We start from the raw sequence: 55,750 nt of genomic DNA, 5'->3' as shown, positions 1-55,750 counted from the left end.
CATCAGACAGGTCGACCGGGCTGATTGAAATCATTTCCATCGCAGCGCGTTGTGGCGGCGCACCGGGCACCATGATCATAGTGCCGATACGCCGAAAGGCCGGGAATGAAAGGCCCTCAATCATCTCCTCGTCAGTGATGATTTCGTAAGCTCCTGGTGCGAGCTGCCGGTCGATGCCCTTAATATGGAACGGATGCTTGAAATGAACGGTTTCCCGTCGTGAGCGTACGGTCATGCTGGCAACCCGACGAATCTGCGCATGACTGTATGATGTTGTTCGAACATCATCGTAGCGTGCGCGCTTTTGCGGCAATTAGCTATCGTTTTCTCGGCTGCCGGCCACATTTGATGCAATAAGGTAGCCAGCGTCTTGTATTCTCTGGTTTCATAGCCAATTCGAGCACTCATCGGGCGGAAAGGCGTTTAGAGTGAAGCTTCGCGTCGGGTTCGAAATGGTCTACGACTTCCCCCAGCCGACACCGATGATCATGGTGCTGGGCACACACTTCACCCGCGCCTCCGATGTCATCGTGCCCGACTTCCTCACCACCGACCCGACGGTGGAAATCACGCCCTATCGCGACTTGTTCGGCAATTGGTGCAGCCGCATGGTTGCGCCGGCCGGCCGCGTGCGTATTGCTGGCGATGGCGTCGTGCGCGACAGCGGCCTGCCCGATCCGGTGTTCGCCTCAGCGGTTCAGCATGCGGTCGAGGATCTGCCCGCGGATACCCTAGTCTATCTGCTTGGCAGCCGCTATTGCGAGACCGATCGGCTTTCGGATATCGCCTGGCAGTTGTTCGAGAAAACGCCGCCGGGGTGGGCGCGGGTCCAGGCGATCTGCGATTTCGTCCATCATCACATCGCCTTCGGATATGAACACGCGTGTGCCAGCAAGACGGCGTCGGAGGCCTATCAGGAAGGCAAGGGCGTCTGTCGGGATTACGCGCATCTCGCCATCACGTTCTGCCGCTGTATGAACATTCCGTCACGTTATTGCACCGGCTATCTCAGCGATATCGGGACGCCAAAGCCTTGGGCCGTTGGAGATTTTGCCGGGTGGTTCGAAGCCTACCTTGGCGGCCGCTGGCATATGTTTGATCCACGCAATAATGTGCCAAGGATTGGTCGCGTCTTGATTGCACAGGGACGCGATGCCTCCGACGTTCCCATCACCCAGACGTTCGGACCCAATACATTGGTCAGCTTCAAGGTGTGGACCGAAGAAGCGGTATGATTACCGTTGCCCCGCGGTACTGCCGACCAGGCCGGCTTCTCAGATGAGCCACTTGATGCTTTGCGCTGCCTGGCGTTCGGCATGAAATCAGAACTTCAGTCAGGGCCAACTAGATTTTAACTGCTCAAAAATGCTGAGAGATCCAACCGCAACTACGCAGAGACCAGCGAGCGTCCAAGCGACAGGCTGGTCTGCCGCAACTGTTCCAACAACGACCCAGGCGCCGAAAGCAGTTATTCCAACCGAGATCAAATGCGCGGCACCGTTTTCCATTTCAGTCCCCAGACTATAGGCCGGCCCATTGAAGTCGTGCTGCCAAGACGACACCGAAGCCTATATCCCTTAGCCATCGGTAGGCATCTTTGTCGAACGATCACCGACCGCGAGATGTCTAAGCACGCTCCTTGCTGGCAATCTGCGGCAAAGGTGGCCTGCGCTCCGGAAGCTTCTTCTTCGCAGGTGCCGGCAGCAAGCCTTCCCTGATGGCCTGCTTTCGCACGAGCTTGCGAGCCCGGCGGATCGCCTCAGCTCTTTCGCGCGTCCTCCTCTCCGAAGGTTTCTCGTAGGACCGCCGCTGTTTCATTTCCCGGAAGACGCCCTCGCGCTGCATCTTCTTCTTCAGAACACGAAGCGCCTGGTCGATATTGTTGTCGCGAACAAGTACGTGCAAAAGAATCTCCTCGCTGGGCCGCAAATGCGGCGGGTCCTGCATGCAACCAATTGCGCAGGAAGCTCGTTCAGAATGTGAGAATGGCAGTCACGGCGGCAGTCTTCGCCGACATCGAACGCGCTGGGTTTTTCGTCACGGCGATCCAGTTCGGTGTCGGTGACAGGACCACTCCCGGACAGCTGTGTCAATCGATAAGCGCTCGTCGAACGATGACAGCCCCGACGAACCTGCGCCCCAAACGTCTGAAAGTACCCATCTAAACAAACTTGGTCGGCATCCTTGCAAAAGCAAGAAAGTGGCTTATATCGACGTTATTCGATTAGCCGCTGTGCCTTGTTGAACGCGCCCGCGGGCTCCTTTTCCAAAGACATCGACGAAGTTGATAGAAGCCGCGTGACCCTCACGCGGAACGCGCTCGTGCGCTTTGGAGAATGAAAATGACGACAGGCATTGTTAAGTGGTTCAACGGCCAAAAGGGCTTTGGATTTATTCAACCGAGCGACGGCAGCAACGATGTGTTCGTTCACGTCAGCGCGGTCGAACGCGCTGGTCTATCAGGCCTGGCCGAAGGCCAGAAGGTTAGCTACGAGGCCAAGACCGACAAGATGCGAGGCAAAGTCAGCGCTGAGAATCTCTCGCTGGCCTGATCTTGCGGAGCCGTTTCACGGATGTACTGAAACGGCCATTATGCCCGCTCGATCTCCGGATTGAGCGGGTTTTGTCTGTGGCAAAGTGTGATGGGAAATGAGCGCTAGGAAACTCGCGGAGCCGTCGCCCGAAAGCATCGCGCGCATCAATCGCAAAAGACTCGCTGCAGAAGACGGCGCTCGGGCATTGTTGGATGTTGAGAGGCAGGCCACCGACATCCGGAAGAACATGGCGCGACTTCGAGATCTCCGTGAGACCAAGGAAGCCGCCGACGCGGTTCTCGTGGAATCTCTGCCAGCGCCTGAGCCAAAAAGGCGCAGAAGCAAGTCAGCGCGATAGCCGGTTCCGGCAGCGGTCGCTGCAATGGTCTCGATGACGACCAGTTTTCCATCGCGAACCGTGAAACAGCGGCCGGTCTTGCAAGACAATGCGAAGAAGAGCGAGGATGGTTAGTGGGGTCATATTGCCCCGAACGAAGCCATTAGCGTGAACGATACCGCATGCGCCACCCGGCCGCGGCCTGTTCGAAACGGCGGGTTTCCATCTGCGCCTTCACCTGCACCTGGAGGGTTGACCTGCGATGGTCAAATCCGTTACGCGGGAAAGCCGACTGATAGCAAACGTCCTGCGAAACGGTGAGAACGCGACGGATGGAATTGGTAGGGCGAGCTTGTAGCATTGGCGCAAGCCGCGCCTCGCGCCGCTTCTTCAAACTAGGTGATGGATTTCACGAAGCCGGCAATGAGTGATCTCAGCTCACCCAGAGAAGGAATGTCCATGAGCAGAGCGACATAACCGCCGATTTGCTTCTGACGAATCTCGAACTTGATATGCAGGAACAATACGAGGGTGGAGTATTCGCTCTCAAACATCTGGTTGCTATCGCCGCGGATCACGATCGGCAAAGACATCTTGAGCCCGCTCTTCAGCAAGTTGGCGATGGTCGCGACCCAGCTATTCAGAATGATGTTGCCGGTCTCAGCCAGGGCTTCATCTTCGAGATCCACGATGTCATCGAGTGGGAGCTCTCGGCCCACGACTGCGCGCACCAGTTCAAGGCTATTTCGCTCCGGAAAGATCAGCATTGCCCGGCCTGAGAACGCCCCGGCGAAGTCCTGCCGGACGGCGACCAGCCTGGGATTGTCCGGTTTGGCGACCAGTAAGGTTGCGGCGACGCTGGTTAGGATTTCGACTGACGGAACTGACAGCAGAACCTCGTTTTGAACCATCTGGCGCAAGCTGTTGGCTGCCTTTGCCATCGCAATGTTTGACAGTTCGCCGAGAGCATCCCGCTCAAGGTTGCTAAGGGGTACAAACGGATCGGGCGGCGGCATCTAATCGGGTCCAACTTCTGCTCGGACGATAGAGCAATCGCCTGAAGACTTCCAAACATGAAACGCTTGCCCTTGGCGCTGCTTTCCCAATTTGGGTCGCGCATGCTGGGCTACCGTCGTTTTGCCTTGTATCGGCATCCGAAGAGTGCGTAATTTAGTGGTCAAATATTCCCATTTTCATGCCAAATCCAATGGCAAACCCAAGAATTCAGGTTCCGATGCGGAAAAGGCCTGCCACGACCGGACGCCCCAAAGCCAATTCCGCCCAAGCGAGCGAGAAGGGGAGCGTATCGCCATCGAAAGCCGGGGCGCAAGACGGAGGCAAGCCGATTGTCTCCAAAAATCTCGCGGCAAGTGGCCCAAGAACCCTAATGAAGACCTCCGAACTAGGGGCGAGCAAACGGGACGCGCGTCGTCTCGCGCCGCAATCAACTTTAAAACCAACGGCGCCTTCGACGCATCGCCGTAAGCCGGCGCCGACCGAGATATCGGGCAACCGACAACAGAAGATCGAAGAGCGCATCGCGGCAGCAACGGAGGAACTCGCGGCTGGGTTAACCGAGGCGTCCTCCGCCGCCGAGGAGCTGCGCCGTTCGATGGAGCAAATAGCCAGCGGAGCAGAGGAAGCCGCCAGCGCGGCGCAGGAAACCCTGGTAGTGGCCACCAACACAGCAGCAACGCTCGTTCAAGCACGGAATCGTGCCGAAGGGGCGCGCCGGCGAACCGAGGCTGTCGAATCGCTGCTGCTCGAGACGTCGAGCCAGATCGGAACGTGGGCCGGTAACATCAAGCATAATGGAGAGCGTCAGGCCGGCACCGTGGACATCATGGCGCAGCTCAGCAGCCAGGCGGCAAGCATCGGCGATGTCACCAAGACCGTCAGCCAAGTCTCCGACCAGACCAATTTGCTGGCGCTGAATGCGGCGATCGAGGCTGCGCGTGCCGGCGACCATGGCCGCGGTTTTGCGGTCGTCGCCGACGAAGTTCGGGCACTGGCTGAAACCTCGGAAAAGAGCGCGCAGGACGTGCAAGGCCTCGCCGCGCAAATCGAGACCCAAGTGGCGTCGATGGCATCGATCATCAAGACGGCAGCAGCCGCCGCAACCGAAGAGGCACTCAAGAGCCAGACCGTCATTCTGGCGCTGGGCGAGCTTCGCAAGGAAGTCGGCGCTTTGGCCGAGGGCAGCCAATCCATTGCCGTGGCGACACTGGAGGCTGAAACGGCCGCTCGCGAAGCGCAAAAGGGCGCAGAGATTATCTCCGCCGCTGCCGAGGAACAGGCGGCGGCGGCGGCGGAAGCGCTCCTCAGTGTCGAACAGCAGGCCGGCGTGCTCGACGAAGGCCAGGTCGCATCCCGGTCGCTTTCCGTACTGGCGACCGACCTCAAGATGAATTCGACCAGCGCCGATCAGCTGGCCTCCGCCGCCGAGCAGCTTTCCACCGCCGTTCAGGAAATGTCGGGATCCGCGGCCCAGATCATGACCGCAGTCGATCAGATCAGCCGCGGCGCGCAACAGCAGGCGGTGGCCACCCAGCAAGCCAGTGCGGCGATGAACCAGGTCGAAGAGGCCGCCCTGTCGTTTCGCCAAAGCGCTGTTGCATCGACGGAGCGCACGCAGCGGATGGACGCCATGCTCGGCGAATGCCGCTTGCAGATCGCCGACCTGTCGCATGGTGTGGCGCGGTCGATCGAGACGACGCGTCAAAGCCTTGACATGATCGCCGGACTTGAAAACATGAGCGCCGGTATCGACAAGATTGTTGACGGAATCAGCATGGTGTCGATCCAGACCAATATGCTGGCCGTCAACGGCTCGGTAGAAGCCGCGCGAGCTGGTGAGTTCGGCAAGGGGTTTGCCGTCGTATCAAAGGACATTCGCAGTCTCGCTCGCGACTCCAATGAGAACGCCGCGCGCATCAAGGAAACGGTTCGCGCGATCCAGGGGCAGGTGGCGGCTGTGCGTCGCGAGTTGGAGCGCGTGATCGGCAGCGCCGAGACGGAAAACCAGAAGGCCGATGCTGTGCTGGCCGGTTTCGAGGCCGTGCAAAAGGATGTTGCCCAGATTGCCGCCGGCAACGAGCAGGTCGGGACCAGCGCCGAAGCCATCCTCGCTTCGATGAAGGATGTCAGTCAAAGTGCGCGCCAGGTCGCCTCGGTGGCCGAGGAAGCCGCCGGCGCGTCAGCCCAGGCGGCCGCCGCGGCAAAGCAGCAGGCGAGGGGAACGGAAGATCTCGCGGCGGCTATCGAGGAGATTGCCTCCCTCGCCCAAACCATTCAGCTTCGCAATGGCTAGCAGACGCGAACAGACCCGCAAAAAGGCCGATCTTTCGACTGACCGCAAAGCGCTCGTCCCGCCGGAAGACGCGGGACTGGATAATCTCCTGGTGTTCCAGCTTGCGGGCGAGCAGTTCGGTCTGCGTCTTCAAGTCGTCGCGGAAATCATACGGCCGCCGGTTCTCGCCCACATGCCCTTGGTGCCGCCGAGCCTGCTCGGATTGGCCAATCTTCGCGGCATTGTAATGCCGGTCGTGAGCCTGCGCGCTCTGCGGAATCTGCCGGATATCGCAGCGGACAAGTCGACGCGCGTGATCGTCGTGCGCGGCGACAATCCGGTCGGGTTCGTCGTTGATGGCATCCGAGGCCTGTTGGCCGTCGCCACCGACCGGCTCGAAAGGGACGCTACCGGCATTCATTGCGACGGTTCTGCATTGCTGGGCGATGTCATCAAAGGCGCCGAAGGCGAAAGCCCGATCAAACTGCTGGATCCTCCGCGTGTTCTGCAAGGGCAATTCGTTCGGCTCGGTGTTTCTTCGAGGCCGGCCGAAATCCAGGCTGCGTCGGCCAAAAGCCCGGCCGCCGGAACGCAAGCAAAAGAGCTGATTTCGTTATTGAGTTTCTGTCTCGGCGACCAGGAGTATGCGTTGCCGATCGACCGGGTGCGCGAGATCATTCCGCTGCCGGCTCACGTCTCGGAATTGCCCCGTCCGGAAACCGCCGTCCTGGGGGTGGTGACGCTGCGGGACAGTCTGCTGCCGCTGGTGTCGCTGCGGACATTGCTGGGTCTGCCGACCGGCGATCGACAGGGACCTCGCGGCAAGGTCGTGGTAATGTCGATCGGCGAAGGCGCGGTCGGAATTGTGATCGATGCGACGCGTGAGATACTTCGTATCGATCCGGACCTGATCGATCCGGCGCCGACGTTGCTGACGCGCGGGGACGGGGATGCGGAGATCACCTCGATTTGCCGGCTCGAGGGCGGAAGGCGACTGGTCGCGTTGCTGTCCCCGGACCGGTTGTTTCGGTCGGAACTTGTTCAGCGCATTTTGAGCGAGCAGGGGGGGAGTGACCCGGCGTTGCAACCCGAAACGAACACCATGGCAGACGAGCAATTCATTATCTTCAGGCTGGGTGATCAGGACTACGGCATTCCCATTGCCGCGGTAAGCGAGATCGCCCGTCCACCCGAGCATATCACGCGGTTGCCGAAATCTCCCGCGTTCATCGACGGGGTGATGAACTTGCGCGGCAGCGTCGTGCCGATCGTGGATCTGCGGCGTCGTTTTGATTTGAACAGCAAGCAACAGCTCGGTTCCTCTCGCATTCTGATATTGGGCATCGGCGGGGTGACCGCGGGCTTCCTTGTCGATAGCGTCTCCAGGATTTTGAAAGTATCTGGCGATTCGATTTGTCCGGCGCCCGAACTGTCGCCCGAGCAGATGCGGCTCATCTCGCGCCTGGTCAATGTTGAGGCCAGCGGGCAGTTGATCCTTCTGGTCGATCCAGCACAGTTGCTCGATCAGGTCGAAGCCGATCTTCTTGCCAAGTTCGCCCATTCCAAGCTCGATGCACCCGTGACTGTTTCGTGATCCGGCTTTTGATCGCTGACGACTCGGCCTTGATGCGGAAGCTGCTCGAAGGCATCTTCACCGCCGAGGGTGACTTCGACATCCGCATGGCCCGTAATGGCGACGAAGCTCTCGAACTCGTGCGCGCTTTCGATCCGCAGGTCGTGACCCTCGATGTGCAAATGCCCGGGATGGACGGCCTGACGTGCCTTAGCCGGATCATGATAGAGGCGCCGCGGCCGGTCGTGATGATTTCCTCGCTGACAGCGGACGGCGCTGAAGCGACGCTGGAGGCAATCGAACTCGGCGCGGTCGATTTCATCGCCAAGCCGGGTGGGGCGGTTTCACTGGAGATCGATCGCCTGCGGCCGCTGCTGGTGGAAAAGGTTCGAGCCGCATCCAGCGCCCGGATCCGGCGCACCCTGCGTCTGACGGAGCGCGTTCGTCATCAGATGAGCGGTGCCGGGCTGGCCTCGCGCCCCCGCGCCCGCCGCGCCCCATCGCAATCGGGCGTGAAAGCCGACATGAAGAGCTGGAGTGCGATGCTCCCGGGACTCGTGCTGGTTGGCACCTCGACCGGGGGCCCGGCGGCGCTCGATACCGTGCTGCCGCAACTGCCGGCGGATTTCCCCTGGCCGGTTCTCGTGGCCCAGCATTTGCCGGCGAGTTTCACCGGACCCTTTGCCAAACGGCTTGACCGGGAATGCCATCTCGACGTCGTCGAGGTCAACAAACCAATGCCTCTGAGGCCCGGTACGATCTATATCGGAAAGGGCGATGCCGACGTCATGGTCGCCCCTCGGGCGGCCGGCGTTATCGCGATGTCAGTGCCTGCCAAGGCCAGCTATCTATGGCATCCGAGCGTGGAACGCATGGTAGCCAGTGCGCTTGATCATCTCGAAGCCTCTCGTCTGGTCGGCGTCATGCTGACCGGGATGGGCAATGACGGCGCCGAGGCGATGAAACGTCTGCGGCTGACCGGAGGACGTACCATCGCTGAAGCCGAGTCCAGCGCGGTCGTCTGGGGCATGCCGGGCGAGCTGGTGAAGAATGGTGGCGCCGAAAAGGTACGGTCGCTGGAAGACATTGCCGAAACGATCATTGAAATGGTGAATTCCTGTGCCGCTGGTTAGAGGCAAAAAAGGCGGGGCGAGTGGCGAGACCGCGGGCTCGCCGCACGCCACCTTGGACAGTCCCGACGCGGACAGCCGCTGGACGGCGGCTCGCGCACTGGCGGGGCAGGCGGACGCAGTGCCGACGCTTGCCGCGGCTCTCGGCCGCGAAGCGATCCCGCGGGTGCGCGAAGCCATCATGACCGCGCTGATCCGCATCGGCAATCCGGCAAGCATCGAGGTTCTATTGCCATACCTGCGGTCGCAGGATGCGGGGGTACGCGCGGCGGCGATCGAGGCGTTGCAGGCGTTGCCCGACGCTATCGCTCCCTTCATGCCGCCGCTGTTAAGCGACGGCGATTCCGATGTGCGCCTGCTTGCAACCGAACTCGCGCGCAACATGGAAGCGTCCGAGGCCACCCGCCTGCTTTGCGAATTGATCGAACATGAGCATCACCCCAACGTCTGTGCGGCAGCGATCGATGTCCTGACCGAAGTTGGAACGCCGGAAGCGCTTCCCACTCTGGAGAGGTGCGCGGCGCGCTTTGCTGCGACGCCTTTTCTGCCTTTCGCGATTTCCGTGGCGATGAACCGCATATCGGGCGAAGGCTAGAGCCGATGGACGATTCAAAGGGAGGATCGTCGCAGCCTATCCATATTTCATCGGAGCAGGTCCAGCGCTTCTGCGAATTCCTTTACCGTCGCACCGGTATGTCGTTCGCTGAAAGCAAGCGATATTTTATCGATCGGCGCCTGGAAGACCGTATTGCTGCAACCGGCTCATCGTCGTTTCAGGAGTATTTCTCGCTGCTGAGGACGGATGCCGATCAGGAGATCGAGCATCTGATCAATTCCTTCACGGTCAACGAAACCTATTTCTACCGTGAAGAACACCAGCTTCGTTGCATGACAGCGAGCCTGCTGGACGTCATCGTCAGCCAAAAGGAGCCGGGTTCCACCTTGCGGATCTGGTCGATTCCCTGCTCGACAGGGGAGGAGCCTTATTCCATCGCGCTCTGGCTGATGGAAAACTGGCCGCAGGTCGACAATTACAACATCGAGATCGTCGGGTCGGATATCGACACCCGCGCGCTCAAGGCCGCCGCGCAAGGCGTCTATGGCGATCGCGCGCTGATGCGGTTATCCCGCGATATCATCGGCCGCTATTTCGGGCCGGTTGCCAGCGGTAATTACCAGATCGACAAGGGTTTGAGAGAGTCTATCGAATTCACGAGGGCCAATTTGATCGATACCAAGGATATGATGCAGTATCGCGATTTCGATCTCATCTTCTGCCGCAACGTTTTGATCTATTTTGACGACGCTTCGCGTCGGCTCGCCGCCGAGAATCTCTATGACTGCCTGCGGCCGGGCGGCTACATTTGTCTTGGCCATTCGGAAAGCATGAGCCGGATTTCCCCGCTGTTTCGTGTATCCCGATTTCCCGACGCGATCGTCTATCAACGGCCGGAGGTAGATGATGGCTGACGCGGCAACGCCGGCCAAGGCGAAGGTCTTGGTGGTCGATGATTCCTCGCTGGTGCGGCTCTACTATCGCTCTGCGCTGGAGATCGCCGGCTTTGAGGTCAAGCAGGCGATCAATGGCATCGAGGCTATGGAGAAAGTGTTGTCGGAACCATTCGATCTGGTGATCGTCGACGTCAATATGCCGCGCATGGACGGCTTCACGTTTTTGCGGTCGCTGCGATCCGCGACGGCTGACGTAGCAACGCTCCCGGCATTGATGATTTCGACCGAGTCGGGGGTGCAGGACATCGCGGAAGCCAGGCTGGCCGGTGCGAATTTCTACCTCGTGAAGCCGGTAGCGGAGGCCGAACTGGTCCGGCATGTCTGCGTTCTGACGGGAGCTGCGCTGTGAGCGCCCTGGATGACCAGTTCGTTGCCGAAGCGCGCGAGCTTATCCGGCAGGCAACGGATAATCTGATCGCGCTGGAACGCGACGGCAAGTCGCCCGAGCGTATCGATAGCGTTTTTCGTGCGTTTCACACGCTCAAGGGGTCTGCCGGCGTCGTCGAACTGCCGGCCATGAGCATCGTCCTCCATGCTGCCGAGGATCTGCTGGACAATGTGCGGCATGGCACGCTCGCGGCCGGGCCGGAGATGGTCGATGCGGCGCTCGCCTGCCTCGATCAGGTGTCGCGCTGGGTTGACAATTTCGAGGCCGCCGGGTCGTTGCCGTCGCAAGCCGGTGAGGACAGTCGCGCGATGGCGCAACGATTGCGCATGTTTTTGCCGCGAACCGGTGACCAGCCGGCGGTCTCCGCCCCGGAGGTTCCAAAGGAAAAAGGGCAGGGGCATTTGCCCGAATGGGTCTCGCTCCTGATGGCGGCGGAGCGCGATGCGATCGCATCGCGCATGCCGGAGGGGCCAGTCGCAGTTACGGCCATTTCCTATGAGCCTTTCGCTGGCTGCTACTACAATGGTGACGATCCGGTGCAGCTGATGAAGCAGGTGCCAGGCTTGCTGGCGCTGCAAATCGAACCGCGTGAGCCTTTTGCGCCGCTTGGGGAGATCGACCCCTATGCCTGCAATCTGCGCTTGCGGGCCATTTCGAGCAGCAATCGAGATGAAATCGCCGCGCTGTTTCGGCTGGTGCCGGATCAGATTGAGATTGTCAGCATTCCATCAGAAATGCTTCCCGCAGCGGAGATGCATGTCGGGTCCGACAGCCAAGCCCTGATCTGCATGGCCATCGAGGCGCAGTGCGAGCTGCTGCGCGTACCGGATCGAGCGGACGAACTGGCGGGCTGCATTGGCGCCGCCGCACGCGTGGCAGAAAATGCCTTGCGCCACGGTCAGCGATCGGATCTGGCGGATAGAGTGGGGCGGGCCGGCACCATGGCGCTGGCGCAGCGGGATGCCGGAGCATTATTGTCGGCGCTTGAGGAGGCACTCGCGGCCTTCACCAAGCTCCCCTCGACGATCGCGGTCAACGGCGCGTCCCAGTCGGCATCCGAAAGACCGGCCGATCGCGTGCTCCGCGTCAGCGAGGCGAAAATCGAGGCGCTCGTCAATCTGTCGGGTGAACTCGTGGTGGCAAGAAACGCACTGTCTTACTCGGTCGGGCAAGTCGAGCGGAAGCTCGATAGCGGCGAGATCACCAGGTCAATCCAGCGCGACCGTGACGCGATCGATCGTCTCGTGAATGAATTGCACGGCTCGGTCCTGCAGTTGCGGATGGTGCCGTTTGCTCAGCTGTTTGGATCCTTTCCCCGGCTGGTGCGCGACGTTGCCAGGCAGCTCGACAAGAAGGTAACCCTTGTTACGAGTGGTGAGACCACGGAAGCTGACAAGACCATTGTCGAGCGTCTTTTCGAACCCATGGTGCATCTGGTACGCAATGCCCTCGATCACGGCATCGAAGACCCGGGGCAACGGCGCGCGTCAGGGAAATCGGAGGCTGCGAAAATCTCGATTGCGGCATCGCGGAGCGGAGACCGCCTGCTTGTCGAGGTTACGGACGACGGCCGCGGCATCGACCCGGCGGTCGTGCGGAGGAAGGCGGCCGAAAGACAGATATTGCCGCCCGATGAACTGGCAGCGCTGACGGACGAAGCGGTTATCGATTTGGTATTCTCGGCCGGATTTTCCACCGCATCGACCGTATCGGATATTTCAGGCCGCGGTTTTGGAATGGATGTGGTCCGCAGTGCGATAGAACAGATCGGAGGCAGGGTTTCGCTGCGGAGCCACGTCGGTGTCGGCACGACGGTTCGGCTCGACCTGCCGATGGCGATCGCGATGTCCCGCATCATGGTGGTCGAGGCCGGCGGGCAGTTGTTCGGCATTGCCATGGAAGCGGTGTCCGAGACGGTGCGTATTGCGCACGACCGGGTAAGCACGATCAAGAATAATGACGGTTTCGTTTTGCGGGATCGCGTGGTGCCAATCATTTCTTTGGCCGAACTGATGAATTTGCCTGGCCGAAAGCGAGACGCCTCCGAGCCGAGACTTCTGCTCGTCATCGAAGCGACCGGCCGGATAGCTGCTGTTGAGATCGATGCGGTTCGGGACCGCCTGGACGTTGTGCTCAAGCCGATGCAGGGCCTGCTGGCGGGGGCTTGCGGCTATGCGGGGACGACGTTGTTGGGCAATGGACAGGTCTTGCTGGTGCTGGATGTGAAGGAATTACTGGCTTGACCATTCGTCGTCGCGATGAAGGTATCGTAGTCCTCGAAGGCGTGTGCGGGGTGGAGGATGCCGAGGCACTCTTGCAGATGCTCCAGGCAACGCCGGGCGCAGATGTCGACTGGACACAATGTCGCCAACTCCATACGGCCGTCCTCCAGGTCATCATGGCCTCGGGCAATGCCCCGCCGGGGCCTTGCGGCGATGTCTGGGTACAGCAATGGCTGGCGCCAAAACTGCCCCAAAAAGGGACGGCCGGATAAAATCCCGACATCGCCGCTTTATTGGAACCAAGGGCGTAATCCGGCCATTTACCCCCTTGCTGCAAGAGGTTAGAGCTAAGGTCTGCCGCCGTTCAGCTGCGACCGAAACAGGTCAGGCACCTAGCTACAGAAGTCTGGAAAATGCACAAAGTCTTGATCGTTGATGACAGCAAGCTCGCTCGCATGGTGATGGCAAGCGCATTTCGTCGTATCCGGCCGGACTGGACGCTGGTTGAAACAACCAATGCCAACGAGGCGCTTGCTGCCGTTTCTGGAGGTGCCGTGGACATTGCGCTGATCGATTTCAACATGCCGGGTATCGATGGGTTGGAGCTTGTCGCAAATATCCGCAAGACACATCCGAACATGCCGGTCGCCGTCGTCTCGGCAAACGTCCAGAATGAAATCATTGGACGGGCGCGGGATTTGAATGCCGGCTTCATCCCTAAGCCTCTGACGGATGAAAGTCTTGCCGCATTTCTCTCTGGCGCCGCGCTTCGGCTCAAGAAATCATCGACATGATCGAAGACGCGAGCCAACTTACCGAGATCGAACAGGATGCGCTGGCCGAAATTGCCAATATGGGCGTCAGCCGCGCTGCGAGCAGTCTACGTCTTCTCGTGGGAGAAGAGGTCTTGCTTTCGGTCCCTTCCGTCAAGATCGTAACGCGCGAGGCGGCGTCGAAACTGGTTGAGCGCGGGAACGCGAAAAAGCTCGTGGCCGTGCAGCAAACTTTCGAAGGGCCGTTCGATGGCAAGGCGCTTTTGATCTTTCCGGAGGCGCAAAGTCTGGAGCTGGTTCGCTCGATCGTTGGCGACGAGCATACGTTGGAGGACGTCATTGATCTGGAGCAAGAGGCGCTCGCAGAAACCGGAAATATCATTCTCAACGGATGCCTCGCGACCATCGCGAATGTCTTGAACCGGACGATGCGGATGTCGCTGCCCTCGATCGTTCGAGGCGACGGAGCGACTTTGTTCGAGGTCCAGGGGCCCGCGTCGGGAGAACAGTTCGTTCTGTTTCTCTATATCGATTTCAACATCAAGGCGCGGGATGTGCACGGCTTCATCGCTCTGCTCATGGATCTGCCATCCATCGCCGCGCTGAAGACGATCGTGAACGACTTTATCGAGGCTATTGAAAGACAACCATCTGGTCATGCTGGGTAACTCGTCCGATCCTGTATTCAGTCTCGTTTTTGACAATGTCGATATCGGCCTTGTCGTGGTCGATACCGACGGATGCGTGTTCGGCTGGAATGCGTGGATGGCCCGCGTCACACGACGCTCCACGCAGGAAGTAATCGGGAAATCGCTGTATGATATATTTCCTGAAGTCCAAAACACCCGCTTACCCGGTGTTATCGAGGATGCGTTCAAGGTAGGCAGCTCCAGTATCCTGACCCACACGCTGAATGCGTTGTTGGACTTGCAGGACGAAGGCGGGGAGCCGATTCTTCACAATATTATCGTGCGTCCAGTATCCTCCGAGCAGGCAAATTACTGCCTGTTGCAGATCACTGACGTCACGGTAGCGGTCACGCGAGAGCGGGTACTGCGGGAGCGTCAGAACGCCCGGTACCATGCGATCGTCGATTCGGCGCCTGACGCGATCATCACAATCGACGACAGCCGTGTTATTCAGTGGGTCAACGGCGCAGTGGACCATGTTCTGGGGTATGGACACGCCGAGTTGCTCGGGCAACCGCTCGACATTCTGCTGCAACCGGACAATCAGCTGCTCCCAGCCTTGGCAAACAGTTCTGTCGATCAAAAAAGCGATGCTGCGATATCGGTCATCGGCCGATACAAGAATGGGAAATCCGGAAACTTCGAGATCTCTCTTGGGCATTGGCGCGCGGATCAACGCGATTTCGTGACGACGATCTGGCGCGACGTTACGGAACGGGCGGCGGCCGATGCCGCCCTTCGGGATGCACGCGACGCCTTGCAACGAAGTCACGATGAACTGGAAGGCCGGGTCGAGGAGCGGACACGCGAGCGCGAGATCGCGCTTCGGCAACTCCATGAATCCCAGAAGATGGAGAGCATTGGGCAATTGACCGGCGGGGTGGCGCACGACTTCAACAACCTGTTGGCCGTCATATTGGGCAGTTTGAGTCTGCTGAAGAAAGCAGTTCCGCAAGAGCCGCGGATATCGCGACTGCTGGACCGGGCCATCCAGGGCGCCGAGCGCGGTGCTACCTTGACCACCAGGCTGTTGGCGTTTGCGCGACGGCAGGAACTCAAGGTTGAATTTGTCACTCTCCAAAAGCTGATCCCCGAAATGCTGGACTTCCTGCGGCATTCTGTTGGTCCAAACATCGAGATACGCGCGGAAGTGTCGCCAGAGGTTGGCGCGATCGAGGTTGATGCAAATCAACTCGAGCTGGCTTTGATCAATCTTGCCGTCAATGCGCGGGACGCGATGCCGCAGGGCGGCTCGCTGACGATTGCTTGTCACAACGAGGCCAGCGGGAAGAGTATCGGGCTGTCACGAGATCCTTTCGTCTGCATCACCATTACCGACACCGGTGAGGGCATGAGCGAGGCCACGCTGGCGCGCGCACAGGAGCCGTTCTTCACGACAAAAGGCATAGGTAAAGGCACCGGCCTTGGGCTGTCGATGGTCCATGGATTCACGGCGCAATCCGGCGGGACGATGCGTATCAAAAGTCAGCCGGGAGAGGGGACATCAGTCACGATCTGGCTGCCACAGGCAAAGGAGGGCAGCAGGGCGCCGGATGTGGACATGCCACTCGCGCAACCGAAAGAATCGCGAAGCCTTCGAGTGTTACTGGTGGACGACGACATCCTGGTGAGCATGGGGGCGGCCGATATGCTGCTCGATCTCGGCCACAGCGTTACCGAAGCTCAATCGGGACCGCACGCACTCAAATTGCTGGAAAGCGACGCTCCATTCGATATTGTCGTGACCGATTACGCCATGCCAGGGATGAACGGGTTCGAACTCGCGCAGAGGGTCAAGGCCCGTAATCCAAAATTACCCATCATCCTGGCCACGGGCTACGCGGAACTGCCCGCCGACCGATCGATTGAGTTCGAGCATTTGTCCAAGCCCTATACGTCAAAAGACCTTGCGGCCGCGCTGGAGAAGGCGGTGCCATAGCTGCGCTGGATCCTATGACGGCGAGTCGTTGGACACGCCGCTGGGGTTGCCAGCACTGACCTCATGCAGCGAGTCGGATGGGTTCACATCTCGTGAGCCGGATCTTGCCGGATGGCGCAAACAGGAAATGCGTTCTCATGCGGCGACCGTCGTAATCGCGATAGTCGAGCGAAACGCCATCCTCTTCCGGCATCAAGGCGTCGATCGCAAAGGCGTCGCGCCCAGCTCTGGCAAGCCGCGGTCGCCAGTATCGCTCCATTTCAGATCGGCCGGTGAAGTTGCCGCCTTCACAGCATTCGACAGTAGCTACTTCATCGTAGAGATCGAGCAGCGCTTCCAAACGGCGCTGCTTGCATGCGTCTATCCAATCAACAACAATATCGACAGCATCAAAACGTCCGTTTTTTGCATTCGCCATACGTAGTCCTCCCAAGGCGCTGCTAGCGACAATGGGATGAATGCGTCGTGAACCGGGTGTTCAGGGCCGGTTGATGTTTAGAGTTGGCTCGAACATGCATCTTGAGGCCGATCCCGACGAATGGATCCTCGCCGGCGCGGTGGGTAACTCGATGATGGGCATCGAACATTGCCGGATGACGATCCTTAGGATCTGCGCGGTAGAGCCTGATCGATCGCACGTTAGAGCGGCGCGATCGCGTTGAGCTTCAGATCAATATGCTTGCCGAAAGGGAAGCGACTTGGTCATTGCGCATTCTGCAGCGTACTGCAAAGAAGCTGGATATTCAGTCACTCGTCCTCGCGTCTGCATGTTGGGCGTCGGAAAGGTCAACTGCGCTAGTTGAGATCATTTCCATCGCGGACCGCTGCGATAATTCACCAGGACCATGATCATCATGGCAACCCGCCTAAAACTCGGGAACGAAAGCCCTTCGATCATTTCCTCGTCGGTGATGACCCCGCCGTGAGCGCAGGGTCGTTACGGTGGTCCCTCGCTGTCCGACCCTACGGCAGAAGTCCTCTCGATTTGTTGCGCCCAACGGAGCAATGCGTCTTGCTGAACACCAGGCGGCATGCCAGCAGCTTCCTTGCGAAGACGTTCTACGCGGGCGGATGGTGATTGATCAAAGCAATATACTTCATTGGGGGGAGATCGATTCATGCAACGTCACCACTGCGTTAGAGGGGTAGGAGATGGCGCGGCCACATCACGAGGAACTAGAACAGCATTGCCGCATCAATAAGCAGCACCAGAAAGATCTAGTAACACTGGGGCACCGGTGACTCAGGAAGATGGAACGAGGGGGATTTCGACATTTCACCGCCGTTTGTTCAGGCGGGAGCGTAAGGGCTCTCAGTCACCGATAACTGCCTGAGGCGAGCGGCGATCACTTTCAGAAGACAATTAAGGCGCCGCACGCCGGAGTAAGTTCCAGTAGCGCACTTAGTCAGGTTAAATTTTCGCTGGGGGCTAGTTTGATGAAAGCGAGATCTCCATATGTTGAGGGTCACCGCACCGCCTTTGGCACCTATCGGTGATGGAATCGCCTGATTGCGCTCCGCCTCTTACACGCCGAGGAGCAGGAGCTATGCGACAAACCGTCAAACAATCCCTAACGCTAAATCAGCGTCTTTCTGATCATGTAGCGCGCTTGCGCAAGGAAGCTGCGGGTACGCCACCTGGCCATGCGCGTGAGAGATTGACCCGGTTGGCCAGAGAGGCCGAAACCGCGTCTCAAATCGATGCTTGGCTTTCATCCCCCGGCCTGCTGGCCCCGCAGTGAGGGCCGTCGGGAAAGCCGGCGACTACGCTCATGGCATGGCCGCGCATGATGCCATCAGGTTTCGGCAGCAAGCCCAGGATGCGCTATTACATGCTCAATCCACCGCCAACCCGGTCGACATCAAGGCATGGCTACTGGTCGCTGAAGACTGGCTGAGATTGGCCCAGGCCGTTGAAGCGCGGCAGAGCAATTAGTGCGCGGCCCAGAACCTGAGATTCCCAAACATTGCGGCGATCGGTTCCGCAGACCGCTTACAAATACCGTGTGGCGCTCTCCGAATGAATGGCTCCAGAGCCAAACCAGCGATGAGCAAGTCCGTAAGGCAGTAGAGCAGCTCATAACCGAACTTGAAGCGAAGAAAGTTGCTCTGCACCCCGACTAGGTGTCTGTGAGGCTGCCGCGGACTTGTACGCACCAGCGCCGATCGATCGGTCCTCTGAAGTGAAGGTACTGATCACAGCGCACCATCATTTCGCGCCGTGAATTTCAATCGGGTCCTCATCGGGGGAATTTCGAGCCCACCGCTCTTTTCGCTTCTCCTTCGCCACGCGATTGTAAGCCTCGACCTCGTTCACGTCCGCCTCTCGCTCTGACGGCTCTTGATCAGCTGCATTTGCGAGTGGGTCAGAGTCAACGCTTCGTTGGCGCAAGGCGAGTCCGACACGCCCCAACATAAACAGGAGAATGCCAACTATCATTAGCCAGTAGGGGTACTCTATCGATAGGACCGTCATTTTCTCAGTCTAGGGTGATGCGTGACAAATTCAGCAAGTTTTCCGTGTACCTTGCCTGGCGTTCGTCCATGCGCCGACGCTGATCACAGACCACCACAATAAGCGGCGGCAGGCGTATCACCGGGCGGCCCTTAATGCGTCACTTAGCGTCCTGCTTCTCAGCCGCCGCTGGACGCTCTGAGGATCTTCCGGATTGCCTTCCGTTGACTGGACCTCAGGCTTTGCCTTTCTGGCTTCTCCTCATTCCAGCGGGATAGAAGTTTCGCGGGCGTAGGGTCAGTCTCTATACTTGTGCATTTCGTTCTCTTCGATCTGTTCGTCGGATCTCTTTTCTCTCTTCGGAACTGCCCCGGCAGGGGGAGCCGGGGCAGCCATTCCAATGCGCTAGGCTTAGCGCTCATCCGACGATGCCGAGCAAGCAAACGCTTGGCCAATCAAGCACTGTTTAGCCACGCGCACGAGAGATAAGCAGGAAGCGCGCATTATCGCCCCATTTCAGCTACGTAATAACTGCTTCGGCAGCAAACCGTCTCTTAATCGGCAGGCTTTTCCGTGGGCTTAGGCTCATGAGGTCTGCCACGGTTTTCAGCAGTCTGCTCCGCATCTCCGGGCTTTTTTCCGGCCATATTGCCGGGATTGAAGTGGTACTTCCCTTCCGGGTTTTCGCCGGGCTGCTTCTCGTTTGGATTGTTATTGTTGGCCATTAGGCATTCCTTTGAACGGAGTGGTAGCATTCATTTGTGGTCATCCAGACTTCACTCGGCCATCAATGCAGCGGCATCCGCATTGATGAAGGTCTACGGACTGTTGCACCGTTCTCATTTGACCCACATGCGCGGATGGGAATGGGGCAGTCGATCGGTCAGGCCGCGCCGCTCCATTTGGTGGGGCGGCGCTCCAGTGGATTATGCTGCTTCGTCTTTTTCGGCGTCCAGATTGATGACCGCCGTGGCAAGTTTGGTTAGAGCGGCGTCAGTCGCACGCTCTTCGTCGAGGGTCTGCTGGAGCAACTTTGCCGACTTGGTGTAGCCGAGTTCTTCTGCCCAGGTGCGAAGCGTGCCGTACCGAGTCATTTCGTAGTGTTCAACGGCCTGCGCTGCGGCAAGCAGCCCCGCGTCGTGCGCCGGCATGCCCTTGTATTCGTCCATGATCTCCTGGCCTTCCTTGGTGATGCCCACGATGGCATCACAAGTCTTGCCCGTCGGCTTCTTATCGATCTCCGCGAAGACCTGTTCCAATCGATCGATTTGGCCTTCGGTTTCGCCTAGGTGTTTCTCGAAGGCAGCTTTGAGGCCGGAATGCTGCGCGGCCTTTGCCATTTTCGGCAGGCTCGCGAGTATCTTTTTCTCGGCGAAGTAGACGTCCTTGAGCGTGTCGTGAAACAGATCCTCGAGCTTCTTCATCTTGGCCATGGTGTTCTCCGCTGGTGGTGGGATTGCATGGGGCAATCCCCCTTGTCGGGCTAAGTTCCAAGGCAAGCGCAATACGACACTTCTCGTCATCCAATTTTCTCGGCATTCGTCTCAAGGCCATCTTGGATTTGACTCTTGAGAGGAAGCCGCTTATGGCGGGCTTGCAGCGCAATGTGATGGTGCGAACAGCCTCCAATGATCGACGATGTCGAGAGCTTGAGATACTCGGCGTGAAGCAACGAGCTGAACTCCCGCCGAGGAACTAAAGGTACGGCGGGAGATTAGGCCCGCTCCTGAACTCTGGAGAAAACGATGAAGCGCTCACTTCTTTTCATTTGTATCGGGTTGTTGGCAGCGACCGCGGCCTCGGCTCAAAATCCTGCCGCACAATCCGGACCAAATAACAGCGCGGTGAACAGCCCCAGTCAAAACAACTCAAACGCCCCCGTCGCGGGTCGCAACAGCTTCACCGAAGGACAAGCCAAATCAAAGATCGAGGATGCGGGCTTTACCAGCGTCTCCGAATTGAAGAAAGACGACAATGGCGTCTGGCGCGGCAAGGCCAGTAAAGGCGGGACAGCCACTTCGGTAAGCGTCGATTTCCAAGGCAACGTGAACACGGCCAAGTAAGGAATATTTAGCATGACGGTTACAATTTCGCGTCTTTACGATAGCCACAACGATGCTCAGCAAGCTGTTCAGCGGCTCGAATCCGCAGGCGTGCCGCACTCGGACATCAGCATCGTCGCCAATAATTCAGACAGCTGGTTCAACACCGACAAAAAAGTCGACCGCGACCGCGACGGCGTCGACGATCGCGCCGAAGGTGCCGGGAAGGGCGCCGGCATTGGTGCGGGTGTAGGTGGCGCTGCCGGTTTGCTTGCCGGGCTTGGCTTGTTGGCGATCCCCGGCCTCGGACCCGTGGTCGCAGCGGGTTGGCTGGCCGCGACCGCAGTCGGCGCGGCCGCTGGAGCAGCTACCGGCGGTATTGTGGGTGCGCTCACGGAGGCAGGCGTTTCAGCAGAGGACGCTCACTCTTACGCAGAAGGCGTCCGCCGCGGCGGCACGCTGGTGTCGGCGCGTGTCGCGGACGCCGACCAGTCCCGCCTTGATTCAATATTGAACGAGTCGGCCGTCAACCTGCGTGAACGGAGTGCTGCGTGGCAAAAGTCCGGGTGGAAATCGTTCGATCCGGCCAGCGCACCTTATGGGGCGGAGGAGGTTCGCAAAGAGCGGCAGTTATACGGCGGGACGCTGCGCTAACAAATATCGAGACGGCCCGCTTCGGCGGGTCGTCTTTTTTTTTGGCGGCGAATAGAACCCGTCCCGACCAGCCAGGTACTTGAACAGACGACTGGGACATCCATATACCATCCATGCAGATGGTGCTTGGATGGTCAATTATGGTGGATCACGTACGGGAGCTTCGGCCAAGGCCGCCCGAAACCGAAAAAGTCACGATCAACCTCGGTTACGTCGACTTGGGTCAGGTCGATCTAATGGTGCAGGAAGGGTTCTATTCCAACCGGACCGATTTCATCCGGACGGCGATCCGCAACCAGCTTGAACGGCACGCGGACGTCGTCAAGCAGTCGACCGTCCGAAAAAGCCTGGACCTGGGGCTGCGGAATTACAGCCGCGCGGATCTCGAAGCGGCGCAGCGCGCCGGCGAGGTACTGCACATCAACGTTCTCGGCCTGGCTACCATCGCCCACGACGTCACGCCCGACCTGGCCCGTGCCACCATTGCTTCGGTTTCGGTGCTCGGAGCTCTGCATGCCACTCCCGCGGTCAAGGCCGCTCTCGCCGACAGAACGAGGTAATGCGATGCTGGACCAGAACATAGTTCGCGAGGCCACGCGCCTCACGCGCGCGGGCCAATTGGCCGAGGCCACCGCCCTCCTGCAGCGTATGCTGCGGGGCGAGAGCGTAGCAGGAGCGTCCGGCGGCACTACACGTGACGCGCCGGCGCGGCTCGAGCCACCGACCATCGAGCTGAAGGCCAGCGTCGTCGAAGAAAGGGAAGGCCGACAAACCACACGCAAAACGGCCGCTTTCGGGCGACACCGCAAAAGCGTCGCGCCACTCGACGGCATGCGTGAGCTCTCCGGGCTTGATCTGCGCGGTCCGATGACGCGCCCGTCGCCCTCCGCGAGGGATATCGCACCCGCGGACACAAGGTTCATCGCTGGCACTTTCTGCGGCGCGGCTGGAAGCCGCACCTACAAGCTGTTCGTCCCGAGCCGCACTCAAGGACAACTGTTTCCCCTGGTAGTCATGCTTCACGGCTGCACCCAGTCGCCAGATGACTTCGCGGCGGGCACCCGGATGAATTTCCTGGCGGAAGAACAGAACTGCTTCGTGGTCTATCCGGAGCAGCCCAGGGGGGCCAACCAGTCGAAATGCTGGAACTGGTTTCGCACGGGAGACCAGCAGCGGGACGGCGGCGAGCCATCACTGATCGCGGGCATCACCCGGCAGATCATGCGGAACTATCCGATAGATCCGAAGCGCGTCTACGTGGCGGGGTTGTCGGCGGGCGGGGCCGCCGCCGCCATCATGGCAGCGACGCATGCCGATCTGTATGCGGCCGTTGGAATTCACTCAGGCCTGGCGTGTGGCGCCGCACGTGACCTGCCCTCCGCGTTCGCCGCCATGCGGCAGGGTGGCGGAGAAATCGTGGATGGTGGCCCGTCCGTACCGACCATCGTCTTCCATGGCGACCGCGACACCACCGTGCATCCGAACAATGGAGACCGAATTGTCGAGCAGGCCGCCAAGGCGGCCAGAGCGAAAGCAAAAGTCATCGATGGACGAGTGCGTGACGGGCACGCCTATACCCGCACGATCCTGATCGACGCCGGCGGGCGCGTCGTCTCCGAGCAATGGAATGTTCATGGTGCCGGCCACGCCTGGTCGGGAGGCAGCCCGGCCGGCTCATATACGGATCCGCGAGGGCCGGACGCGACGAGGGAAATGCTGCGCTTCTTCCTCGATCATTCGCTCCCGCGTTGATGGGCTTACCTGCTAAGTCTTGTCCGGATCGGCTTGGCAGCCGATGTTACAATTGCCGCGCCGGCGGTCCATTCACTGTGCTGGATCTGTCCGCAGAACAAAGGGAGTTGGGAAGAGCGCAAGACGAAGCGAAGCTAACATTTGGCCGTTCGACTGACTTAGCGGAGGCACTTTAGCCCTAGCCGACGTGTCTGCAGCCATAGCCGACCTGTCTGCCCTCAAAATGCCGGTCGATAAAGCGACTGTTGATTAGCGCACGCTACGGCGGGACCGGCTGCCCGACTGTGGCTGATGCGGAAGCGGGCGAAGATTTCACCGACGCTTCTTCTGTCGCATCACTCGTTGTAATTGTGGCGACGACGTCAGCCGCCATCGTTTCAAGCAATGCGACTTCGTTTTCTTCCAAGGCACGGGGTTCGGCGTCGAGAATGCAGAGCGCTCCAATAATCAGACCGCCGGCGGTGCGTAGCGGCGCGCCGGCATAAAAGCGCATGTTCCATTGCTCTATCGTCTCGTTATCGGCAAAGCGCGGGTCGCGCTCGATATCCGAAACCACGAGCGTCTCCTGGTCAGCCACAACATAGTTGCAGATTGCGTGTTCGCGGTCCATCGGCAGCAACGTGCCTGTATCGTCGGTAATGGCATTTGGTAACTTGCCACTTTGTCCGACAAAGTATTCGCGGTCCTTATCGATGGTCGTAATTACGGCAAGGTCGGTGTTGAAAACGTCGGCCGCGCGTTTGGCCAGTGCATCCAACGCTTCACGTTTGTCACCCTCCAGGACGCCGGTGGCTTTGAGCGCGTTGACACGCTCTGCATCATTGTCCGGTAAGGGCGCTTGCTGGGCTGCCCTTGCTTCCTCGGGCGCGGCGATCCGATGAATGCGACGAACCGCCTCTTCGACCGAAGTCACAACCGCGTCGGCCTTGAGCGCTGCAAGGGATTCATCCGTCAACAGTTCCGGTGGGGCATTCCACAGCGCCAGGACGATGCGCAAATTCGGCGATCGTCTTCGCAGACGCCGGCAGGCGTGCCGAACGGGGATGGCTGGATTCGGCGTAAAGTAACTGAGGCAGACAATGTCCGCCCCCTTCAGGTCGAGGTTGGCCAGATAATCGGCATTGACGCTTGCTGCGGGTTGGGAGACTGCGGCGATCCCTTCAAAAGCGAGCGCATGGGCAAGCATCTTGCCGGCGAGGGCATCGATCTCCCACTTTCCCCCGATACACAAGACACTGGGTTTTACCTCCGGGCTCAGTGAGGGCGGGAAATCATCCCTTATGTCGTCGAGCAGGGAATCCATTCCGCTCGCCAGACGCAGACGGTGCTCGGCGCTTGCGTTGTGAAGATACTCCTCACTCGCCAGACGAAGGACCTTGATTCCGATTGCATCGTAGAATGAGATGACCGAAGACCTTTCGATCTCGGCGTTTGTGATCTCGACAGCTTCGTCGGCATCATCTGCAATCAGCCGCTGATAAATACGGGCTGGAACGTCCAGTGCGGGCGTCGAGCCGAGCATCGTGTCCAGGAAGCGCAGTTGCGGCAGATTGCGCCCAAGCACGAGTAGGCAAACCGTGAGAGGGGTGGAGAGGATCAGACCCACGGGGCCCCAAAGCGCTGTCCACAATATTGCCGCGGTAATCAGAGCTATGGCCGACAGGCCCGTGCTCGAACCATAGAGCAGCGGCTCGACGATGTTGTTACTTGTCAACTCGAGGATAACGATCAGCGCAACAGTCCAAAGCAGCATACTCCAGCCGCCATCGACGGCAAAGGCGAGCGCGATCGGAAATATCGCCGCAATCAGCGGGCCGACATAGGGGACGAAGCGCATGACCGCGCCGACGGCGCCCCACAACAGGGCGCCAGGTATACCGATAATCCAGAGGCCTACAGCTAATGGCACGCCGTAGCTGACGTTTACGAATAGTTGCATCAAAAGGTATCTGCTGATCCGCGCGCCAGCCTCCTCGACGGCATCGGTCGAGCGATGGAAGTTCCCACCCAGCAGGCGCATTAACCGGTCGCGAAGGTCGCCGATATCCAGCAGTGCCAGAAAGACGAAGATCAGGATGATGCCGGCAGTGGCCAGGGGCTCCGCTGACCGCACGAGCCAGGCGAATACCTGCTCGAACGGTGTTTGTGGCGTGGGGACGATCTCGACGCGCTGCGGAAGGGGACCCTCCGCGGGTTTGTCGTTCGTTGACTCCACTTCCTTCTGCACGCGTGCCACGGTTTTCAGCACGCCGTCGAACAAGCCCGGTGCTTTGAGATTCTGACGCAGATCCGACAGCTTCGTCAGTATTGTCGATTGATAGGCCGGCAGTTCGACCGCGATCGAACGGACCTGGGCCCCAAGGATGACGCCTAGTCCTAGCAGAGCGCACACGACTGTCGCCATGACCAGAATCGTCGCGAGCAGTCGGGGAAGGCCTCGTCGGACAAACCAGGTGACCGGAGGATTCAGCGCGAAAGTGATCAAGAAGGCGATCGCAAGCGGTATCAGTATGTCGCGACCGTAGTACAGACCTGCAATGAGGATCGCGGCAGTCACCAGAGCTGCTGCAATCTTCACAATGTTCAGTTCGCGAGACTTCACCGACTCTTCGGGTCGGTTTGGTTGAAGCTCTGGGGCTATAGGAAAGTTGGGCATTGCTCCGCCCACCTCAACTATTCCGCTGCTTCAAGTTGCGATGCGCTGCGCGTCACGTCCTGTATCGCCGACATAACCTGATCCGTAGCTGTCTGCTGGATCATATGGCCGTGTCCGGCAATTCGGTGGAACTTGCTTTGCGGAATATCAGAATGCAGCCGGGCCGACTGCGTGTCGATGTCTATCAAATGGTCATCCTGGCCTGCGATGATGACGACTGGCATCTTCAAATTCGCATACTGGTTGCGCAGCTTGAACGCGTCCGGGATCATCAGGGCCGACTCCGCGGCGGATGCACGGATTTGCGAAGGTCGCAGGGCCATCTCCTTTGGAAAGGCGGCAAATTTTTCTGGCATGGATCGGGGACCAAAGATTTTCGCCATCATCAGGGGCCAAATTGCGCGGCTGATCATGGGAGACAGGGTATGACTGAGGATGTTGCCGATGAGGGGTAACGATGGCGCCCCCATCGCGATGACGTCGGGCCTCGCAGTCGGATAATAGTATCCAGAGGCGAGGACCAGGCCGCGCACCAGATCCGGAAATTTTAGAGCCAGCGCAACACCGACGGATGCGCCCCATGAGTGTCCGAGAACGACAGCGTTCGAAACGCCGAGCCCTGCAAGAGCCTGCTTGATCAGTTCTGCCTGGGCGTCGGGCGTCCAGATCACGTTGCGCGGCCGGTCGCTGTGACCGAAGCCGGGACGGTCGAAAACAATGACCCTAAACTGCTTTGCCGCAAGATCGATCAAACCGCTGGATTGGAAATCCTCGATCATACTCCCATTGCCGTGCAAAAGAATCAGTGGCTCGCCTGAGCCTCGTTCAACGAAATGCAGCCTAACGCCGTTGACATTGAGGATCCGTCCTGCAGCCGGATTATCGCGCTCTGCCTTCTTCGCAAGATGACGATTGACCAACGCCATTGCGGCCAATGTTCCGATCGCAATCGCAGAAGCTGCTGCTAAAGGCGACCTTGCTTGGCGACGTCGAAGGGGTAGGGAAGAACGACGGCGTCGGCCTGTGTGGGCTGAGGTCATGTATGGCACTCGGGAAGGGCGTGCACGAAATCCGGAAGATCCAGGGAAATGTTGCAGCCGCTAAGTGAACTGACGATGTTGGGGATCGTTCCTTGGGAGGATTGCACTTCAAACTGACATTGTAGACGTAGGACACGGGAGGTTGGCGAATAACCACCGCTAGGCTCTCATTTGCAAACCAAAAGCTCTCTGTGACTTAGTCAGATAAGTTGGGCGCGACCGGCCGCTTTTGGCGAGAGTGGCAGTGTAAGGACAGATTTTCTTTGGAGCCACCCCACTCGGCCGTGTCGCAACCAAACGCATGCCAGTTCGTTGGCCTATGTCGGTCGCCGACCTTTTTAAGGAGCAAGCGGCCTGCTGTGGCCGTCGGTGCGCGTGAGCCGTCCCGACGGCCCCAAGCCGTTGGTGCCAAGTTTTCAATATGATGGCTTACTCAGCAGCAAGTTTCACATGATCCGTCAGAACGCTCCCAACGGAGCGTCAGCCCTGGTCCAGATTTTGATGTTCTATAAACACTGGTCAGCGCTTAACGGGATCGCAGTCGCATGACTTGCCTAAAGGCCACGCTGACTTGAAGCCGAATACGGGCCGCTTGCCCAATTCCGTAAACTCGGATGCCTGACACTACCATCAGTCACTATCTCAAACGGAATGAGATCGTTGCAACTGTCCAGCGATAAGCTGAGGGAGAAAGCTGATTTCTGCGTGAAGTTGCAACCCCGGCATAACCCCGGCTACATCAGGAACGAATGCGTTTAAGCGGAGGCGAGGAGAAGCTAAACCTCTTGACTTTCAACGGTTTCCCGCCTGATAACCGGGTTCGGGACGCAGGGGTCGCAGGTTCGAATCCTGCCACTCCGACCATTACGCTTGCCGTTCATATTTCAGGCTTTTTCTGATTGCTGGCGGTTCCCGAGTCAACCGCCGTTTCCCCTTCAAAATCCGGACACAGGCCTGCGTTCCCGCAGGCGCATGACGCCCAGGGCTTTGCCGGTTCCACCCTCAGAAAAACGGAGGGGGCAGGGAATGCCGGGTGCGTGCTGCACCCGCGGTCTCGTGTGCGACATGCGCAAAGCAAAGGGCACACGAGCATACAGATACAGCCGAGGCACGCCGGCACTCCCTGCGTAATGGTTTGACGGCTCATGCCGCGCTCTTGTGTCTGCGAAATCTGCCAGAAAATGCGAACGGGCGGTTCTGACCAACGGCCCGTCGCTGGATACGATCCAGCCAAACCAGATAAAAATTCCAAACGATAACGAAGCAAAATGTGAGACAGGTTACACCTCGCACGAAGGTCCATTGATATTTGTTGATACGAAGCCTTCGGCTTGCACAGAATGAGCAGTTGCCGGTCATCTTGCGCATCTCAATTGAGGGAGCGTCAAATGAGGCGGGTCTATCTCTCATCGACAATCGGTGACTTGGAAGAATTCCGTACTGTCGCAGCCGACGCCCTTCGCAACTGCGGTTACGATGTCGACTGGATGGAGCGCTATGCGGCGCGCGATGATCGGCCGAAGGCCGCATGCGAGTCGGACGTCGCAAAGGCGGACTATTATGTCGGAATTTTCGCCTGGCGCTATGGTTACGTACCGGAGGACAACAATCCCGAGGGACGATCTATCACCGAACTCGAGTATCGCGCAGCAGGTGCCGCGTCGAAGCCGCGCTTCATTTTTTTATTGGACAACAATGCTCCATGGTCAAGCAAGCACCGCGATGCCGAACAGGAGTCGGATAAGGGGCAGCGAATCCGGGATCTTCGCAACACGCTCACGAAGGAACAGTGGGCCGGTTTTTTTCATTCCCCGGACAATCTGGCCAAGAACGTACTGGTGTCCTTGTTTCAATATGAAGCGACCAAACGGGCGGAGGATGTGAAGCCATTGAACGACGTCCAGTCGGCGGCTGAGTTCGGGCCATCGTTCCTTCCAAATATCGGCGCGCAAATGGATGCGTTGAGATCGGTTGAGTTCGTCTCTCTTTCTCTCGGCCCGAAGCCTTGGTGGAACACCCGTCTTCACCTTGCGGCTGCGCTCGCATCCGACTTCACCGATATCAAGCAGATGCTGGTGCTCAATGCGGATGGGGGAGTCGAACTCATGGCCCCACCCATGGAAGTGCGCCGCGCCTTCGCGAAAGCGTATCCGAAGCTCGAAGCGGCATATCAAAAGAGCCGTGAGTTGCCCTGTCAATTCCAGAGTCCTGTCGACTGTGTGATCGCAAACTACATTTCTGCAGGCCTCGAGGTATTTGGCCGATCGGAGATGGATTTCAAACTTGTTGTGAATCCCACTTCGCTTCGCGAACTAGGCATCAGGCAGCAAGGCGAGGCGATCGAACAACTGGGCGCGCCGGGCAATCTGGTGCCTCATTCGGATATCGTCCGGCGCCAAGCGCCGTTCCTGTTGCTCGTGCGGAACGGCAGCTTCGTCGGCATCGTCGATCGCGTTCGGATCGCTTCGCGCCTTGCCCAGATGGCCCTTGGGTAGCGGCAGACATCCGCAGTGAACGTTTGTTTATTCAATTGTGTCCTCGTCGAGGGTGAAATCCTCTTGCCTCGGTCTGGTCAATCTCGCCTTATGCTTGCGATTAATGGTGATGCACGCGACGCTTGCGTATAGGACGGCGGTGACGCATGATTGCTGCGGTTCTTCTCAGAAGCCAGCAGCCTGAGGGGTGCTGGCGACCGCGGCTATTGGGAGGTCGACCCATGCCCGAACCTTTGATCTTCATTAGTCACAAACATTCGGACCGCGCCATCGCGAACGTCGTCAGGAGCTTCATTACCGAGCAGAGCGGCGGGAGGATGCGCGTGTTCCAATCGTCCGATCCTTCCGCGTCCGGACCGCGAATCGCTAGGCACCTCAATTCCGAACTGCGAAAGGCTCTGTGGGAGGCAAGCGCCGTTATTCTCATCTACACGAACCCAGATAGCGACTGGGGCTATTGCATGTGGGAGTGTGGCGTCGCAACCCATCCCGAAAGCCCGGACACTAGCGTCATCGTGTTCCAATGCAGCAGCAGCGCACCTGAATTGTTCGCCGGCCAGGTCCACGTGGATACCCGCCAGAGCACAAGCGTCGAAAAGTTCGTCAGGCAGTTCATGACCGACCCGGAATTTCTCCCGCCGGGGCACGAACCTATCACCGGTTACGAGAGGAACGACCCGAAGGTCGCAGCGGTGGCGACCAGATTCCTCGATGACCTGCGCGCCGTGCTGCCTGAAGGCGGCATCGAAGAATGGCCGGCGCACCCATACGTGCAGTTGCAGCTTGCAGCCGCGACAGCCAAACGCATCGCAGACGCTGTCCCGGAGGAACGGCGCAGCGCGATACGCACGGAAGCCACTGTCAGCGAGTGCGACAGAGAGGCCACATCGCTCTTGGGATGGCAAGGTTCAGGGAGATGCTCACTTTGGACGAGCTTTTCCGTGTCTGGCGAGTCGCCCATCCCGAGGTTTCAGAGGCGTGGCTTGAAAGCCTCACGGACCAGATCGCAAGGGCGGTGCAGTGGCAGTTTCCGATTTTGAAATGGGCCGCCATGCCGGGCAGTGACGACCGATTGCACGCACCCGTCCTAACGCGCGTCAGAAGCATTCCCTCAAGTGGCGTCATGCAGTTCGACGTGTACTTCTACCCGTTCAACGTGTTGGAATCTACGTCCGTGACGTCACGTATGGTGCCCCGGCGCGAGATGTTCTGCAGGGTGCTGGAGGAGGGCGACGAGAACGGCGTCAAGCTTCTGGACTTGCTTCGTGAGCTTGACGAAAAGCGCTTCAATCGTATTCCGTTCGTGAACTGCGAAGATAGGCTGGTTTACATCGCGCATCGAAGCATGCTCGACCGTTTTATCGCGCGACAAATCACCAAGGGGCTTTCTACAGAGCTTAAGGATCTGACGTTGGCCGACCTTTTCAACCAACAACCCGAGATGCGAGCCATCATCAAGAGTTCGGCTGCATTCGTCGGGCGCACCGCGACGCTCGGCGATGCGAAAGCGGCTATGCACAAGAAAAAGGATTGCCGCGACGTATTCGTCACGGCAATCGGAAAGCCGGACGAGCCTATTCTTGGCTACATAACAGACGTCCTCATCGCGACGAGCGAAATCGAGTGACCGTCGGTTGCGAGCGAAATCTGGGACGGTCACGACATTGTCGGTTGGCTTCGGTCGGTTGGCTTCGGTCGATGGCGGACGGATTGACGGCCAACGGCCGGAGCGTTTCATGATGCATTTCATCGCCGCCCTTCTCCTCGCCTTCCTGACCACGCAGCCCACGTCGGCGCAGGTCGCACCGACGGAAGCCGAGTTGCGCGCCTATGGCGGGTTGCATGCGGCGGCGGCGCGGGGCGATGTCGACGATATCGTACGGCGCATCGCGGGTGGGGAGGACAAGGAAGCGGTCGACGCGCGTCAGCGCACGCCGTTGCATGTCGCGGCCTATCAGAAGCAGCACGATGCGGCGCGCGCGCTGATCCGCCTCGGCGCCGATCCGAACCGGCTGGAGATCGACCGCTATGACATGATCACCATTGCAGCGGTTGCCAACGATGTGACGATGCTGCAGATCGCGCTCGACGGCGGCGGCAATCCGAAGGCCGTCACCAGCCGCTACGACGGCACCGCGCTGATCGCAGCCGCGCATCTCGGTCATGCCGAAGTCGTGCGGACGCTGATTGCGGCCAAGGCGCCGCTCGACCACGTCAACAATCTGCAATGGACCGCGCTGATCGAGTCGATCGTGCTCGGCGACGGCGGCAAGAACCACGCCGACACCTTGCGCGCGCTTGTCGAGGCCGGCGCCGACGTCAATATCGCCGATGGCAACGGATCGACGCCGCTCAGGCTTGCGCAGAGCCGCTCCTATCGCGAGATGGTCGCGATCCTGGAGAAGGCCGGGGCGAAGTGACGCGTGGCTGTCGCGGTGAGAGAGCGGTCAGCACGATGCGACATACGATGCGTCAGTTATTTCCCCGAACACCCGGACCTTTCAACCTGCGGCTCTTCCTGAATCTGAACTTCGAACCAGCCGAATTCACTCAGCTCGCGTGCCTTCTTCTCGGCGGCGTCGCGACTTTCCCGCTTCAGAACGATGCGGCTGGTGCCGTCGCGGGCGAAAATCAAATAAGTCATTCCTGGAATCTCGACCCTTTAGTGTGCAAGCATTTTCCCGGTCAATTGGCGAGTGAAAGAATGTCGCAGGTGCGCTTCGCGCGGCGCGTGTTGAGCGGCTTACATTTGCTTAATCTCATTGCACCCCGATGCGTCCGACCCATCTAAGGAACAGGCGGGAGCGTAAAAACCCGCCGGTTCAACTGACACCCAGCGGCCGTGCTCAGAACAGGTGAGCTGGGTGCTTTTGAGATCATCCAGCGTCAGGCATGCCTTCCGCCTGAAGCAGCGGTGTGGAACCGTCGGGAATTGCGGACGTTTGAACGCCATGAAGAGATATTATTTCGATCTGATCGGGGAGCTTTCAGCGATCGATTTCGTGGGCCACGAATGCTCATCCCGAGCCGAGGCGAGGAAGCATGCCAGCCTCATCGCCCATCGCATCGGGAGTGAGCATCCTCACTTTGTGAAACCCGGAAATCAGATAGCCGTACGAGAAGAAGGCGGAGTTTCCTTCTACCAGACGCCAATATCTTCAACGAACCGTTCGGGGCTTCACTGATGCCATTCTATTATTTCGGCCTGCTGGTCGACGGCCAGCCCAAGAATCAGGGCGGCATGATCCTGGAGGATCGTGCCGTCGCGTCCGATCGCGCCGATGCACTGGCGAGCGAACTGCGCACGCTCAAGCCGGAGCTGCGTTCGAAGGACTGCTTCGTGCGCGTCGTGGACGAGAACGACGACGAGATCTATCGCACGCCGCTGGATCCCGTTCCGAACTGGTTGTTGCGCGGGTCGCAAAAGTAAGCCTGGCGCTTTGATCGTCAGATCCCGGCGGTCATTCCCAATCGGCCGAGGCCGGGCAGCTTCAGCGCGGGGCGGCGAATGTCGAGCCCGAGCACCGCGCCGAGGAAATTGATCTCCAGACCTTCGACCCATCCGGCGGTGAGACCGAGATAGCCGCCGAGCGACGCGTAGATCCCGGTACCTGACGCTGTCAGCCCGAGCCATTCGCCGCGATAGGGATAGTCCTTGCCGACCGCGGTCGGCGGCAGCACGACCCTGATTTCGGGGACCGCATCGAGGGCGGCCTGGACGAAGGTGTTGGAGTTCGGCCCCGGCCACGCATTGTAGTCGCCAAGGGCGCGAAACCTGTAATTCTCGATGACGTGACGGATCTTTGGAATGAGCCGGCTGGCTTCCGCGCCGTCGACCGCAGCAATGGTTTCGGGGACGGCGCCGAACCAGCGCGCATCCGCAGCGAAGCCGTTGGCGCGGATCGGCTCGCCCCAGGCGGTATAGTCGTAGCGGGTGTAGCTCGGCGCGTTCTCTTCCTTGACGACGATCCAGGTGTGGATGGCGAAGATCGCCTTCCAGCGGACGGTGCGCGCGCCGTAAACCCGGATGACCGCCTCGCGATGCTGCGAGGGAAGCGGCAGCAGGCCGGCGCTGGAACGGTCCGCGGTCTGCCAGTTGCCCCGGCTTTCGCCAAGCCAGTAGCGCCCGGCCGACAGGCCGATCGGGAAAAACATCAACGCCAGAAAGAGGACTGCGGATTTCAGCAAGGCAGTGCGGGGCCATGATGTGATGATGGTCGTCCTGATATAGTTCACCTCGGCGCGGGCGCCAGTGGCCAACTCTCAGCGCGCGTGTTCTGCGCGCGCCTTCACGGCCACAGTCTTCGACGCGGGCCTGTTCGGCGGCTGCTGGTGGCGTGCTGCATTGAGCCAGGCGACGAAGGCCGTCAGCGCGGGATCGTCGGCCATGCGCTGCTCGTATTCGAGCACGAACTGCCGGCGCGTCGGCCGAACGATCGGATGCGCCCTGACCAGATCGCCGCGCGCAAGGTCCGGCGCGAGCAGGCCGTCGATGGCGATCACAGCGCCCATGCCGGCGGCGGCGGCCTCGATCGTGAGGCTGAGGCTTTCAAAGCTGCTGCCGCCCTGCACGGGAACGTCGGCGAATTGCGCGTGGTCGAGCCATCTCCGCCAGTCGTCCGGACGCGGCCGCGCATGCAGCAGCGGGATCGACGCGAAATCGACCTTGCCGCTCGCGGCGAATTGCGGCGCGCAAACCGGCACGGTTGCGATCGGCATGACGGAGTGGGTGACAAGGCCGGCGCGCGGCAGCCCGTCGGAAACCGCGATCACGGCATCGTAGCGGCTGGGCAGCAGGTCGAGCGGGTTGGAACTGGCGTGCAGGTCGATCTCCAACTCGGGATAGGCGGCATTGAGCGTCGGCCAGATCGGGAGCAGGAAGCGCGAGAGGAAGAAACCGTAGACGCCGATCGACAGGCGCCTGAAACGCCGCAGGCGCAATCCGTCGGCGGCATCGGCGATCCGGTCCAGCGCCTCGCGGGCGGACTCGGCAAAGGTCTTCCCCGCGGAGGTGAGCACGAGGCCGCGCGAGCCGCGCAGGAACAGGGCGGTCCCCATGCGTGCCTCGAGCGCGCGAACGTGCCGGCTCACGGCGCCGACGGTGACGTTCAGTTCGTCGGCGGCGCGCGTGATCGACAGGTGCCGCGCCGCGGCCTCGAACGCCCGCACCGCATGCAGGGGTGGAAGTCGTCGTGATGCCATGGCGCGAGTTTAGTGGAAAAGAACCGCCCCGAAAACCGGCAGGGCATTTGACGTGACGGGGTTGGGGGGGCGGTCCGGACCGTTGAGTCTGGCTCAAGCCGCCATCCCAAGAAGTCGTTTGCGCCGACAGGACGGAGGGCCTACGCCGGGCATCGCCGCCGCGCGTGGCCGGTCCACGCCGCGGAAGAAGCCGAGGGAGACGCCCATGAACGTTCACGTCGATCAGGCCGGCCGCGATGCGTCGGCCCGCCGCTCCAAAGCGCTGGCGCCCACCTGCCGCGGGCTGAACTATTATTCGGTCGACCGGGGCCTTCGCGATCTGCTGCCGCATTACATGGAGGTGCCGCTGCTGGCGCATCTTGCGCCGCATCTTGAGGAACTCGGCGAACTCGCCGGCGGCCGGCTGCACGATCTCTCAGATCAGGCCGAGCGTCACCAGCCGGTGCTGCATCCGCGCGACGGCTATGGCCGTGACGAGGAGTGGGTCGAATATCACCCCGCCTATCGCGAGATGGAAAGCATCGCCTTCGGCAGGTTCGGCATGCATGCGATGTGCAACCGCCCTGGCGTGATGGGCTGGCCGTCGAAGATGCCGCCGATCGCAAAGTACGTCTTTCACTATCTGTTTGCGCAGGCCGAGTTCGGGCTGCTGTGCCCGGTCAACCTCACCGACAGTTCGTCCGAACTGGTGCGCCGCTTCGGAACGGATGAACTGCGGCAGCGCTATCTGGAGCGGATGTGGAGCCAGGATCCAGCCACGCTTCTCAAATGCGCGCAGTTCATGACCGAGAAGGCCGGCGGCTCCGATGTCGGAGCGGCCGAACTCACCGCCGTCCGCGACGGCGAGCACTGGAAGCTGTGGGGCGAGAAATGGTTCTGCTCCAACGTCGATGCCGAGCTCTCGGTGTTGCTTGCAAGACCTGAGGGCGCGGTGGTCGGCGGGCGCGGGCTCGGCCTGTTCCTGATGCCAAAGGTTCTTCCGGACGGGCGGCGCAATTCGTACCGGATCCTGCGGCTGAAGGACAAGCTCGGCAGCCGCACCATGGCGAGCGGCGAGATCGTGTTCGAGGGGGCGGTCGCCTACCAGCTCGGCGAACTGGATCAGGGCCTCAAGCACATGCTGGTGATGGTGAATTCCAGCCGCGTCTCGCATCTCGCCCGCGCTGCCGGCATGATGCGGCGCTGCCTCAACGAGGCCATGGTCGCCGCGCGGCATCGCAATGCGTTTGGCCGCGCGGTGATCGACCATCCCCTGATGCGCCGGCAGTTGCTCAAGCTGATGGTACCGACCGAGCAGGCGCTGTCCGCGCTGCTGTATTCGGCGACCGCATCAGACAAGGTGCTGCGGCTGTTGACGCCGATCGCAAAGTACCGGGCGTGCCGCGACAATGTCACGGTTGCGACAGGCGCGATGGAGGCCCGCGGCGGCAACGGCTACATCGAGGACTGGCCGAACGCGCGGCTCATTCGCGATGCGCATCTGGGCCTGATCTGGGAAGGCACCAGCAACATCAACGCGCTGGATGCGGTGCAGCGCGCGGTCGGCAAGGCGCGCGGCCACGAGGCGTTGCGTGACGCGCTCGGCCGAGATCTGGAGAATGCAGCCGGAATCCCGGGCCAATTCCGGACGCGGCTTTCCGGTGCGCTGGCGGATGCCATCCGCTTCGCGGAGGAGGTCGCAGCCGATCCGGCGAACGAGCGCTTCTGCCGGATCGCCGCCGGCAAACTCTATCATGCGACGACCGCCGCGCTGCTGGCTTCCGAGGGTACGCGGCTCGGTCAGGGCGGTGGCGATGCGCGCCGCCTGCTGCTGTCGCGCTTCGTGCTCGAGCATCGCCTCGCGGATCATGCCTCCACCAGCCTCAAGGCGCAAAGCTGGGAAGGCGAAGCGATCGATTTATTGCTCGGCGACACGCCGGTCTCGATGCAGCAGGCCGTAGCCCTGGTGCAGGGGTAGATCATGGAGATCGCGCTGCAACGAGAACTCGCCCGCCTGCTCGCGACCCTGCGCCGCGAAGGGCGGCAGCAGAGCGGCCTCGATCCGCGCCTCGTGCCGCCCGACAACGCGACGGCCTATCGCGTCGCCGCCATGGTCGAGGAGGAACTGAACCGGGAGGTGGTCGGCTGGAAGATCGCGGCGATGAAGGAGGGGCTGCAACGCCAGCTCCATACGGACTCGCCGATCTATGGCCGCGTGTTCGCGCCGCTGATGGAATCTCCCGCCACCGTCGAGCATGCCAGGCTGTGCAGCCCGATTCCGGAGGTCGAGTATCAGGCGCGGCTGGGGGTGGACCTGCCGCCGCGCGAGAAGCCGTATTCGGTCGCGGAAGTCACCGACGCCGTGGTGTCGCTGCATACCGGCATCGAGCTTGCCGAATGCCGCTTTGTTCACGACGCCGCGTTTCCGCCATTGCCGGCGATCCTTGCCGACGGCGCGGGAAGTGGCGTCGTGGTCTGCGGCGATGCAATCGCGGACTGGAAGACGCGCGATATCGCCAGGCAGGAAGTCCTGTTGACGTGCAACGGCACGCTGCGCCGCAAGGGAACTGCCGGTGAAGCGCTCGATCACCCGATGCTACCGCTGACCTGGCTCGCCAACGAGCTGTCGCGCACCGGCATCGGCATGAAGGCGGGGCAGACGGTCAGCACGGGGACGCTGACAGGCATGTTGCGGCCGAAGCCGGGCGAGACCTACGTCGCCGATTTCGGTCCGTTCGGCAGCGTCACGGCAACCTACGCATGAGCCGCCGGTCGCCGCGATATCTCAGGCGCTCTGCTTCGGAAGATCGCCGAGCAGGTTTGACAGCTTGACCGCAAGCTGTCGGAGCCTTGAGTTCTCTTCGAGCAGCAGCCGAACATTGCTCGCGTCCTGGACCTGCGCCTGATTGCCACGGAGGCCGTCGACCTCATCGAGAAGCGGCGACAATGCGGCGAGCAGCTTTTCGTCCCCGCCGGGTGGCTTCCCCGCCGGACGCGCGAAACCGGTCTCGTGCAACGGCACAACGTTGTCGGCGCGGGCGATGCCGCGATAGGCGATGACGAGAGCCTGTCCGTGATGCGGCGGATATTCGATACTCATGACAAGTTCCTGATCACAAGGTGGCCCGGTCGCGGGCTCAATGGCGAACATTCCATTGAGTCGAGGGCAAATTTGCGTCCGAAAGGCAACGGCGGCGTGGCCTGGCAGATATGCCACACCTTGCGTGCGTCATACGGCAGATCGGATTGGGCCAAATTTTCGACGTATGGCGGGACATTCTGGCATTTGCGCGGGCTGGGGAGCCAAGCCATTTTAGGGGCGATCATGATGGATTTCCTGACCAATGCGGATCACTGGCGTAAGCGCGCGGCGCAGACGAGGGCACTGGCCGCGGTTGCGGCCAAAGATCAGGGACGGCTGCTCAAGGTAGCGGAAGAATACGACCGCTTGGCCGCGCATGCCGAAGTCCGGCGCAGCGCGATGGTGCCGGCCGGCTCCTATGTTCGGGCAAATCAAGGCGAATAGCGCTGTAGAAGTGCGCATGCCATACCCAGGTGTGTGTGACCCGTAAAACACAACCGCCAAGCAACGTTCAAGGCATCGTGATCGTGCGATTGCAGTCGAATCAACGAATCGCCTAGACCGTTAGGCGGGGCTGGGAAGCGGAGAGTTAGTATGAGAGTCGCTTCCTTAGAAAGTGTACTGACGGCGGCTACGCTGGTATTGGCCATCGTCATCGTGCTGTGGGGAATAAAGATTTTCCACGGTGTGTGAACAGGGCGAGCTGGCGTCGAACAAGAGGCCTCCGGTCAAGAGAGGTTCGCGACAAGAGCACACTTCCGCGGCGGCGGAGGCCTTTTCATTTCTATTTATCGACGCATCGTTCGCCGGAGGCTTGTCCCTTCCGACGTGTATCGGGTTTGGTTCACGGTCTGGCGTCGCTTTGGCACGGGCCGCAACAGGTATTGGCTTCAAGTCCTTCAATGCATTTCGGCTACTACGTGATGATCGCAGCGCTCGTCCTGATGGGTCTGGAAGTCCTTTACGCGCTCTATCAATTGGCAACATTCCTTTGAAACTTCCGGCTTAAACCGCATTTCCGCGGGCACCGGCACCGGGTTGCCGCAATCACGCCGCTTTAGCGCCGGGGTCGTCTTCGCGCGAATCCCAATTTAGTCGCAAAATTGCCTGCCGACTCACCCCATTCTCCGCGCGCGACCGCGACTGGGGGCAAGTTCCGCATTTTAAAATTGGAGTATCGATCATGCGAGTAGACCATCCGCACCTTAATAAGCGAGATCGCCGCGCAGAACCTTCATTTTGGGTTGAGGAACCGACGGACGACGCACTTTCATTGCTTGAGAATGCACTTCGCGGCGACGAGCCCACGGTTCGCCGCGACGAGCTTGCCGACGAGACCAATGCATTGATCGAGGAGAACGCCCGCCTGCGCGAGCTGCTCTCCCAGCTTTCGGACCTGATCCGCAAAAACGGTATTTCACGCTGACGCCTGTGGCCCGAACCGCCGCCGGGGCGGTGCCACATTTCGAACACCACGTTCTCATGGCCGGGCATGTCCCGGCCATTTACTTTTTCAGAGACGATCGTCAGGCCAGATGGCAGGCCACGAAGTGGCCGTCGCTGCCTTGCTTCAGTTCCGGCGCGCTCTCGCGGCAGCGGGCCTCCGCGATCGGGCAGCGGGTGTGAAAATGGCAGCCGCGCGGCGGGTTCATCGGGCTCGGCACGTCGCCCTGCAGGCGGATACGCTTGCGCTTGATTTTCGGGTCCGGCACCGGCACGGCGGAGAGCAGCGCCTGGGTATAGGGATGCCGCGGGTTGCGGTAGAGGTCGCTGGCGTCGGCGAGCTCGACGATGCGGCCCAGATACATCACCGCGACGCGATCGGAAATATGCTCCACCACGGAAAGGTCGTGGGCGACGAAGAGATAGGTGAGGTGGAGCTCGGCCTGCAGATCTTCCAGCAGGTTGATCACCTGCGCCTGGATCGAGACGTCGAGCGCGGAAACCGGCTCGTCGCAGACGATGAATTTCGGCTCCACCGCGAGCGCGCGCGCGATCACGATGCGCTGGCGCTGGCCGCCGGAAAATTCGTGCGGGTAGCGGCGCATGTGGTCGGCCTTCAGCCCGACCTTGACCAGCAGGCCGGCGACGCGATCTTCGCGCTCGCCGGCGGAGGAGGCGAGGTCGTGGATGGTGAAGGCCTCGCCGAGGATGGCGCCGACCGTCATGCGCGGGTTGAGCGAGGCAAAGGGGTCCTGGAACACGATCTGCATGTTGCGCCGCATGGCGCGGAGGTCGCCGCCGGAAAGGCCACGCAGGTCGTGGCCGTCGAACACGATCTCGCCTTCGCTGGGCTCGAGCAGGCGCAGCACGCAGCGCGCCGTGGTCGACTTGCCGCATCCGGACTCGCCGACCAGCCCGAGCGTCTCGCCGCGGTTGACTGTGAACGACACGCCGTCCACCGCGTGCACGCGCGCGACCTCGCGCGACAACAGCCCGCCCTTGACGGGGAAATGCTTCTTCAGGCCGCTGACGCGGAGCAGGGGTTCGCTCATGCCGTCGCTCCTTGCGCGTCGCCAAGATGACAGGCCATGCGATGTCCCGGTCCGACCTGGCGCAGCACCGGCTCCTGTTCGGTGCAGCGCGCAAACGCGTGGCGGCAGCGCGGCGCAAAGCGGCAGCCGGGAGGTGGATTGATCAGGATCGGAACCGAGCCGCCGATCGTCTCCAGCCGGGTCTTGTGCCTGCTGTCGAGATCGATGCGCGGGATCGAGCGGATCAGCCCTTGCGTGTAGGGATGGCGCGGGCTTTCGAACAGGCTTTCGACGTCGGCCTCTTCCACCACCTTGCCGGCATACATCACCACGACCCGCTGCGCGGTTTCCGCCACCACGCCCATCGCGTGGGTGATCAGCATGACGGCCATGCCGAAGCGGTCCTTCATGTCCTGCAAGAGGTCGAGGATCTGCGCCTGGATGGTGACGTCGAGCGCGGTGGTCGGCTCGTCGGCGATGACGAGCTTGGGCTTGCAGGCCAGCGCCATCGCGATCATGACGCGCTGGCGCATGCCGCCGGAGAACTGGTGCGGATAGTCGTGGACGCGGGCTTGCGCGTTCGGGATCTGCACCAGCTTGAACATCTCGACCGTGCGGGCGAGCGCGTCGCGTTGCGACAGGCCCTCGTGGCGGCGCAGGCTCTCGGCGACCTGTTCGCCGACGGTAAGCACCGGATTGAGCGAGGTCATCGGCTCCTGGAAGATGAAGCCGATATCCTTCGCGCGGATGTCGTCGAGCTGGTGGCTCGAGAGCGGCACCAGGTCGCGGCCCTCGAACAGGATCTGGCCCTGGACGATGCGGCCCGGCGGCATGGCGATCAGCTTGAGGATCGACATCGCCGTGACGGTCTTGCCGCACCCGGACTCGCCGACCACGCACAGCGTCTCGCCCCTGTTGAGGGAGATGTCGACGCCGTCGACCGCCTGGAGGATGCCGTCATCGGTGGCGAAATGGGTCTTGAGGCCCTTGATTTCGAGCAGCGGCGCCATCAGATCACCCGCCGCGCATCGAGCGCATCGCGCAGGCCGTCGCCGATGTAATTGATCGAGACCACGGCGATGAAGATCGCGCCGCCCGGAAACAGCGCCCAGTGCGGGCCGATGTCGAGAAAATCCTTGGCGTCGAACAGGATGCGGCCCCAGGTCGGGGTGTCGGGCGGGAAGCCGAGGCCGAGAAACGACAGCGTCGATTCCGCGATGATCGCGGCCGCCACGTCGATGGTGCCGGCGATGATGACAGGCCCGACGGCGTTCGGCAGTATGTGCCGCACCACCTGCCGCAGCGGGCTGGCGCCGAGCGCGCGCGCAGCCTCGACGAATTCCTTCTCGCGCAGCGACAGGAATTGCGCGCGGACCAGGCGGGCGACCGGCATCCAGCGCAAGCCCCCGATCACGAGCACGATCAGGATGAAGATGCCGCCTTCGGGTCCGAACGCGGCCTTGAGTCCGTCGCGGAACAGGTAGATCAGCAGCAACAAAAGCGGCAGTTGCGGCAGCGAGAGGAAGAGGTCGGTGAGCCACATCAGCGCATAGCCGAGCCAGCCGCGCGACATGCCGGCGAGCGCGCCGATCAGCGTGCCGACGATGACGGAGACCATCATCGCGGCGAGGCCGACGGCGAGCGAGATGCGCCCGCCATAGATCATGCGGGCGAGGATGTCCTGCCCGAGATCGTCGGTGCCGAAGGGATGGGCAAGCGATGGGCCCTGCATTCCCGCGACCACGTCGATCTCGTTGATCGGGATGCGCCAGACGAACGGGCCGAGCACGACGGCCAGGATCAGCACCAGCAGCAGCACGGCGCTGATGGTCGCCGGCCGATGCCGGCGATAGCGCCGCCAGGTCTCCCGCCACGGCGAATAGGCGCGCCGCTCAGCGGAAGGAAATGCGAGGGTCGAGCCAGCCATAGAGGATATCCGCGATCAGGTTGAACAGCACCACGAGACAGGCGAAGACGAAGGTCACGGCCATCACGACGGGCGTGTCGTTGGAGAGAATGGAGGAGATCAGCAGCGAGCCGATGCCCGGAATGCGGAAGATCTGCTCGGTGACGAGGGCGCCGCCGAACACCGCCGGCATCTGCAGCGCGATCAGCGTGACCACCGGGATCATGGCGTTGCGCATCGCGTGCTTGACGATCACCTTGGCCTGGCCGAGCCCCTTGGCGCGGGCGGTGGTGACATAGTCGAGCCGGATGACATCAAGCATCGCCGAGCGCACGAAGCGCGTCATCGAGGCCGCCTGGAACAGGCCGAGCACCATCACCGGCATGATTGCCTGGCGGATCTGCTCGACGAACCAGCGGAAGCCGGTGGCCTTGATGTCACCCGAATAGACGAAGGGCAGCCAGTCGAGCGTCACCGAAAACACCAGGATGAACAGGAGCCCGGTGAAGAAGGTCGGCAGCGAGAAGCCGATGAAGGCAAAGGTGTTGGCGATCTGGTCGAACACCGAATAGGGCCGCGTCGCGGCGTAGACGCCGACGGGGATAGCGATCGACAGCGCCAGCAGTTGCGCCGAGCCGATCACGTAGAGCGTGGCCGGCAGGCGCTGCAGGATGAGCGTATCGACGTTCATCCGGCTGACAAAGGAGAAGCCCCAGTCGCCCTGCGCCATCGCGGCGAGCCAGCGCAGGTAGCGGATATAGATCGGATCGTCGAGGCCGAACTTGGTCCGAAGCGCCGCCGCCACTTCGGGCGGCACGTTCGGGTTGGTCGCGAGTTCGCTGAAGGGATCGCCTGGCGCAAGCGCCAGGACGATGAACAGGACAAGCGAAATGCCGAGCAGGCTCGGGATGGCGATCAGAAGGCGACGCAGGACATACTGACTCATGGGGAAGTGATCCCGCTCGAGGTTATCCCGTCGCCTCCCGGTACCAGTCGAACAGATTGTCGGTTTCGTTGGCCCAGCCGCTGACGACGGGACGCAGCGTGTTGGAGGCCGCTTCCACTTTCAGGCGATGCATCACCGGAATGAAGACGACATCCTGCATCATGATGTCGTTGGCCTTGATGTAGAGCGAGGCCCGCTTGACGAGGTCGGTCTCGGCCTCGGCGGCGTCGATCGTCTCGTCGAATTCCTTATTGACCCAGCGCGGGAAGTTCACGCCCTGCCACTTGTTCTCCTTGGTGGCGACATAGCGCGAATGATAGCGGCGCATGTGCTGCGCCGGATCCGGCTGGCTCATCGGTATCTGGAACATCTCGAGGTCGGCATAGAACTTGGCGTAGGTGTCGGGGTTGGCGACGTCGGAGGAGAAGAACACCGAGGCGACCACCGACTTCAATTCGACGTCGATGCCGGCCTTCTGGCAGGCCTGCTTGACGATCGCCTGTGTCTTCTGGCGCGGGCCATTGATCGCGGTCTGGTACAATAGCTTCAGCTTCTTGCCGTCCTTTTCGCGGATGCCGTCGGCACCCGGCTTCCAGCCGGCGTCATCGAGCAGCTTGGCTGCCTTCTCGATGTTGAATTCCCAGGTGGTGTTCCTGGAAACGAACTTCTCGGGGCCGTTGAGGAAGTTGGGGGTGACGCGCCCGGCGCGGCCGTAGATCACCTTCTTGACCGCCTCGCGGTCAACAAGCATGGCGAGGGCCTTGCGCACCGCTACGTCCGAAAACAGCGGATGCTTGGTCTTCATCGAAGACCGCTCGCCGTCGACCTCGGTATTGGGGTCGGTGAAGTTGAGGGCGATGAACTCGGTATCGCCGCCGACCGCATAGACGGTCTTGCCCTTGCCGCCTTTCTCGAGGCGCAGCAGGACGTCGTCCTCGACCTGGATGTTCCAGCCGAAATCATATTCGCCGGTCTGGATCACGGCGCGCGCGGCCGAGACGGCGTCGCCGCCGCCCTTCATCTCGATGCTGTCGAAATGCGGGCGGTTTGCCATGTGGTAGTCGGGATAGAGCTCACCGCGGATCAGGTCGCCCGGCTTGAACTCGACGAACTTGTAGGGACCGGTGCCGACCGGGGAAAGGTTGTTCGGGGCCTCGCGCGACCTGGCGCCCTTATAGTCCGCGAACAAATGCTTCGGGATGATGGCGCCGGGGGCGCCGACAAAGGCGTCGGCCCAGAACGGCGTCGGCTTCTTGAAGGTGATGCGGACCGTGAGGTCGTCGACCTTCTCGACCGTGATGTCGCGGTGAACGCCGATGGTCACGGTGGCGGTGGCGGGATCGCGGGCATATTCCCAGTTGAACACCACGTCGTCGGCGGTGAACGGCTTGCCGTCGTGCCATTTGACGCCGGGCTTGAGCTTCCAGGTCACCGATTTGCCGTCGGCGGCGAGCCCGCCGTTCTGCAGCGAGGGAATCTCGGCGGCCAGAACCAGCTTCATGTTGCCGTCGGCATCCCAGCAGGCGAGCGGTTCATAGAACAGCCGCGAGCCGTCCTGGTCCTTCGTGCCGGTGGCGAAATGCGGATTGAGCAGCGTGGGGCCCTGCCACCACAACAGCTTCAGCGCACCGCCGCCGCCGCGCTTGGTCGGCTTGTAGGGCGAAGGGCTCTCCGCCATGGCGACGCCGCCGATGGCGAGAAGCTGCGTGGCCATCGGCGCGGTGAGACCGACGGCCAGCATGCGCTGAACGAAGCTGCGGCGATCCATGCGGCCGTCCTTCACCTCGTCGATCATGGTACGCAGTTCACGGTCCAACATCGTTCGTCCCCGTCTTGTTCTTGCATGGGTAATGGCGCGCCGCCGGATGGCAGCGCGATTGTGTTCCGGAGGTAAGATGGCACATCAAATGCCTCCGAGGTCAATGTCTGGCTGTCGACAATCGGCGGTATGGACGCCGCGCCTGATTTCTGCTTGGGCAGAAACGCGCTACGGCGCACATCGCTTCGGCATTCAGCGCCTTCGGCGCGCCAAAACGCAAGGAATTATGCTCCGCGCTGCAAAAAATTTGTTCGCCGAACCTGCCGGGCAGGATCAGGCCAGGGACATGTCCAGCGGCGGCGCGACGCTGTCGGGTAGCGGGCTGACATAGGGGGTGCGGGTGGTCCGCTTCTCCAGGTCGGCCTTGGCGGCGGCGATCAGCGCCGGTTCCGTCAACGCCCTGACGCCGAGCCCGGCCATCGCCTTGGCGGCCTGTACCATCGCCTTGTGGGCGTGCGGGCTCTTGCCTTGCGCCACCACCTGCCAGGTGTGGAAGGGGGTACCGATCGCGACCGTCGGCGCGTGGACCTGAACGGTCGGCACGACCCAGCTCACGTCGCCGACGTCGGTCGAGCCGACCAGCGGATTGCGCTTCGCATCCAGCGGCACGATGAAGTCCGCCAGCGGCCGGTCGGTCGGGTCCATGCCGATCGCGTGATAGACGCTGGCGATGTCCTCGTCGGTCAGGGTTGCGCGGATCTGGCTCGCAAAATTCCTGTCGGCGTCGTCGAAATGCGGCGGGCCCAGCTCCTCCATCACGGCATGCAGCGCCTGTTCGAGCGGGGTGTTGGGCAACAGGTTGGAGACGGCGGAAATGATCCGCATCTCGACACTGGTTTCGGTCATCAGCGCCGCGCCCTGCGCGATCTTGTGGACGCGTTCGACCAGTTCGGTCATGCCGGGCAGGTCGCGGGCGCGGATCGAATAGCGCACGCGCGCATGGGCCTGCACCACGTTGGGCGCGATGCCGCCGGTGTCGAGCAGGGCGTAGTGGACGCGGGCGTCGCTCGGCATGTGCTCGCGCATGTAGTTCACGCCGACATTCATCAGTTCGACCGCATCGAGCGCGCTGCGACCGAGATGCGGCGAGGCGGCGGCATGCGAGGTTCGCCCGGTGAAGATGAAATCGGCGCGGGTGTTGGCGAGCGAAGGGGTGACCGCCACCTCCCAGAAACTGTTGGGGTGCCAGGTGATGGCGATGTCGGCGTCGGCGAAGGCGCCCGATCGCACCATGAAGGTTTTGGCCGCGCCGCCTTCCTCGGCGGGGCAGCCGTAGTAGCGCACGCGGCCCGGCAGCTTGTGCTCGGCGAGCCAGTCCTTCACGGCGGTGGCGGCCAGCAGCGCGGCCGAGCCGAGCAGATTGTGGCCGCAGCCATGGCCATGGCCGCCGGCCTCCAGCGGCCGCGGCTCCGCAACGCCGGCTTCCTGGCTGAGACCCGGCAGCGCGTCATACTCGCCCATGAAGGCAATGACGGGGCCGCCTTCGCCCCATTCGCCCATCACGGCGGTCGGAATGCCCGCGACCTTTTCGGTGACGCGAAAGCCCTGGTGGCGCAGCTCGGCGAGATGCTCGGCACAGGAGCGCGCCTCGGTGTAGCAGACCTCCGGCATCGCCCAGACCCGGTCGGCGAGAGCGACGAAGCGCGGCTTGATCGTGTCGACGCCACGCCAGATGTTGCTGCGATTGTCCATCTTCCGATTTCCGTTTCCCTGGAGACGATGTGGGGTTGAAGTGTTACCAGCTTCGCCTGAAGACGCCCAGCGTTACAGTTTCATGCCGTAGGGCCGGAACAGCCGGCCTTTCTCCACCACCAGCACGACCGCAAGCGCGGCCAGCGTGCAGAGCAAAAAGGCGGTTGAGAACGGCACCAGCGTGCCGTCGAAATCCTGGCCGATGGTGGCGCCGATGCTGATGCCGAGCAGGGTGGTGATCGAGCCGTACAGCGACGCGGCGGTGCCGGCGATATGGCCCTGCGGCTCCATCGCGAGCGCGGTGAAGTTCGAGATCATCAGCCCGAAGGCGAACATCAGCCCGACCGAGAGCACCATGAACAGCGGCAACGGCAGCATCTCGAGCCTCGCCGCCGCCAGCATGATGGCGGCGATGACGACGTAGCCGATCAGCGCCGCGTGCGAGATCACGCGCATGCCGAGCCGGCCGACCAGCCGCGAATTGACGAAGCCGGCGATGGCGGTGCCGACGGCAACGCCGGCGAAGGCGAGCGGAAAATAATTCCCGAGCTGGTAGATGCCGGTGAACACCTGCTGCGACGTGAAGATGTAGGCGAACAGCGAGCCCAGCACGCCGCCGGCCGTGAGCGCATAGCCCAGCGTCTGGCGATTGGTCACGGTCTGGCGGAACGCATCCAGCACATCGCGAACCGCGAGCGATCGGCGGTTGGCGGGGGCCAGCGTCTCCGGCATGCGCAGCGCGCTCCAGATCAGCGCGACCACGCCATAGAGCATCAGCACGATGAAGATGCCGCGCCACTGCGCCAGCAGCAGCACGGCCTGGCCGAAGGCAGGTGCCACGACGGGCACCGCAATGAAGATCATCATCGCCAGCGACATCACGCTCGCCATCCGTCGTCCGGCATAGCAGTCGCGCACGATCGAGGTTGCGATCACGCGCGTCGCCGAGGTGCTGAGGCCCTGCAGCGCGCGCGCCAGCAGCAGCGTCTCGAACGAGGGCGCCGCGATCGCGAGCAGGCTGGCTGCGCAATAGACGGTCATGCCGCCGAGCAGCACCGGCCGCCGCCCGAACCTGTCGGAGACCGGACCGATCACGAACTGGCCGACCCCGAAGCCGACCAGAAAGATCGACAGCACCATCTGCGGCCGGTTCGCCGAGGTGATGCCGAAGGCGGATGCGATGTTCGGCAGGGCCGGCAGCATCATGTCCATCGCAAGCGGATTGAGCGCCATGATGGACGCGATCACGATCACGAATTCAGGAAAGCCCATCGGGCGGTGGCTGGAAGCAGCCACGGCATCGGCGCTGGTATTGGACAACGAAAAATCCTCGTGAGGAAGGCTTTCTACGCATCTTGTTGCGGCGCGCAATCGTCGTTTTCGGAATGGCAGCTCCCCGGAACCTGTAGGCAATGGTGCTCGAACTCGCGGCAGGTCTGCTTTGGCCGGCATCAGCCTGGTCGTTTGCGTCCAGCGAAGCTTGCGAAGATCGAGAAGAACAGAACATTGTAGAGGAAACCGAAAAGAATCTGCACGCTGACCAGGAATTTTGCCAGGCCCGACTTCGGCGAAATGTCGCCGTATCCGGTCGTAGTCATGGTGACGATGCTGAAATAAAGCGCTTCGCCCAGCGTGAGATCGCCGGAAAACGCAGCCGGGCCTTGAACGCGCGCAATATATACATACAGCACCGCGAAGCAGAACGCCGCCAGCACAAAGGCTATGGTCACATCGAGGAGAATTTTCCAGATCGGCGTAAGCTCAAGGTATCGGGCGCTGTGCGCGCCATAGAGACCTTGAAGGGTCCTGACGATGCGCCAGATCAGATAGAACCAGATGGCGAATACGCCGGCTTTGGCGGCATCTCCTACATAGGTCGTAAAGGCATTTTCGGGGAAGAAGCGAGGCACGCCCGCCTCGACCAGCAAACCGAAAACGCAATAGGTGATGATGACCGGACCGATCACCCGGAGCCAGCGCGGAACCCAGCGGACGGTAAAGCTGCTCATATTGTCATTCCCGCATCATGATGCTGCCTGCGTCCCGGGCGGGACTACGTACAGCGTCATGGCGAATATGGCATAGATGAACAGCAGCAGCGCGCCGATGAACCAGGCCGAGCGTCCGCCATTGGTGACGAAGCAGGCGGTCACGGTCGCGATCATCACCATGACGACGGCGCCCGGCCAGAACTGCAGGTCCATCGGGTGGGGACCGATCACGTAACTGAGCAGCACCAGGACCGGCGCAACGAACAGCGCGATCTGCGAGGAGCTGCCCAGCGCGATGCCGACGCTCATGTCGAGCCGGTTCCTGCGCGCCGCGGAAAACGCCACGGCCATTTCCGCCGCGCCGCCGACCAGCGCAACGACGATGAAGCCGATAAAGGCCGGGCTCATCCCCAACGTTTCGCCGGCCTTCTGGACCGAGCCGACGAAGATTTCGCTGACCAGTGCCACCAGCACCGTGACTACGATCAGCGTGCCGACGGCTACGCCGACCGGCAGCGTGGCCTCTTTCATTTCGCCATGGTCTTCGCTGGCGAAAAGGTCCTTGTGCGTCTTCAGCGAGAACAACAGGCTCAGGGCGTAGGCAATGATCAGCAGCACGGCGAGTCCGGTGCTGAGTTTCTGCGTCACTGACTGACCCTGGGCGAGATCTAGATCGGCGACCGCGGCCGGCGTGATCAGGGCAATGGTGGCCATCAGCAGCAGCGCCGCATGTAGCCTTCCGCCGGCGCGATTGAATACCTGCGTACGGTAGCGCAGCCCGCCGAGCAGGAACGACGTTCCCAGCATGAACAGCGTGTTGGTGACGATCGCGCCGGCGATCGACGCCTTCACCAGCATGTATTCTCCGGCCTGCAGTGCGGCGAGCGCGATGATCAGTTCGGTCAGATTGCCCAGCGTGGCGTTGAGCAGGCCGCCGACGGCATCGCCGGTCTTCTCCGCGACGCTCTCGGTGGCATGGCTGAGAAGGGCGGCCAGCGGCACGATGGCGAGGACGGCGAGCACGAACAGGAGGGTGTGAGCCGAAGGCGCAAGCATCTCGGTCGCCAGGACGATCGGCACGAACGCCAGCATCCACAGCAAAGGGCTGTGCCGGATCTCCTTGATCAGCGCGTTCATGGTTTGGTCCCCGCCAACTCTGCCGACTGCAGGAACAATTCGGCCGGGCAGCGCGATCAGTATTGACGTAGCTCAACGAAAGCGGCGGCGTCATCTGTCTCCGGATACTCCTGGCCGCCGGGCCTGCAAAATCATTGTTCTGACCGGCTGCTTGCTCTATCCCCTAGGCACTATCGGCGGCGATCGCTTTCGAACGGAGACCTCGTGTCCGGACAGACCTTGAAGATCGGCACGCGCAAGAGCGTGATGGCGCTGGCGCAGACGGAAGGTATCGCGAAGCTGCTGCGCGCCTCCGATCCCGCGCTCGATGTCGAGATCATCAAGTTCGAGACCCGCGGCGACCAGGACCAGACCAGCAAGCTGCTGCGCCATGGCGGCAAGGGTGGCGCCTTCGTCGCCGAAATCCGCGAGGCGATGCGGCGCGGAGAACTGCAGGCGGCAATGCATTCGCTCAAGGACGTTCCCGGCAATGAGGAGACCCCCGGCCTCGTCATCGGCGCGACCCTGCCGCGCGATCCTGCCAACGACGCGCTGGTGCTGCGCGCCGGCCTCTCGCTGGATGCGTTTAGCGCTTCGCATGGCAAGGGCTTCAAGATCGGCACCAATGCGGTGCGACGCGCGGCCTATCTGCGCCGGCTGTTCCCCGAGGCGAGCGTGATTCACTTCCGCGGCGCCGCCGATACGCGCGTTGCCAAGCTCGACCGCGGCGACAGGCAGCGGCTGCCCGGCGGCGGTGAGGTGGGGCCTGCGGACGCGCTGGTGATGGCACGTTCTGGCTTGGAACGGATCGGCATGGCGTCGCGCATCGTTCACGACTTTTCGGTGCGCGAGATGTTGCCTGCGGTGGGGCAGGGCATCGTCGCGGTCGAATGCGTCGAGAACGACTGGGTGACGCGCGACCGTCTTGCGAAGATCGAGGATGCCTCCTCACGGCTCTGCGCCGAGGCCGAACGCGAGGTGCTGTGGGTCTTGAACGGCCACTGCAATTCGCCGATCGCCGGCCACGCCACGCTTGATGGCGGCGCGATGACGCTGACGGCATCCGTGCTCGACGAAGCCGGCGACCGTTTTATCGAGGTGTCGCGGCAGGGCGCCGCCGACCGTCCCCGCGAACTCGGCCGCGCGGTCGGACTCGAGCTGCTCGACAAGGGCGCCGCCGAGATCATCGCGCGCACGCGGCCGGAGGAAGAGTCGCTGCTTTCGTGAGGTGGCCGGAATGGGGATGGGCCGGATTGCCCCGCCGCTACGATCCATCCGAGCGCGCGATCAGCTCGGCGATGCGGATGTCGGCGCGGCGGAGCCGCCGGCACAGTTCGCGGTTGATGTTCTGCATCACGATGACATAGGCGTGGATGTCGGCCTTGTAGTAGGCGTAGAGGTTTTTCGCCGTGAGTTCGTAGAGCACGGTTGCGCTCTCCGCCATCACGGTGGCCGAGCGGTTCTGCATCTCGATCAGCGTCATTTCACCGAAGAAATCGCCCGGCTCCAGCGCCGCCATCCAGATCGAGCGGCCGGAATCGCCGAGCCTGCTGACGACAAGCTCGCCCGCGTGAACCACGAACATCGAGCGGCCCGGCTCTCCTTCGGCAACGACCGTGGCGCCGGCCTCGTACTGGCGCTCGACCAGCATGGTTACAAGCAGATCGAGGCTGGCGTCGGAGAGGCCACCGAAGAAAGGCGTGGCGAGCAAAAATGCCTTCAGATCGGGTGAGCTGACAGCCATCGCGGCAATATACGCCGGCGTCCGGCAGCGGCAAGTTCGGAAGCCGCCTTCGCGGCGGTGAGCGTCACAGCCACAGGATCTTCTTGCGGTAGTCGAGATCGGTCAGCAGCGGCTGCGCGGGCCCCTGGTGAAACACGGCGCCGCGCTCCAGCGCGAAGACGCGGTCGGCGAGTGCCAGCACGAGGTCGAGATTGTGCTCGACGATCACGATCGAGATATGCTGCCGCAACCGGTCGAACACCTTGAACAGTTCGAGGATCACGGCCGGCGCCAGCCCCTCGAAGGGTTCGTCGAGCAGCAGCAGCTTGACATTGCCCGACATCGCGCGCGCGACCGCGACCATCTGCTGCTCGCCGCCGGAGAGATAATCCGCCGCGACGTCCATGCGCTCTTTGAGGCGCGGGAAGTATTCGAGGATCTGCGCCTCGTCCCAGACCACGCCGGTGCTGCCGTCGGTCTTGCGCGCGAGGCGGCCGAGCGCGAGATTTTCCCTGACCGTCATGCCGGCGAACAGGCCGCGGCCCTGCGGCACATAGCCGATGCCGGCGCGCGCGATCTCGGGCGCGGGCAGGCGGGAGATATCGGCACCGGCATATTCGATTGAGCCCGATGACAGCGGCACCAGGCCGGCGAGCGTCTTCAACAGCGTCGACTTGCCGGCGCCGTTGCGGCCGAGCAGCGCGACGATCTCGCCCTCGCGGACTTCCAATGTCGCATCGTGCAGGATGTGGCTCTTGCCGTAGAAGGTGTTGACGCGTTCGGAGCGCAGGATCTGCGCGGCGCTGTCGCGGGCCTCTGCGCTCTTGACGTGCTCGACCTCGGGCACGCCGGTGCCGGTATAGACCTCCTGCACCCGACGGTCGGCGCGCACCGCCGCGGGCGCGCCGGTCATCAGCACCTCGCCCTGGTTCATCACGGTGACGTTGCGGGAGAAGCCGAGCACGCGGTCGATATCGTGCTCGACGATCAGGACCGGAATGTTGGCGGCGATGTTCTTGACGAGGTTCGAGACGCGCTCGCGCTCGGCGGCGGCAAGGCCCGCCAGCGGTTCGTCGAGCAGCAGCACCTGCGGCTTGGAGCCGAGCGCGATGCCGAGGTCGACCAGCCGCTGCCCGCCATAGGAGAGCTCGCCGCCTTCGATGGCCTCGATGCCCTCGAGGCCGAGGAATTTGATCAGTTCGGCGGTCTCGGCGTGGATGTCGCTGTAACGATCGATGTCACGCCAGAGGTCGAAGCGGCCAGGGTTTTGCGCCTGCAGCGACAGTCGCAGGTTTTCGTAGATCGAAAGGCCCTTGAACAGATTGGTGATCTGGAACGAGCGCGCCAGCCCCTGGTGGCAGATCAGGTCCGACGGCACGCCCTGGATCTCGCGGCCGTTCAGCCTGATGGCGCCACTGTCGGTCGGATAGAGGCCGGAGACCAGATTGAACAGCGTGGTCTTGCCCGCGCCGTTCGGGCCGATCAGCGCGTGGATTTCGCCGGCGCCGACGGTAAGGCTCGCATCGGTCACGGCGCGGATGCCGCCGAAGGATTTTGAGACGCCGCGCACCTCGAGCACGGTTCCGTCGATCGCCCCGGGCCGCAGGAAGGCCGGCAGCGGCAGGCCGTCATAGATCTTCCGCCTGCTCATCGCCGCCGCTTCTTCCGGCGGCGGCCACCAGCGCCTTGAAAGCGTCGCCCAGATGCCGACGAGGCCGCCCGGCGAATACAGCACGAAGGCGACGAAGACGAGGCCGAACCACAGCAGCCAGTTCGGTGTCCATATCGAGAACAGCTCGCGGAACAGGATGAAGAAGAGCGCGCCGATCGCCGGCCCGAGCATGCTGCGCATGCCGCCGATCACGACGATCGCGAGCAGTTCGCCGGAGAACGGAACGGAGACCGCTTCGGCCGACACGAGGTAGTTCTGGAAGCCGATCAGCCCGCCGGCAAAACCGGTGACGACGGCCGAGATGACGAAGACGGCGAGCTTGTAGCGCTCGACCGGATAGCCCTGGAACGTAGCGCGCAACTGGTTCTCGCGGATCGCCATCAGCACATGGCCGAACGGCGAGCGCACCAGCCGCAGGAGAAGATAGAGCACGCCGAGACAGAGCACGGAGACGACGATGTAATAGTTCAGCGCGCTGTCAAGGCTGAACGGGCCGAAGCTGCCGCGCTTCAGGCCGCCGAGGCCGTCCTCGCCGCCGGTCACGGCGGTCCAGCGAAAAGCAATCGTGTAGGCCAGCGCCGACAGCGCCAGCGTCAGCAGCGAGAAATAGACGCCGCGGCGGCGCAGGATGACGAAGCCGACGAAGGTCGCGATGATGGCGACCGCGATCGCCGCCAGCGCCAGCGGCAGGAAGATGTCGCCGGCGAACCAGTTGCGCTGGATCAGGCCGGCCGCATAGGCGCCGATGCCGAACCAGGCGCCGTGGCCGAACGACACCAGCCCGGTATAGCCGATGCAGAGGTTGAGCCCCATCGCGGCAATCGCAAGCGCCACCACCATGGTGCCGGTGTTCAAGGAGAGGCCGAGCAGATGAAGGCCGAACGGCAGCGCGACGAGGGCGAGCGCAGCCGACAGCAGCGGACGGTATTTGGCGGCGAAACTGGTCGTCATTCGAATTTCTCGATCCGTTCGCCGAGCAGCCCGCGCGGCCGCACCATCAGCACCAGGAACATCAGCACGTAGATCGAGGCCTCGCCGGCGGCCGGTGCGAAATGAATGGTGATGCCGCGGACGACGCCGACCAGCATCGCCGCCAGCACTACCCCCCAGAAACTGCCGAGGCCGCCGATCACGACGACGACAAAGGCCACCGTGATGATCTCCGCGCCCATCGCCGGATGCACGATCGTGATCGGCGCAAAGAACGCGCCGCCGAGCGCGGCCATGCCGACGCCCAGCATGACGATCGCGGTCATGTAGGGCTGCAGGCGGATGCCGAGCGCTGCGACCATGTCGGGGCGCTGGATGCCGGCGCGCACCACGCGGCCGAACGAGGTCTTGTGCAGCAGCAGCCAGACGCCGAGCAGGATCGCGGCGACGACGGCGAGGATCAGCAGGCGGTAGCGCGAGAACAGGAAGTCGCCGAGGAAGACCGAGCCGCGCAGGCCTTGCGGGATCGCGGCCGAAATCGGCGGGGCACCCCAGATCATGCGGATCGCCTGCTCGGTGACCATGGCGAGGCCGAACGTCACCAGCAGGCTGAGGATCGGATCGGCGTCATAGAAGCGGCGCAGGATGAAGCGCTCGAACAGGATGCCGAGCAGGGCGACGGCGATCGGCGACAGCACCATGGCCGGACCGAAGCCGAGATATTTCGTGATCTCGACGGAAACGTAGGCGCCGAGCGCATAGAACGCGCCATGCGCGAGATTGACGATGCCGCCGACGCTGAAGATCAGCGACAGCCCGAGCGCAATCAGGAGGTAATAGCCTCCGAGCACCAGGCCGTTCACCACCTGCTCCAGCAGAAATCCGAACTGCATGTGTAATCCGCGACTTTAGAAACGCGCCTTGAAAAGAGACGGCGCCGGCGCTTTTTGCCGGCGCCGTCAACGCCAGTGGGCCCGACGCCCGGATCGGGCTTGTTACGCCTTCATGTTGCAGGGATTCTGCTGCTGCGTCGGGTAGATCGATTCAAGCTCGGCGCCGGCCGCCGGCACGGCGTCGCCGAGCACCAGCATGTCCCATTTGTCCTTCATCTCGCCCTTCGCCTTCACCGTGAACGGATAGGCCTCCTGGACGAGCTGATGGTCCCAGGAGCGGAAATAGGCCTTGCGCGCCTTCATGATGTCGAATTGCGTCTGCTTCTCGAAATAGGCGATCAGCGCGTCGCTCTCGGTCGACTTGGTGTCGGTGATCGCCTGCGCGATCATTTTCAGGGTGATGTATTCGATCCAGGCGTGGTTCTCCGGGGGCTTGCCGTGCTTCTTGATGAAGGCCTCGACGAAGGCCTTCGAGGCCGGATTGTCGAGCGTGTGATACCAGACCGTCGGCCAGGTGCCGGAAAGATTGCCTTCGCCCATCGCCCAGGCGTCGCCGGTGTTGAGGTTGAATCCGACGAGCGGATAGGGGAGGCCGAACTCGGCATATTGCTTGACGAGGTTGGTGACCTGGTTGCCGGCGAGGTTGCAGCACACGACGTCGGGCTTGGCCTGCCGCACCTTCAGGAGATACGGGCTGAAATCGGTAACGTCCGTCGCGATCAGTTCGTCGCCGATCAGCGTGGCGTCGTTGGCGGCAAAGAAGGCCTTTGCGGCCTTCAGCAGGTCGTGGCCGAAAATGTAGTCGGCGGTCAGCGTGACGAACTTCTTGCCCTTCACCATGCCCT

General features: G+C 61.7%; 55 protein-coding genes (1 of these 55 cut by a window edge). 30 read left to right on the top strand and 25 right to left on the bottom strand.

Translation table 11 applies throughout. The features are described 5' to 3' along the window. Positions 1-235 carry the 5' portion of a hypothetical protein gene (locus tag V7E26_RS09660; RefSeq protein WP_324415220.1) on the bottom strand. It extends 35 nt beyond the left edge of the window, so 235 of the gene's 270 nt are visible here — the first part of the coding sequence; it begins with the start codon at positions 233-235; its stop codon lies off the left edge, out of view. A 193-nt stretch (positions 236-428) separates the two neighbouring features. On the opposite strand from V7E26_RS09660, the gene V7E26_RS09655 reads away from it, so the two are divergent. Next, positions 429-1,235, top strand: coding sequence for a transglutaminase-like domain-containing protein (locus V7E26_RS09655; protein WP_324415219.1), 807 nt, complete (start codon positions 429-431; stop codon positions 1,233-1,235). Between the two features lie 391 nt (positions 1,236-1,626). Here V7E26_RS09655 and rpsU read toward each other — a convergent pair whose 3' ends face one another. Continuing rightward, a complete protein-coding gene (rpsU, locus tag V7E26_RS09650) occupies positions 1,627-1,905 on the bottom strand; it encodes a 30S ribosomal protein S21 (RefSeq protein ID WP_324415245.1) in 279 nt (92 codons plus the stop codon). 437 nt (positions 1,906-2,342) lie between these two features. On the opposite strand from rpsU, the gene V7E26_RS09645 reads away from it, so the two are divergent. Both V7E26_RS09645 and V7E26_RS09640 read left to right on the top strand, forming a co-directional pair. Then, positions 2,343-2,552, top strand: a complete 210-nt coding sequence (locus V7E26_RS09645; protein ID WP_324415218.1) for a cold-shock protein — start codon at positions 2,343-2,345, stop codon at positions 2,550-2,552. 97 nt (positions 2,553-2,649) lie between these two features. Next, complete coding sequence (locus V7E26_RS09640) at positions 2,650-2,892, top strand: transcriptional regulator (RefSeq protein WP_324415217.1); 243 nt, start codon at positions 2,650-2,652, stop codon at positions 2,890-2,892. A 374-nt stretch (positions 2,893-3,266) separates the two neighbouring features. Here the strand turns inward: V7E26_RS09640 and V7E26_RS09635 are convergent, their stop codons facing one another. Next, positions 3,267-3,887 carry a chemotaxis protein CheX gene (locus V7E26_RS09635; protein ID WP_324415216.1) on the bottom strand — a complete coding sequence of 207 codons (621 nt, stop codon included), beginning with the start codon at positions 3,885-3,887 and terminating at the stop codon, positions 3,267-3,269. A gap of 371 nt (positions 3,888-4,258) precedes the next feature. On the opposite strand from V7E26_RS09635, the gene V7E26_RS09630 reads away from it, so the two are divergent. The 11 genes from V7E26_RS09630 (at position 4,259) to V7E26_RS09580 (ending at position 16,386) form a co-directional block, all read left to right on the top strand. Further along, positions 4,259-6,181 (top strand): methyl-accepting chemotaxis protein, encoded by a 1,923-nt coding sequence (locus V7E26_RS09630; protein ID WP_324415215.1) that lies wholly within the window; start codon positions 4,259-4,261, stop codon positions 6,179-6,181. Next, on the top strand, positions 6,174-7,754 hold the full coding sequence (locus V7E26_RS09625) for a chemotaxis protein CheW (protein ID WP_324415214.1): 1,581 nt from the start codon (positions 6,174-6,176) through the stop codon (positions 7,752-7,754). The genes V7E26_RS09630 and V7E26_RS09625 overlap by 8 nt, the downstream gene beginning before the upstream one ends. Next, a complete protein-coding gene (cheB, locus tag V7E26_RS09620) occupies positions 7,751-8,866 on the top strand; it encodes a chemotaxis-specific protein-glutamate methyltransferase CheB (protein ID WP_324415213.1) in 1,116 nt (371 codons plus the stop codon). The genes V7E26_RS09625 and cheB overlap by 4 nt, the downstream gene beginning before the upstream one ends. Further along, positions 8,853-9,458, top strand: coding sequence for a HEAT repeat domain-containing protein (locus V7E26_RS09615; RefSeq protein WP_324415212.1), 606 nt, complete (start codon positions 8,853-8,855; stop codon positions 9,456-9,458). Before cheB ends, V7E26_RS09615 begins: the two co-directional genes overlap by 14 nt. Before the next feature lie 5 nt (positions 9,459-9,463). Further along, a complete protein-coding gene (locus V7E26_RS09610) occupies positions 9,464-10,333 on the top strand; it encodes a CheR family methyltransferase (RefSeq protein ID WP_324415211.1) in 870 nt (289 codons plus the stop codon). After that, on the top strand, positions 10,326-10,724 hold the full coding sequence (locus V7E26_RS09605) for a response regulator transcription factor (RefSeq protein ID WP_324415210.1): 399 nt from the start codon (positions 10,326-10,328) through the stop codon (positions 10,722-10,724). Before V7E26_RS09610 ends, V7E26_RS09605 begins: the two co-directional genes overlap by 8 nt. Beyond that, positions 10,721-13,006: a chemotaxis protein CheA gene (locus V7E26_RS09600; protein ID WP_324415209.1), complete on the top strand. Its 2,286-nt coding sequence runs from the start codon at positions 10,721-10,723 to the stop codon at positions 13,004-13,006. Before V7E26_RS09605 ends, V7E26_RS09600 begins: the two co-directional genes overlap by 4 nt. Continuing rightward, positions 13,003-13,257: a hypothetical protein gene (locus tag V7E26_RS09595; protein WP_324415208.1), complete on the top strand. Its 255-nt coding sequence runs from the start codon at positions 13,003-13,005 to the stop codon at positions 13,255-13,257. The genes V7E26_RS09600 and V7E26_RS09595 overlap by 4 nt, the downstream gene beginning before the upstream one ends. Before the next feature lie 141 nt (positions 13,258-13,398). After that, positions 13,399-13,779, top strand: coding sequence for a response regulator transcription factor (locus tag V7E26_RS09590; protein ID WP_324415207.1), 381 nt, complete (start codon positions 13,399-13,401; stop codon positions 13,777-13,779). Continuing rightward, a complete protein-coding gene (locus tag V7E26_RS09585) occupies positions 13,776-14,426 on the top strand; it encodes a chemotaxis protein CheX (protein WP_324415206.1) in 651 nt (216 codons plus the stop codon). The genes V7E26_RS09590 and V7E26_RS09585 overlap by 4 nt, the downstream gene beginning before the upstream one ends. After that, positions 14,395-16,386 (top strand): PAS domain S-box protein, encoded by a 1,992-nt coding sequence (locus V7E26_RS09580; RefSeq protein WP_324415205.1) that lies wholly within the window; start codon positions 14,395-14,397, stop codon positions 16,384-16,386. Before V7E26_RS09585 ends, V7E26_RS09580 begins: the two co-directional genes overlap by 32 nt. A gap of 61 nt (positions 16,387-16,447) precedes the next feature. On the opposite strand, the gene V7E26_RS09575 is transcribed toward V7E26_RS09580, so the two are convergent. Further along, a complete protein-coding gene (locus V7E26_RS09575) occupies positions 16,448-16,804 on the bottom strand; it encodes a nuclear transport factor 2 family protein (RefSeq protein WP_324415204.1) in 357 nt (118 codons plus the stop codon). A 1,359-nt stretch (positions 16,805-18,163) separates the two neighbouring features. Between V7E26_RS09575 and V7E26_RS09570 the strand changes: the two genes are divergently transcribed. Then, positions 18,164-18,322, top strand: coding sequence for a hypothetical protein (locus V7E26_RS09570; protein WP_324415203.1), 159 nt, complete (start codon positions 18,164-18,166; stop codon positions 18,320-18,322). Positions 18,323-19,395: 1,073 nt separating this feature from the next. On the opposite strand, the gene V7E26_RS09565 is transcribed toward V7E26_RS09570, so the two are convergent. Further along, positions 19,396-19,566, bottom strand: a complete 171-nt coding sequence (locus tag V7E26_RS09565) for a hypothetical protein (protein ID WP_324415202.1) — start codon at positions 19,564-19,566, stop codon at positions 19,396-19,398. A gap of 201 nt (positions 19,567-19,767) precedes the next feature. Then, complete coding sequence (locus tag V7E26_RS09560) at positions 19,768-20,274, bottom strand: YciE/YciF ferroxidase family protein (RefSeq protein WP_324415201.1); 507 nt, start codon at positions 20,272-20,274, stop codon at positions 19,768-19,770. 312 nt (positions 20,275-20,586) lie between these two features. Here V7E26_RS09560 and V7E26_RS09555 point away from each other — a divergent pair, with 312 nt between their 5' ends. The 4 genes from V7E26_RS09555 to V7E26_RS09540 all read left to right on the top strand — a co-directional run bounded on the left by V7E26_RS09555 (position 20,587) and on the right by V7E26_RS09540 (position 23,289). Beyond that, complete coding sequence (locus V7E26_RS09555) at positions 20,587-20,904, top strand: hypothetical protein (protein WP_324415200.1); 318 nt, start codon at positions 20,587-20,589, stop codon at positions 20,902-20,904. A 12-nt stretch (positions 20,905-20,916) separates the two neighbouring features. Next, positions 20,917-21,537, top strand: coding sequence for a hypothetical protein (locus V7E26_RS09550; RefSeq protein ID WP_324415199.1), 621 nt, complete (start codon positions 20,917-20,919; stop codon positions 21,535-21,537). Positions 21,538-21,656: 119 nt separating this feature from the next. Further along, the gene (locus tag V7E26_RS09545; protein ID WP_442893379.1) at positions 21,657-22,097 is read left to right on the top strand and encodes a CopG family transcriptional regulator; all 441 of its coding nucleotides are present in this window, start codon (positions 21,657-21,659) and stop codon (positions 22,095-22,097) included. Positions 22,098-22,101: 4 nt separating this feature from the next. Next, positions 22,102-23,289, top strand: coding sequence for an extracellular catalytic domain type 1 short-chain-length polyhydroxyalkanoate depolymerase (locus tag V7E26_RS09540; protein ID WP_324415198.1), 1,188 nt, complete (start codon positions 22,102-22,104; stop codon positions 23,287-23,289). Between the two features lie 259 nt (positions 23,290-23,548). Here V7E26_RS09540 and V7E26_RS09535 read toward each other — a convergent pair whose 3' ends face one another. Both V7E26_RS09535 and V7E26_RS09530 read right to left on the bottom strand, forming a co-directional pair. Further along, positions 23,549-25,891 (bottom strand): AI-2E family transporter, encoded by a 2,343-nt coding sequence (locus V7E26_RS09535; RefSeq protein WP_324415197.1) that lies wholly within the window; start codon positions 25,889-25,891, stop codon positions 23,549-23,551. Positions 25,892-25,962: 71 nt separating this feature from the next. Continuing rightward, positions 25,963-26,871, bottom strand: a complete 909-nt coding sequence (locus V7E26_RS09530) for an alpha/beta fold hydrolase (protein ID WP_442893375.1) — start codon at positions 26,869-26,871, stop codon at positions 25,963-25,965. A gap of 1,502 nt (positions 26,872-28,373) precedes the next feature. Here V7E26_RS09530 and V7E26_RS09525 point away from each other — a divergent pair. The 4 genes from V7E26_RS09525 to V7E26_RS09515 all read left to right on the top strand — a co-directional run bounded on the left by V7E26_RS09525 (position 28,374) and on the right by V7E26_RS09515 (position 31,900). After that, positions 28,374-29,480 carry a DUF4062 domain-containing protein gene (locus V7E26_RS09525; protein WP_324415196.1) on the top strand — a complete coding sequence of 369 codons (1,107 nt, stop codon included), beginning with the start codon at positions 28,374-28,376 and terminating at the stop codon, positions 29,478-29,480. A gap of 146 nt (positions 29,481-29,626) precedes the next feature. Beyond that, positions 29,627-30,520, top strand: a complete 894-nt coding sequence (locus V7E26_RS30020; RefSeq protein WP_442893374.1) for a TIR domain-containing protein — start codon at positions 29,627-29,629, stop codon at positions 30,518-30,520. Next, positions 30,406-31,107, top strand: coding sequence for a hypothetical protein (locus tag V7E26_RS09520; protein WP_324415195.1), 702 nt, complete (start codon positions 30,406-30,408; stop codon positions 31,105-31,107). The genes V7E26_RS30020 and V7E26_RS09520 overlap by 115 nt, the downstream gene beginning before the upstream one ends. Positions 31,108-31,216: 109 nt before the next feature. Further along, positions 31,217-31,900 (top strand): ankyrin repeat domain-containing protein, encoded by a 684-nt coding sequence (locus V7E26_RS09515; protein ID WP_324415194.1) that lies wholly within the window; start codon positions 31,217-31,219, stop codon positions 31,898-31,900. A gap of 56 nt (positions 31,901-31,956) precedes the next feature. Here V7E26_RS09515 and V7E26_RS09510 read toward each other — a convergent pair whose 3' ends face one another. Then, a complete protein-coding gene (locus V7E26_RS09510; protein ID WP_324415247.1) occupies positions 31,957-32,115 on the bottom strand; it encodes a hypothetical protein in 159 nt (52 codons plus the stop codon). A 316-nt stretch (positions 32,116-32,431) separates the two neighbouring features. Between V7E26_RS09510 and V7E26_RS30015 the strand changes: the two genes are divergently transcribed. Both V7E26_RS30015 and V7E26_RS09505 read left to right on the top strand, forming a co-directional pair. Continuing rightward, the gene (locus V7E26_RS30015) at positions 32,432-32,665 is read left to right on the top strand and encodes a DUF6894 family protein (protein WP_442893373.1); all 234 of its coding nucleotides are present in this window, start codon (positions 32,432-32,434) and stop codon (positions 32,663-32,665) included. Beyond that, complete coding sequence (locus V7E26_RS09505) at positions 32,665-32,910, top strand: DUF6894 family protein (RefSeq protein WP_324415193.1); 246 nt, start codon at positions 32,665-32,667, stop codon at positions 32,908-32,910. The genes V7E26_RS30015 and V7E26_RS09505 overlap by 1 nt, the downstream gene beginning before the upstream one ends. 17 nt (positions 32,911-32,927) lie before the next feature. Here the strand turns inward: V7E26_RS09505 and V7E26_RS09500 are convergent, their stop codons facing one another. Together V7E26_RS09500 and V7E26_RS09495 are read right to left on the bottom strand one after the other, a co-directional pair. Then, complete coding sequence (locus V7E26_RS09500) at positions 32,928-33,635, bottom strand: DUF3750 domain-containing protein (RefSeq protein ID WP_324415242.1); 708 nt, start codon at positions 33,633-33,635, stop codon at positions 32,928-32,930. A gap of 108 nt (positions 33,636-33,743) precedes the next feature. After that, a complete protein-coding gene (locus V7E26_RS09495; protein ID WP_324415192.1) occupies positions 33,744-34,682 on the bottom strand; it encodes a LysR substrate-binding domain-containing protein in 939 nt (312 codons plus the stop codon). A 205-nt stretch (positions 34,683-34,887) separates the two neighbouring features. On the opposite strand from V7E26_RS09495, the gene V7E26_RS09490 reads away from it, so the two are divergent. Both V7E26_RS09490 and V7E26_RS09485 read left to right on the top strand, forming a co-directional pair. After that, the gene (locus V7E26_RS09490) at positions 34,888-36,639 is read left to right on the top strand and encodes an acyl-CoA dehydrogenase family protein (RefSeq protein ID WP_324415191.1); all 1,752 of its coding nucleotides are present in this window, start codon (positions 34,888-34,890) and stop codon (positions 36,637-36,639) included. A 3-nt stretch (positions 36,640-36,642) separates the two neighbouring features. Then, positions 36,643-37,425 carry a 2-keto-4-pentenoate hydratase gene (locus tag V7E26_RS09485; RefSeq protein WP_324415190.1) on the top strand — a complete coding sequence of 261 codons (783 nt, stop codon included), beginning with the start codon at positions 36,643-36,645 and terminating at the stop codon, positions 37,423-37,425. 21 nt (positions 37,426-37,446) lie between these two features. Here the strand turns inward: V7E26_RS09485 and V7E26_RS09480 are convergent, their stop codons facing one another. Next, the gene (locus V7E26_RS09480; protein ID WP_324415189.1) at positions 37,447-37,761 is read right to left on the bottom strand and encodes a hypothetical protein; all 315 of its coding nucleotides are present in this window, start codon (positions 37,759-37,761) and stop codon (positions 37,447-37,449) included. A gap of 228 nt (positions 37,762-37,989) precedes the next feature. On the opposite strand from V7E26_RS09480, the gene V7E26_RS09475 reads away from it, so the two are divergent. Together V7E26_RS09475 and V7E26_RS09470 are read left to right on the top strand one after the other, a co-directional pair. Next, positions 37,990-38,187 carry a hypothetical protein gene (locus tag V7E26_RS09475; RefSeq protein WP_324415188.1) on the top strand — a complete coding sequence of 66 codons (198 nt, stop codon included), beginning with the start codon at positions 37,990-37,992 and terminating at the stop codon, positions 38,185-38,187. A 739-nt stretch (positions 38,188-38,926) separates the two neighbouring features. Beyond that, positions 38,927-39,169, top strand: a complete 243-nt coding sequence (locus tag V7E26_RS09470) for a hypothetical protein (protein ID WP_324415187.1) — start codon at positions 38,927-38,929, stop codon at positions 39,167-39,169. Between the two features lie 100 nt (positions 39,170-39,269). Here the strand turns inward: V7E26_RS09470 and V7E26_RS09465 are convergent, their stop codons facing one another. From V7E26_RS09465 to cax, 9 genes are all read right to left on the bottom strand, one after another. Continuing rightward, a complete protein-coding gene (locus tag V7E26_RS09465) occupies positions 39,270-40,238 on the bottom strand; it encodes an ABC transporter ATP-binding protein (RefSeq protein WP_324415186.1) in 969 nt (322 codons plus the stop codon). Further along, complete coding sequence (locus V7E26_RS09460) at positions 40,235-41,227, bottom strand: ABC transporter ATP-binding protein (RefSeq protein ID WP_324415185.1); 993 nt, start codon at positions 41,225-41,227, stop codon at positions 40,235-40,237. Before V7E26_RS09460 ends, V7E26_RS09465 begins: the two co-directional genes overlap by 4 nt. Then, positions 41,227-42,144: an ABC transporter permease gene (locus tag V7E26_RS09455; protein ID WP_324415184.1), complete on the bottom strand. Its 918-nt coding sequence runs from the start codon at positions 42,142-42,144 to the stop codon at positions 41,227-41,229. The genes V7E26_RS09460 and V7E26_RS09455 overlap by 1 nt, the downstream gene beginning before the upstream one ends. Beyond that, a complete protein-coding gene (locus tag V7E26_RS09450) occupies positions 42,110-43,069 on the bottom strand; it encodes an ABC transporter permease (RefSeq protein ID WP_324415183.1) in 960 nt (319 codons plus the stop codon). The genes V7E26_RS09455 and V7E26_RS09450 overlap by 35 nt, the downstream gene beginning before the upstream one ends. A gap of 22 nt (positions 43,070-43,091) precedes the next feature. After that, on the bottom strand, positions 43,092-44,888 hold the full coding sequence (locus V7E26_RS09445; protein ID WP_324415182.1) for a peptide ABC transporter substrate-binding protein: 1,797 nt from the start codon (positions 44,886-44,888) through the stop codon (positions 43,092-43,094). Between the two features lie 273 nt (positions 44,889-45,161). Next, on the bottom strand, positions 45,162-46,580 hold the full coding sequence (locus tag V7E26_RS09440; RefSeq protein ID WP_324415181.1) for a M20 family metallopeptidase: 1,419 nt from the start codon (positions 46,578-46,580) through the stop codon (positions 45,162-45,164). Between the two features lie 72 nt (positions 46,581-46,652). Then, the gene (locus tag V7E26_RS09435) at positions 46,653-47,852 is read right to left on the bottom strand and encodes a multidrug effflux MFS transporter (protein WP_442893378.1); all 1,200 of its coding nucleotides are present in this window, start codon (positions 47,850-47,852) and stop codon (positions 46,653-46,655) included. A 179-nt stretch (positions 47,853-48,031) separates the two neighbouring features. Then, positions 48,032-48,589, bottom strand: a complete 558-nt coding sequence (locus V7E26_RS09430; RefSeq protein ID WP_324415179.1) for a potassium channel family protein — start codon at positions 48,587-48,589, stop codon at positions 48,032-48,034. A gap of 15 nt (positions 48,590-48,604) precedes the next feature. Further along, on the bottom strand, positions 48,605-49,708 hold the full coding sequence (cax, locus tag V7E26_RS09425; protein ID WP_324415178.1) for a calcium/proton exchanger: 1,104 nt from the start codon (positions 49,706-49,708) through the stop codon (positions 48,605-48,607). Positions 49,709-49,927: 219 nt separating this feature from the next. On the opposite strand from cax, the gene hemC reads away from it, so the two are divergent. Further along, the gene (gene hemC / locus V7E26_RS09420) at positions 49,928-50,914 is read left to right on the top strand and encodes a hydroxymethylbilane synthase (RefSeq protein ID WP_442893377.1); all 987 of its coding nucleotides are present in this window, start codon (positions 49,928-49,930) and stop codon (positions 50,912-50,914) included. A 37-nt stretch (positions 50,915-50,951) separates the two neighbouring features. Here the strand turns inward: hemC and V7E26_RS09415 are convergent, their stop codons facing one another. The 4 genes from V7E26_RS09415 to V7E26_RS09400 form a co-directional block, all read right to left on the bottom strand. Beyond that, the gene (locus V7E26_RS09415; protein ID WP_324415176.1) at positions 50,952-51,431 is read right to left on the bottom strand and encodes a Crp/Fnr family transcriptional regulator; all 480 of its coding nucleotides are present in this window, start codon (positions 51,429-51,431) and stop codon (positions 50,952-50,954) included. Between the two features lie 64 nt (positions 51,432-51,495). Then, on the bottom strand, positions 51,496-54,033 hold the full coding sequence (locus V7E26_RS09410) for a branched-chain amino acid ABC transporter ATP-binding protein/permease (RefSeq protein WP_324415175.1): 2,538 nt from the start codon (positions 54,031-54,033) through the stop codon (positions 51,496-51,498). Beyond that, positions 54,030-54,905: a branched-chain amino acid ABC transporter permease gene (locus V7E26_RS09405; RefSeq protein WP_324415174.1), complete on the bottom strand. Its 876-nt coding sequence runs from the start codon at positions 54,903-54,905 to the stop codon at positions 54,030-54,032. Before V7E26_RS09405 ends, V7E26_RS09410 begins: the two co-directional genes overlap by 4 nt. A gap of 102 nt (positions 54,906-55,007) precedes the next feature. Then, on the bottom strand, positions 55,008-55,750 hold a 743-nt coding region (locus V7E26_RS09400; protein WP_324415173.1), incomplete at its 5' end, for an ABC transporter substrate-binding protein.

It is taken from the genome of Bradyrhizobium sp., assembly GCF_036735945.1.
In the GTDB taxonomy this organism is placed as follows: Bacteria; Pseudomonadota; Alphaproteobacteria; order Rhizobiales; family Xanthobacteraceae; genus Bradyrhizobium.
The sequence above is the reverse complement of the archived record's forward strand: the minus strand, read 5'-3'. Positions and strand labels throughout refer to the sequence as shown.

Coding starts and splice junctions, on each gene's coding strand:
- V7E26_RS09645 (WP_324415218.1), top strand. CDS start 2,343: ATGACGACAGGCATTGTTAAGTGGTTCAACGGCCAAAAGGGCTTTGGA.
- V7E26_RS09640 (WP_324415217.1), top strand. CDS start 2,650: ATGAGCGCTAGGAAACTCGCGGAGCCGTCGCCCGAAAGCATCGCGCGC.
- V7E26_RS09635 (WP_324415216.1), bottom strand. CDS start 3,887: ATGCCGCCGCCCGATCCGTTTGTACCCCTTAGCAACCTTGAGCGGGAT.
- V7E26_RS09630 (WP_324415215.1), top strand. CDS start 4,259: ATGAAGACCTCCGAACTAGGGGCGAGCAAACGGGACGCGCGTCGTCTC.
- V7E26_RS09625 (WP_324415214.1), top strand. CDS start 6,174: ATGGCTAGCAGACGCGAACAGACCCGCAAAAAGGCCGATCTTTCGACT.
- V7E26_RS09610 (WP_324415211.1), top strand. CDS start 9,464: ATGGACGATTCAAAGGGAGGATCGTCGCAGCCTATCCATATTTCATCG.
- V7E26_RS09605 (WP_324415210.1), top strand. CDS start 10,326: ATGGCTGACGCGGCAACGCCGGCCAAGGCGAAGGTCTTGGTGGTCGAT.
- V7E26_RS09590 (WP_324415207.1), top strand. CDS start 13,399: ATGCACAAAGTCTTGATCGTTGATGACAGCAAGCTCGCTCGCATGGTG.
- V7E26_RS09585 (WP_324415206.1), top strand. CDS start 13,776: ATGATCGAAGACGCGAGCCAACTTACCGAGATCGAACAGGATGCGCTG.
- V7E26_RS09575 (WP_324415204.1), bottom strand. CDS start 16,804: ATGGCGAATGCAAAAAACGGACGTTTTGATGCTGTCGATATTGTTGTT.
- V7E26_RS09570 (WP_324415203.1), top strand. CDS start 18,164: ATGGCCGCGCATGATGCCATCAGGTTTCGGCAGCAAGCCCAGGATGCG.
- V7E26_RS09565 (WP_324415202.1), bottom strand. CDS start 19,566: ATGGCCAACAATAACAATCCAAACGAGAAGCAGCCCGGCGAAAACCCG.
- V7E26_RS09560 (WP_324415201.1), bottom strand. CDS start 20,274: ATGGCCAAGATGAAGAAGCTCGAGGATCTGTTTCACGACACGCTCAAG.
- V7E26_RS09555 (WP_324415200.1), top strand. CDS start 20,587: ATGAAGCGCTCACTTCTTTTCATTTGTATCGGGTTGTTGGCAGCGACC.
- V7E26_RS09550 (WP_324415199.1), top strand. CDS start 20,917: ATGACGGTTACAATTTCGCGTCTTTACGATAGCCACAACGATGCTCAG.
- V7E26_RS09545 (WP_442893379.1), top strand. CDS start 21,657: ATGGTGCTTGGATGGTCAATTATGGTGGATCACGTACGGGAGCTTCGG.
- V7E26_RS09540 (WP_324415198.1), top strand. CDS start 22,102: ATGCTGGACCAGAACATAGTTCGCGAGGCCACGCGCCTCACGCGCGCG.
- V7E26_RS09530 (WP_442893375.1), bottom strand. CDS start 26,871: ATGGCGTTGGTCAATCGTCATCTTGCGAAGAAGGCAGAGCGCGATAAT.
- V7E26_RS09525 (WP_324415196.1), top strand. CDS start 28,374: ATGAGGCGGGTCTATCTCTCATCGACAATCGGTGACTTGGAAGAATTC.
- V7E26_RS30020 (WP_442893374.1), top strand. CDS start 29,627: ATGATTGCTGCGGTTCTTCTCAGAAGCCAGCAGCCTGAGGGGTGCTGG.
- V7E26_RS09515 (WP_324415194.1), top strand. CDS start 31,217: ATGATGCATTTCATCGCCGCCCTTCTCCTCGCCTTCCTGACCACGCAG.
- V7E26_RS30015 (WP_442893373.1), top strand. CDS start 32,432: ATGAAGAGATATTATTTCGATCTGATCGGGGAGCTTTCAGCGATCGAT.
- V7E26_RS09505 (WP_324415193.1), top strand. CDS start 32,665: ATGCCATTCTATTATTTCGGCCTGCTGGTCGACGGCCAGCCCAAGAAT.
- V7E26_RS09500 (WP_324415242.1), bottom strand. CDS start 33,635: ATGTTTTTCCCGATCGGCCTGTCGGCCGGGCGCTACTGGCTTGGCGAA.
- V7E26_RS09495 (WP_324415192.1), bottom strand. CDS start 34,682: ATGGCATCACGACGACTTCCACCCCTGCATGCGGTGCGGGCGTTCGAG.
- V7E26_RS09490 (WP_324415191.1), top strand. CDS start 34,888: ATGAACGTTCACGTCGATCAGGCCGGCCGCGATGCGTCGGCCCGCCGC.
- V7E26_RS09485 (WP_324415190.1), top strand. CDS start 36,643: ATGGAGATCGCGCTGCAACGAGAACTCGCCCGCCTGCTCGCGACCCTG.
- V7E26_RS09480 (WP_324415189.1), bottom strand. CDS start 37,761: ATGAGTATCGAATATCCGCCGCATCACGGACAGGCTCTCGTCATCGCC.
- V7E26_RS09475 (WP_324415188.1), top strand. CDS start 37,990: ATGGATTTCCTGACCAATGCGGATCACTGGCGTAAGCGCGCGGCGCAG.
- V7E26_RS09470 (WP_324415187.1), top strand. CDS start 38,927: ATGCGAGTAGACCATCCGCACCTTAATAAGCGAGATCGCCGCGCAGAA.
- V7E26_RS09465 (WP_324415186.1), bottom strand. CDS start 40,238: ATGAGCGAACCCCTGCTCCGCGTCAGCGGCCTGAAGAAGCATTTCCCC.
- V7E26_RS09460 (WP_324415185.1), bottom strand. CDS start 41,227: ATGGCGCCGCTGCTCGAAATCAAGGGCCTCAAGACCCATTTCGCCACC.
- V7E26_RS09455 (WP_324415184.1), bottom strand. CDS start 42,144: ATGGCTGGCTCGACCCTCGCATTTCCTTCCGCTGAGCGGCGCGCCTAT.
- V7E26_RS09450 (WP_324415183.1), bottom strand. CDS start 43,069: ATGAGTCAGTATGTCCTGCGTCGCCTTCTGATCGCCATCCCGAGCCTG.
- V7E26_RS09445 (WP_324415182.1), bottom strand. CDS start 44,888: ATGTTGGACCGTGAACTGCGTACCATGATCGACGAGGTGAAGGACGGC.
- V7E26_RS09440 (WP_324415181.1), bottom strand. CDS start 46,580: ATGGACAATCGCAGCAACATCTGGCGTGGCGTCGACACGATCAAGCCG.
- V7E26_RS09435 (WP_442893378.1), bottom strand. CDS start 47,852: ATGGGCTTTCCTGAATTCGTGATCGTGATCGCGTCCATCATGGCGCTC.
- V7E26_RS09430 (WP_324415179.1), bottom strand. CDS start 48,589: ATGAGCAGCTTTACCGTCCGCTGGGTTCCGCGCTGGCTCCGGGTGATC.
- cax (WP_324415178.1), bottom strand. CDS start 49,708: ATGAACGCGCTGATCAAGGAGATCCGGCACAGCCCTTTGCTGTGGATG.
- V7E26_RS09415 (WP_324415176.1), bottom strand. CDS start 51,431: ATGGCTGTCAGCTCACCCGATCTGAAGGCATTTTTGCTCGCCACGCCT.
- V7E26_RS09410 (WP_324415175.1), bottom strand. CDS start 54,033: ATGACGACCAGTTTCGCCGCCAAATACCGTCCGCTGCTGTCGGCTGCG.
- V7E26_RS09405 (WP_324415174.1), bottom strand. CDS start 54,905: ATGCAGTTCGGATTTCTGCTGGAGCAGGTGGTGAACGGCCTGGTGCTC.